47 protein-coding genes (2 of these 47 cut by a window edge) are annotated in these 57,671 nt (G+C 70.9%); 32 read left to right on the forward strand and 15 right to left on the reverse strand.

The window, feature by feature from the left end:
- Positions 1-459, reverse strand: the beginning of a protein-coding gene (locus IE318_RS06900; RefSeq protein WP_189897565.1) for an MFS transporter. Its footprint begins 1,041 nt before the window's first position; the window shows 459 of its 1,500 coding nt (coding positions 1-459); its start codon is at positions 457-459; its stop codon lies off the left edge, out of view.
- 172 nt (positions 460-631) lie between these two features.
- Between IE318_RS06900 and IE318_RS06905 the strand changes: the two genes are divergently transcribed.
- The gene (locus IE318_RS06905) at positions 632-1,003 is read left to right on the forward strand and encodes a YciI family protein (RefSeq protein ID WP_030166857.1); all 372 of its coding nucleotides are present in this window, start codon (positions 632-634) and stop codon (positions 1,001-1,003) included.
- Positions 1,000-2,214, forward strand: coding sequence for an RNA polymerase sigma factor (locus tag IE318_RS06910; RefSeq protein WP_189897566.1), 1,215 nt, complete (start codon positions 1,000-1,002; stop codon positions 2,212-2,214). Before IE318_RS06905 ends, IE318_RS06910 begins: the two co-directional genes overlap by 4 nt.
- Here the strand turns inward: IE318_RS06910 and IE318_RS06915 are convergent.
- The 4 genes from IE318_RS06915 to IE318_RS06930 all read right to left on the reverse strand — a co-directional run bounded on the left by IE318_RS06915 (position 2,178) and on the right by IE318_RS06930 (position 9,929).
- Entirely contained in the window at positions 2,178-3,500 is a 1,323-nt protein-coding gene (locus IE318_RS06915; RefSeq protein WP_229903383.1) for an MFS transporter, read from the reverse strand. The genes IE318_RS06910 and IE318_RS06915 overlap by 37 nt on opposite strands.
- 469 nt (positions 3,501-3,969) lie before the next feature.
- Positions 3,970-4,620: a TetR/AcrR family transcriptional regulator gene (locus IE318_RS06920; RefSeq protein WP_229903384.1), complete on the reverse strand. Its 651-nt coding sequence runs from the start codon at positions 4,618-4,620 to the stop codon at positions 3,970-3,972.
- 178 nt (positions 4,621-4,798) lie between these two features.
- On the reverse strand, positions 4,799-8,899 hold the full coding sequence (locus tag IE318_RS06925; protein WP_189897572.1) for a type I polyketide synthase: 4,101 nt from the start codon (positions 8,897-8,899) through the stop codon (positions 4,799-4,801).
- A 415-nt stretch (positions 8,900-9,314) separates the two neighbouring features.
- On the reverse strand, positions 9,315-9,929 hold the full coding sequence (locus tag IE318_RS06930; RefSeq protein WP_189897574.1) for a TetR/AcrR family transcriptional regulator: 615 nt from the start codon (positions 9,927-9,929) through the stop codon (positions 9,315-9,317).
- Positions 9,930-10,267: 338 nt separating this feature from the next.
- Here IE318_RS06930 and IE318_RS06935 point away from each other — a divergent pair, with 338 nt between their 5' ends.
- The 17 genes from IE318_RS06935 to IE318_RS07015 all read left to right on the forward strand — a co-directional run bounded on the left by IE318_RS06935 (position 10,268) and on the right by IE318_RS07015 (position 27,161).
- The gene (locus IE318_RS06935) at positions 10,268-11,866 is read left to right on the forward strand and encodes an acyl-CoA carboxylase subunit beta (RefSeq protein WP_189897576.1); all 1,599 of its coding nucleotides are present in this window, start codon (positions 10,268-10,270) and stop codon (positions 11,864-11,866) included.
- The gene (locus tag IE318_RS06940) at positions 11,866-12,075 is read left to right on the forward strand and encodes an acyl-CoA carboxylase subunit epsilon (protein WP_189897579.1); all 210 of its coding nucleotides are present in this window, start codon (positions 11,866-11,868) and stop codon (positions 12,073-12,075) included. The genes IE318_RS06935 and IE318_RS06940 overlap by 1 nt, the downstream gene beginning before the upstream one ends.
- A gap of 256 nt (positions 12,076-12,331) precedes the next feature.
- Complete coding sequence (locus tag IE318_RS06945) at positions 12,332-13,672, forward strand: class I adenylate-forming enzyme family protein (RefSeq protein ID WP_189897581.1); 1,341 nt, start codon at positions 12,332-12,334, stop codon at positions 13,670-13,672.
- Positions 13,669-14,430, forward strand: a complete 762-nt coding sequence (locus tag IE318_RS06950) for an SDR family NAD(P)-dependent oxidoreductase (protein WP_189897583.1) — start codon at positions 13,669-13,671, stop codon at positions 14,428-14,430. Before IE318_RS06945 ends, IE318_RS06950 begins: the two co-directional genes overlap by 4 nt.
- Positions 14,424-14,711, forward strand: a complete 288-nt coding sequence (locus tag IE318_RS06955) for a phosphopantetheine-binding protein (protein ID WP_189897585.1) — start codon at positions 14,424-14,426, stop codon at positions 14,709-14,711. Before IE318_RS06950 ends, IE318_RS06955 begins: the two co-directional genes overlap by 7 nt.
- A 4-nt stretch (positions 14,712-14,715) precedes the next feature.
- Positions 14,716-15,747: an AvrD family protein gene (locus IE318_RS06960; RefSeq protein ID WP_189897587.1), complete on the forward strand. Its 1,032-nt coding sequence runs from the start codon at positions 14,716-14,718 to the stop codon at positions 15,745-15,747.
- Between the two features lie 24 nt (positions 15,748-15,771).
- On the forward strand, positions 15,772-16,476 hold the full coding sequence (locus IE318_RS06965; protein WP_189897589.1) for an AAA family ATPase: 705 nt from the start codon (positions 15,772-15,774) through the stop codon (positions 16,474-16,476).
- 42 nt (positions 16,477-16,518) lie between these two features.
- Positions 16,519-17,994: an MFS transporter gene (locus tag IE318_RS06970; protein ID WP_189897591.1), complete on the forward strand. Its 1,476-nt coding sequence runs from the start codon at positions 16,519-16,521 to the stop codon at positions 17,992-17,994.
- 65 nt (positions 17,995-18,059) lie between these two features.
- Complete coding sequence (locus tag IE318_RS06975) at positions 18,060-18,512, forward strand: ester cyclase (RefSeq protein WP_189897593.1); 453 nt, start codon at positions 18,060-18,062, stop codon at positions 18,510-18,512.
- Positions 18,513-18,607: 95 nt separating this feature from the next.
- Positions 18,608-19,501: an FAD binding domain-containing protein gene (locus IE318_RS06980; RefSeq protein ID WP_189897596.1), complete on the forward strand. Its 894-nt coding sequence runs from the start codon at positions 18,608-18,610 to the stop codon at positions 19,499-19,501.
- Positions 19,498-20,025, forward strand: a complete 528-nt coding sequence (locus IE318_RS06985; RefSeq protein WP_189897598.1) for a (2Fe-2S)-binding protein — start codon at positions 19,498-19,500, stop codon at positions 20,023-20,025. The genes IE318_RS06980 and IE318_RS06985 overlap by 4 nt, the downstream gene beginning before the upstream one ends.
- Positions 20,022-22,340, forward strand: coding sequence for a xanthine dehydrogenase family protein molybdopterin-binding subunit (locus tag IE318_RS06990; protein ID WP_189897600.1), 2,319 nt, complete (start codon positions 20,022-20,024; stop codon positions 22,338-22,340). Before IE318_RS06985 ends, IE318_RS06990 begins: the two co-directional genes overlap by 4 nt.
- The gene (locus tag IE318_RS06995; protein WP_030166804.1) at positions 22,337-22,723 is read left to right on the forward strand and encodes an acyl carrier protein; all 387 of its coding nucleotides are present in this window, start codon (positions 22,337-22,339) and stop codon (positions 22,721-22,723) included. The genes IE318_RS06990 and IE318_RS06995 overlap by 4 nt, the downstream gene beginning before the upstream one ends.
- Positions 22,720-23,466: a 4'-phosphopantetheinyl transferase family protein gene (locus IE318_RS07000; RefSeq protein ID WP_189897604.1), complete on the forward strand. Its 747-nt coding sequence runs from the start codon at positions 22,720-22,722 to the stop codon at positions 23,464-23,466. The genes IE318_RS06995 and IE318_RS07000 overlap by 4 nt, the downstream gene beginning before the upstream one ends.
- Before the next feature lie 111 nt (positions 23,467-23,577).
- Positions 23,578-24,807: an XdhC family protein gene (locus tag IE318_RS07005; RefSeq protein ID WP_189897606.1), complete on the forward strand. Its 1,230-nt coding sequence runs from the start codon at positions 23,578-23,580 to the stop codon at positions 24,805-24,807.
- Positions 24,808-24,812: 5 nt separating this feature from the next.
- Positions 24,813-25,637, forward strand: coding sequence for a thioesterase II family protein (locus tag IE318_RS07010; RefSeq protein ID WP_189897608.1), 825 nt, complete (start codon positions 24,813-24,815; stop codon positions 25,635-25,637).
- 204 nt (positions 25,638-25,841) lie between these two features.
- On the forward strand, positions 25,842-27,161 hold the full coding sequence (locus tag IE318_RS07015) for a glycoside hydrolase family 3 N-terminal domain-containing protein (RefSeq protein WP_189897610.1): 1,320 nt from the start codon (positions 25,842-25,844) through the stop codon (positions 27,159-27,161).
- Positions 27,162-27,211: 50 nt separating this feature from the next.
- Here IE318_RS07015 and IE318_RS07020 read toward each other — a convergent pair whose 3' ends face one another.
- On the reverse strand, positions 27,212-28,231 hold the full coding sequence (locus IE318_RS07020) for a LacI family DNA-binding transcriptional regulator (protein ID WP_189897613.1): 1,020 nt from the start codon (positions 28,229-28,231) through the stop codon (positions 27,212-27,214).
- Positions 28,232-28,271: 40 nt separating this feature from the next.
- Positions 28,272-30,113 (reverse strand): glycoside hydrolase family 2 protein, encoded by a 1,842-nt coding sequence (locus tag IE318_RS07025; RefSeq protein WP_229903385.1) that lies wholly within the window; start codon positions 30,111-30,113, stop codon positions 28,272-28,274.
- Positions 30,114-30,382: 269 nt separating this feature from the next.
- On the opposite strand from IE318_RS07025, the gene IE318_RS07030 reads away from it, so the two are divergent.
- From IE318_RS07030 to IE318_RS07045, 4 genes are all read left to right on the forward strand, one after another.
- Entirely contained in the window at positions 30,383-31,726 is a 1,344-nt protein-coding gene (locus IE318_RS07030; RefSeq protein ID WP_229903386.1) for an extracellular solute-binding protein, read from the forward strand.
- 15 nt (positions 31,727-31,741) lie between these two features.
- Positions 31,742-32,689, forward strand: a complete 948-nt coding sequence (locus IE318_RS07035; protein WP_030166772.1) for a carbohydrate ABC transporter permease — start codon at positions 31,742-31,744, stop codon at positions 32,687-32,689.
- Positions 32,690-32,700: 11 nt separating this feature from the next.
- Positions 32,701-33,573, forward strand: a complete 873-nt coding sequence (locus tag IE318_RS07040; protein WP_030166768.1) for a carbohydrate ABC transporter permease — start codon at positions 32,701-32,703, stop codon at positions 33,571-33,573.
- 98 nt (positions 33,574-33,671) lie between these two features.
- A complete protein-coding gene (locus IE318_RS07045) occupies positions 33,672-35,000 on the forward strand; it encodes a PP2C family protein-serine/threonine phosphatase (RefSeq protein WP_229903387.1) in 1,329 nt (442 codons plus the stop codon).
- Between the two features lie 34 nt (positions 35,001-35,034).
- Here the strand turns inward: IE318_RS07045 and IE318_RS07050 are convergent, their stop codons facing one another.
- Both IE318_RS07050 and IE318_RS46110 read right to left on the reverse strand, forming a co-directional pair.
- Positions 35,035-35,382 carry a SpoIIE family protein phosphatase gene (locus tag IE318_RS07050; protein WP_229903388.1) on the reverse strand — a complete coding sequence of 116 codons (348 nt, stop codon included), beginning with the start codon at positions 35,380-35,382 and terminating at the stop codon, positions 35,035-35,037.
- A gap of 191 nt (positions 35,383-35,573) precedes the next feature.
- Positions 35,574-35,705 (reverse strand): hypothetical protein, encoded by a 132-nt coding sequence (locus IE318_RS46110; protein WP_268256731.1) that lies wholly within the window; start codon positions 35,703-35,705, stop codon positions 35,574-35,576.
- Positions 35,706-35,914: 209 nt separating this feature from the next.
- On the opposite strand from IE318_RS46110, the gene IE318_RS07055 reads away from it, so the two are divergent.
- Positions 35,915-36,607: a response regulator gene (locus IE318_RS07055; protein ID WP_189897620.1), complete on the forward strand. Its 693-nt coding sequence runs from the start codon at positions 35,915-35,917 to the stop codon at positions 36,605-36,607.
- A 177-nt stretch (positions 36,608-36,784) separates the two neighbouring features.
- Here the strand turns inward: IE318_RS07055 and IE318_RS07060 are convergent, their stop codons facing one another.
- Both IE318_RS07060 and IE318_RS07065 read right to left on the reverse strand, forming a co-directional pair.
- The gene (locus IE318_RS07060; RefSeq protein ID WP_229903389.1) at positions 36,785-37,534 is read right to left on the reverse strand and encodes a DUF1963 domain-containing protein; all 750 of its coding nucleotides are present in this window, start codon (positions 37,532-37,534) and stop codon (positions 36,785-36,787) included.
- Positions 37,535-37,746: 212 nt separating this feature from the next.
- A complete protein-coding gene (locus IE318_RS07065; protein WP_189897624.1) occupies positions 37,747-38,595 on the reverse strand; it encodes a helix-turn-helix transcriptional regulator in 849 nt (282 codons plus the stop codon).
- Between the two features lie 136 nt (positions 38,596-38,731).
- Between IE318_RS07065 and IE318_RS07070 the strand changes: the two genes are divergently transcribed.
- The gene (locus IE318_RS07070; RefSeq protein ID WP_189897627.1) at positions 38,732-39,586 is read left to right on the forward strand and encodes an NAD-dependent epimerase/dehydratase family protein; all 855 of its coding nucleotides are present in this window, start codon (positions 38,732-38,734) and stop codon (positions 39,584-39,586) included.
- Here IE318_RS07070 and IE318_RS07075 read toward each other — a convergent pair.
- Positions 39,544-39,954: a hypothetical protein gene (locus tag IE318_RS07075; protein WP_189897630.1), complete on the reverse strand. Its 411-nt coding sequence runs from the start codon at positions 39,952-39,954 to the stop codon at positions 39,544-39,546. The two genes, IE318_RS07070 and IE318_RS07075, sit on opposite strands and share 43 nt — an antisense overlap.
- A gap of 269 nt (positions 39,955-40,223) precedes the next feature.
- On the opposite strand from IE318_RS07075, the gene IE318_RS07080 reads away from it, so the two are divergent.
- Together IE318_RS07080 and IE318_RS07085 are read left to right on the forward strand one after the other, a co-directional pair.
- The gene (locus IE318_RS07080) at positions 40,224-41,129 is read left to right on the forward strand and encodes a universal stress protein (RefSeq protein WP_189897632.1); all 906 of its coding nucleotides are present in this window, start codon (positions 40,224-40,226) and stop codon (positions 41,127-41,129) included.
- A gap of 365 nt (positions 41,130-41,494) precedes the next feature.
- Entirely contained in the window at positions 41,495-42,226 is a 732-nt protein-coding gene (locus IE318_RS07085) for a CBS domain-containing protein (RefSeq protein WP_189897644.1), read from the forward strand.
- A 267-nt stretch (positions 42,227-42,493) separates the two neighbouring features.
- Here the strand turns inward: IE318_RS07085 and IE318_RS07090 are convergent, their stop codons facing one another.
- Positions 42,494-42,961 carry an MmpS family transport accessory protein gene (locus tag IE318_RS07090; RefSeq protein WP_189897646.1) on the reverse strand — a complete coding sequence of 156 codons (468 nt, stop codon included), beginning with the start codon at positions 42,959-42,961 and terminating at the stop codon, positions 42,494-42,496.
- Between the two features lie 1,618 nt (positions 42,962-44,579).
- Between IE318_RS07090 and IE318_RS07095 the strand changes: the two genes are divergently transcribed.
- Both IE318_RS07095 and IE318_RS07100 read left to right on the forward strand, forming a co-directional pair.
- Positions 44,580-52,319 carry a golvesin C-terminal-like domain-containing protein gene (locus tag IE318_RS07095; protein ID WP_373311090.1) on the forward strand — a complete coding sequence of 2,580 codons (7,740 nt, stop codon included), beginning with the start codon at positions 44,580-44,582 and terminating at the stop codon, positions 52,317-52,319.
- Between the two features lie 39 nt (positions 52,320-52,358).
- Positions 52,359-52,916: an SMI1/KNR4 family protein gene (locus IE318_RS07100; RefSeq protein ID WP_189897648.1), complete on the forward strand. Its 558-nt coding sequence runs from the start codon at positions 52,359-52,361 to the stop codon at positions 52,914-52,916.
- 351 nt (positions 52,917-53,267) lie between these two features.
- On the opposite strand, the gene IE318_RS07105 is transcribed toward IE318_RS07100, so the two are convergent.
- Both IE318_RS07105 and IE318_RS07110 read right to left on the reverse strand, forming a co-directional pair.
- On the reverse strand, positions 53,268-54,506 hold the full coding sequence (locus IE318_RS07105; protein ID WP_189897651.1) for an MFS transporter: 1,239 nt from the start codon (positions 54,504-54,506) through the stop codon (positions 53,268-53,270).
- Positions 54,507-54,565: 59 nt separating this feature from the next.
- Positions 54,566-55,711, reverse strand: coding sequence for an alkene reductase (locus IE318_RS07110; RefSeq protein ID WP_189897653.1), 1,146 nt, complete (start codon positions 55,709-55,711; stop codon positions 54,566-54,568).
- Positions 55,712-55,765: 54 nt separating this feature from the next.
- Here IE318_RS07110 and IE318_RS07115 point away from each other — a divergent pair, with 54 nt between their 5' ends.
- From IE318_RS07115 to IE318_RS07125, 3 genes are all read left to right on the forward strand, one after another.
- Positions 55,766-56,140 (forward strand): MerR family transcriptional regulator, encoded by a 375-nt coding sequence (locus tag IE318_RS07115; RefSeq protein ID WP_189897655.1) that lies wholly within the window; start codon positions 55,766-55,768, stop codon positions 56,138-56,140.
- Positions 56,141-56,257: 117 nt separating this feature from the next.
- Entirely contained in the window at positions 56,258-57,346 is a 1,089-nt protein-coding gene (locus tag IE318_RS07120; RefSeq protein WP_189897657.1) for a globin domain-containing protein, read from the forward strand.
- Between the two features lie 49 nt (positions 57,347-57,395).
- Positions 57,396-57,671, forward strand: the 5' portion of a protein-coding gene (locus tag IE318_RS07125; protein WP_268256732.1) for a DivIVA domain-containing protein. Its footprint extends 246 nt past the window's final position; 276 of the gene's 522 nt are visible here — the first part of the coding sequence; it begins with the start codon at positions 57,396-57,398; the stop codon falls past the right edge of the window.

A 57,671-nucleotide genomic window follows, 5' to 3' on the forward strand; every position in this document is an offset into this window, starting at 1 on the left:
GGCAAGCACGGGTCCGATCGCGCCGCCGGCGAACTGACAGGTCGCCCACATCGCGATCGCCTTCCCGCGTCGGCGTTCGTCGCGGAACATGTTGGTGATCAACGCCAGGGTCGACGGCGCCAGAGTCGCGCCGGCGACACCGAGCAGCGCACGCGCGACGATCAGCATCCGCGGGTCGACTGCGAACGCGGCCACGACCGACAGCACCGCGAACGCCGCCGCCCCGATCATCAGCAGCCGCCGGCGGCCGATCCGGTCGCCGAGCGTACCCATCGTGATGACCAGGGCGGCCACCACGAAGCCGTAACTGTCACTGATCCACAGTTGCTCGACGCTGTCCGCCCCCAGGTCGGCGCTCAGCCGCGGGAGCGCGAGGAGCAGCGCCGTCGTGTCCAACGCGACGAGGAAAGTCGGCAGCATGAGGAGGACCAGCCCCAGCCACGCCCGATTGACTCGCATATCCGGAACTCTCCGTTCTCTCGACGTTTCGCCTGTTGGTCGGAGCGGCCGAGAGATCCTTGACATCGGATTCGTGCGAGATTTTCCGGTGGTCGATGTCAAGACGGCGACGGCGGCTCCGACCACCGGGCGAAGGGCCCCGCCGGGGCTCGCGGACCACGAGGAGTACGACATGCAGTTCCTGATCAGCCTGCACATCAACCCGGCCGTCCTGGACGCGCTGACCGACGAGGAGAAGGCGGCGATCGGTGAAGGCCACGGCAAGTTCATCGAGGCGCTGAAGCAGTCCGGCGAGTTCATCACCACGCAGGCCCTCGTCGACCCGTCCCAGGCGGCCGTGGTGACCGTGCGCGACGGTCAGCCGGTGGTGACCGACGGGCCTTTCCTCGAGGCCAAGGAGCATCTGGGTGGCTTCTACCTGATCGACTGCGAGAACAAGGAGCGGGCGATCGAGCTGGCGGCGCAGATCCCGGACGCCGCGATCGAGGGTCTGGGCGTCGAGGTGCGGCAGGTGATGTTCGCTGACGGACACTTGGAGGCATGACAGCACCGGCCATCGAGGACCTGCTGCGGGAACTGACGCCGCAGGTCCTCGGCACGCTCGTACGCCGCCACGGCCAGTTCGAAGGATGTGAGGACGCCGTGCAGGAGGCCGTCCTCGCCGCCACCGTGCAGTGGCCGGCCGACGGAGTGCCGGACAATCCGCGCGGCTGGCTGATGACCGTCGCGTCCCGACGGCTCATCGACCGGATGCGCAGCGACCACGCGCGCCGCGAGCGGGAGTCGGTGGCGGCCGCCGCCGAGGTGGTGCCCGAAGACGTACCGGACACGGACGACACGCTCGTCCTGCTGTTCCTGTGCTGCCATCCGACACTGACTCCGGCCTCTCAGACAGCGCTGACGCTGCGGGCGATCGGCGGCCTCACCACGGCTGAGATCGCCCGCGCGTTCCTGGTGCCGGAGGCCACGATGGCGGCCAGGATCAGCCGGGCCAAGCAGCGCATCAAGGCCGCCGGCAGCACGTTCACCCTGCCGGAGGGCGCGAAGCTGGAGGAGCGGCTACGGGTCGTCCTGCACGTGCTGTACCTGATCTTCAACGAGGGCTACACCGCCTCCTCGGGCAGCGAGCTGCACCGCGCCGACCTGGCGCAGGAGGCGATCCGGCTGGCCCGGATGGTGCACGCGCAAATGCCCGAGGACGGCGAGGTCACCGGGCTGCTCGCGCTGATGCTGCTGACCCACGCCCGTCGGCAGGCACGTACGACGGCGGCCGGCGACCTGATCCCACTGGACGAACAGGATCGTACGAAGTGGGACCGCGAGCTGATCGAAGAGGGCACCGAGCTGGTCAAGGCGTCGCTGGCCGGCCCGGCACTGGGGCCTTACCAACTGCAGGCCGCCATCGCCGCCACGCACGCCGACGCCGCCACCGCCGAGGAGACCAACTGGCCACAGGTGCATGCCCTCTACCTGATTCTCGAACGGATCGCACCCAACCCCGTGGTCACGCTCAACCGGGCCATCGCGCTCGCCGAGACCGAGGGCCCGACGGCCGGGCTGGCCCTGCTGTCCACCTTGGACAGCGACGCGAGGATGGCCGGGCATCACCGGCTGCTGTCCGTACGGGCGCATCTGCTGGAGCAGATCGGCGACACGGCCGGGGCCTACGAGCACTACCGGCGCGCCGCGAAGGCCACCGCCAGCCTCGCCGAGCGGCGCTATCTGGAGTCACGGGCCGGCCGGGTAAGACCATAGCCACCGCCGATGCGGCGTCGGGGGGAGCCTTCGGCAGTCGTACCGCGCACCAAGCGCCGCTCCAGTGGTCGGATCAGCGCGGACGCGGTCAGTGCCAGGCAGCCCACGACTGCCCAGGGAAGCACGTGGTGCACGCCGTACAGGACGCCGAACAGGCCGGGGGTGACCATGTCGGCCGTGGCGAAGGAGTACTGGAACGCCCCCATATAGGTTCCCCGCAGCCCCGCGGGAGCCGCCTCCGAGCCCAGCGCGGTCGAGGCCGGTCCGTGCACCATCTCCGCCGCCGCCCACAGCAGCATCGCCGGCGCGAGGTAGAGGATCAGCAGCGGACCGCGGGGCAGCAGCACCGCCAGGGCGGCGGCCGCGCACCAGGCCGCCCACAGCCGGCCGCCCAGGGCCATGGCACCACCGCGGGAGGCGCGCCGTCGGGCGCGGCGGGTGACCTCGGCCGTACAGGTGGCCACGACCGCCGTGGTGAGAGTGAGGAGGGCGCCGACCGTCCAACCGGGGGCGTGCAGTGCGCGGATGACATAAACGGGTGTCGCCACGGCGAGGAAGACCGTGCAGATGTTGAACAGGACGTTCACGCCGATCAGCCCCAGATACGGCCGGTCGCGCAGCAACTGCCGTACCCCGTCCCGGGATCCCCGGGCATGTCCGTCGGCGGGGCGGTGCGCGCCGCGGACGAACAGCGTGACGGTCACCGCCGCGGCGATGAAGGAGATCGCGTCCGTCAGCACCATGCCCCGGTAGGCGTGCTGGGAGGCGGTCGCCAGCAGCAGGCCCGCGAGTACGGTCCCGATGCCGGTGCCGGCCGCCCGGATCATGCCCGCCCGGGCGAACCACTGGTCCTGTGCGCTGTCGTCCGCCTGCTCGGCGATCAGCGTGAACACCGACGACCAGTACGTGCGCAGGCCGACCGCCTCGAACAGCGCGGCGAGGAACAGCGAGATCGGACCGGCCACGGTCAGGTACAGGAAGAACCCGGCGGCCTGTATCAGCTGCCCGGCGATCACCACGGGCCGCGGTACGATGCGGTCGGCGATCCGGCCGACGAGCAGCGGCAGCGGCAGCGAGCAGGCGGTGGCGGCGGTCAGCAGCAGGCCGACGCCGGCTTCCGACAGGTCGGTGACGCTGAGGAAGTAGACCATGGACAGCGGGAGATACAGCCCGGTGCCGATGGCGTCGACGGCCAGGGCCACCGGTATCGCCCAGGCCGCGCCGTCACGGGCCCGTGGCAACCGCACGGCGTGCCAGCGGCGGCGAATGCCCCCGTTCGTGGGCACTGAGCGCCCTCCCGTCCTGTCCGGGGTGGTCATCGGAACCCGCCGGACACAACCGCAGGCGTACGTTCATGTCAACGGAGATTTCCGGGCCGAAGGACGTCGGCGAAGGCATCGCGCACCGACCAGCGGCACTCCTCGGATTCAATTCCGTTGCAGGCGGGGGATTCCAGGGAGTTGTCCGGCCACCGCCTGGAGGGCAGGCTCGGCGAGGGAGCGCAGGGCGTCGTCGGCGGCCACGCCGTTGCCGGGGACACCGTTGTGGTCGGCTGGTCCGACGTCGACGCGTAACTTCTACGCGTTCGACGCGGCGAGCGGCAACCAGCGTTGGCGCGCTCCGCAGGCACCGGCCGGCGCCTGCACCCGCGGTGCCCCCGCCCCTTCCTCGCCCGCCGGCACGAAGATCACCGCTCCGGGGCCCACCTCGGCTGACCACGGTCGTTCGGGACCCCCGGTGGCCGGGTTCGGTGGGTCAGCGGGTGGCTTCCTCGGGGGTGGGTGAGGAGACGAGGCCGTGCAGCATCAGGTCGAGGGCGGCGAGCAGTTCCTTCGTCAGTGTGCCGGTCGGGCCGTCGGGGCGACCGCACCAGCGGTAGAGGGCGCCGAGGTAGATGTCACGCAGGGCGTTGCCCGCGTGCTCGGGGGCGACGTGCTCGCGGAACTCGCCGCGCTGCATGCCGGTGGCCGCGATCTGGGCGAACAGGTCGGCGAGGTAGGGCTCCTCGACCAGGGGGTGTCCCGCGCGGACCCAGGCCATGAGCAGGGCCCCGGTCTCCTTCTGGTGCTCCTCGCTCATCCGGCCGAGAACCGTCATGCAGCGGCGCAGTTGTTCGGCGGCCGAGCCGCCGCCGCGGCCGTCCGAGGTCAGGGCGGTCGTGAGGGCGCTGCGTCGCTTCTCCCCCCAGGTGCTGAGCAGGTCTTCCTTGTGCTGGAAGTAGTTGAAGAAGGTGCCGCGCGCGACGTCGGCCCGCTCCGCGATCTCGTCGATGGAGGTTTCGTCGTAGCCCTGCTCCGTGAACAGGGTGAGGGCCGCGTCGTAGAGCCGCTCCTTCGTCCTGATCTTGTTGCGTTCCCGTCGGCCCAGTGTGGCCGGCGCCTGGTCCACTGCTCCCGTCGCGCTCACAGTGACTCCGCTCTGCTGGTTGGCGATCAGATCCCTCCCCCTCCAGATTGATGTACCACAGTTTAAGTATGTTGTACAGTCGAAGTTGGAGGGGGTAGGGGTACTTCCTGAAGTGCCGAGCGTTCGCGGCCGACTCCGCCGGAGCCGGTGGTTCATGACGGGGTGTCGGACGCCGGCGTCAGCCGATCGTGGCCAGGATGCCGTTCAGGCTTTCCGGGCCCAGCAGGCGCCCCGCGGTGAGCTCGAGTCCCCAGTCCGAGCGCAGGTGGGCGCGCAACTGCGTCGCCATCAGCGAGTCCAGGCCGAGATCGCGCAGCGGGCGCCGGCGGTCGAGCTGGTCCTCCGGGGTCTCAAGGACCCGCGCGACGCGCTGCACCAGGGCCTCCGCGGCCGTCGTGGGCGTCGGGCGCGGGGCGGCGGTCCCGGCGGCGACCGGCGTGACGGCCAGGGCGTGCGTCGGCGTGACGGCCTGGGCGTGCGTGGGCGTGACGACCTGGGCAGGGGTCGGCCTGACGGAAGGCGCCGGCGTGACGGCCGGAGCGGGGTACTGCGCGACGGCCGGGTTCGGCGAGACGGCGGGGGCCGGCGCGGCGACCGGTGCGAGCGCCGCGAGCGGGGCCGGCGGCGCGGATATCGCCGCGGTGTGCTGCCGTCTTCGCGGCACCGTGAGGCCGGGCAGCAGCCGGGACACGGCGACGGAGGCGGAGGAGAGCGAGAAGAGACGGTCCACGGGTCGGTCGCCGAGAGCCCGCAGTTCGATGTTCAGGAACTCCGCGAGCACCGAGCCGTCGGAGCCGAGGAAGATCACGTCCGCGTGGGCGGTGCGGCCGCCCGCCGCGGGCCTGACCCGGCACAGCGCCCAGAACTCCTCGCCGAGCTCCGCGAAGGCCCGGACGCTGCCGAAGGCCAGCGGCACGTACGTGACCCCGGCAGGGTACGCGGCGAGCAGCGCCAGCAGCCCGGACTCCCAGCCCGCGGCCGTGGAACCGGCGGCCGGTCGCAGCCGGGCGACGGCGCACCCGCCGCGCCGCCATACGTGCTGCACGGTCCGGAACTCGGCGCCGATCCCGAATCCCCGCCGCTCGGCCGCCGCGTAGAAGTCGGCGGCCGAAAGGTGGACGTGGCGCCGGGTCAGGACGGAGTCCAGCAGGGCGCGCCGGTTGCGCGGCCCGGCCGCCGCAAGCGGCTCCAGCCGGCCCTCGGCGCAGAGCTCCCACGGTCCGTCGGCGCCGCGCCGGGCCTGCACCCGGACGCGCCGGGCGCCGCTCGGCCCCGGGCCGTTCACCGTGACGCGGAGCGTGGTGTGCGGTACGTCGTCGAGGGTGAGGGCGGCGTCGCCCAGTTCGATCCCGGCCAGCGCGAACCGCTCGCCGGGGGCGGCGGCGTGGGCCGTCTCGAGCAGGGCGCTCAGGTACACGGAGGGGAAGACCGGTGCGACGCCGCGCACGGTGACTCCGGAGCCCCAGCCGCCGACGCCCCATTCCGTCAGCGGGGCCTCGCGCACGTGCGGTGCACTCGCGGCCGGCACCGTCGCGGCCGGCACCGTCGCGGCCGGGGTGCGCCGGGCGCTGTCGTGGCGGAGCGCGGTGGCGTCCCAGGGATAGGCCGGCAGATCGACGACCGGCGGCATGGCACCGTACCAGCGCAGCCAGTCCACGTGCGCGCCGTGGGCGAAGGCGCGGCCGACGGCCTCGAGCAGGGCCACCCGCTCGTCGCAGTTCCGGCGCAGGGTGGCGACGGCGGCCGCCTCCCCGACGGCGTCCGTGACCGTCTCGTCGACGGCCGCGGTGAGTACAGGGTGCGGGCTGACCTCGACGAACACCGTGTCGGTCGCGGACAGCAGCCGCACCGTCTCGGTGAAGCGGACCGGTTGGCGCAGGTTGTTCTGCCAGTACTGCGGGGTCAGTTCGTCCCCGCGCAGCGGTGCGGCGAGCACGCTGGATGCGAGGTCCGTGCGGGCCGGGCGGGGCGCCAGGCCGTCGAGGGCCGCGACGAGGTCGTCGCTGATCAGATCCATGTCGGGGGAGTGGGACGCCACTTCGACCCGAACGGTGCGGCAGAGCACGTCGCGCCGCTCCAGGGCCTCGGTGATCGCGGCGATCGTGTGAGGCGGACCGGCGAGCACCGTGGAGCTGGGTGAGTTGTCCGCGGCGACACAGGCGTCGGCGAACTCGGGGCGTCCGCCCAGGAACTGGCGTGCCGCGTCCGCCGAGAGCTCGACGGCGAGCATGACCCCGCGGCCGGCGAGGCGGCGCATCAGGCGGCTGCGGCGGCAGATCACCGCAGCGGCGTCGCGCAGGCTCAGCGCACCGGCCACGCAGGAGGCGGCGATCTCCCCCATGCTGTGGCCCAGGCATACGTCGGGGGAGAGGCCGGCCTCCTCCAGAGCCGCGGCGAGGGAGACGCCGACAGCCCACAGGGAGGGCTGGACCTTGTCGATGTCGGTGGGGAACTCCCCTGCCTCGGTGAGGAGTTCGATGACGGACCAGCCGAGCTCGGCGCGGATCGCGGCATCGCACTCCGCCAGGGCGGTGCGGAAGGCGGGGGAGGTCCTGAGCAGGCCGCGGCCCATGCCGAGCCACTGCGAACCCTGGCCGGGGAAGACGAAGGCCGTACGCCTGGCGGCCGTGAAACCCGCCTCGGCGATGCCGCCCTCGGCGGGCGAGGCGCCTGCCGCGAGGGAGCGCAGCCGGGCCGCGACCGTCTCGTGACGATCGCCCCGGACCCACAGCCGATAGGGGTGGGTGTCGCGGCGCAGTGCGGCGGCTGCGCATATCTCGCGGAGCGCGTGGCCGCGCCCGGGGCCGTCGAGGTAGGCGGCGTACGCCTCGGCCAGCATGGTCAGCGACCGGGGGGACCGGGCGCTCAGGACCAGCAGCTGCTCCCCGTCGGCCGCCTTGGCGTCGGCCGCCCCGGCGTCGGTCGCCCTGGCGTCGGCCGCCCCCGCGGCGGTCTCGCGTGTGGGTGCGACGGGTGCGGCCGTGCCGGGCCGGTACTCACCGACGACGACGTGGGCGTTGGTGCCGGAGATCCCGAAGGAGCTGACCCCGATGTGGGCCCGGTCGCCGGTCCTGGCCAGTTCGGTGTTCCGCGTCACGACGGAGATCGGGAGACCGTCCTGAGCGATGACCGGGTTCGTCTCCCGGCAGTGCAGCGACGCCGGTATGACGCCGTGCCGGGCGATCAGGATCGCCTTGATGAGCCCGGCGATGCCGGCCGCGGACTCCGCGTGCCCGATGTTCGTCTTCACCGAACCGGTCGGTAACGGGCGGCTGTCGGACCGTCCCGTGGCCTCGGCCAGGGCCCGCAGCTCCACCGCGTCCCCCACGGCGGTGCCGGTGCCGTGGGCCTCGACGTAGTCGAGCAGGTCCGGTGTGATGCCCGCCGCGCGGCAGGCGGTGCGCAGCATGTCGACCTGTCCGCTGATCGCGGGCTGGAGCAGCAGGCCGCTTCCGCGCCCGTCGTTGTTGACGGCGCTGCCGAGGACCGTCGCGAGGATCCGGTCGCCGTCGCGTTCGGCGTCGCTCAGCCGCTTGAGCACCACGACGCCGACGCCGTCGCTGCGGACGAAGCCGTCCGCGTCCTTCGCGCCGAAGTGGCAGTGGCCGCCCGGGGACAGCATGCCGCCCTGGGAGTAGGCGATCGCATCGTGGCTGGAGAGCAGGAAGTTGACGCCGGCGGCGATGGCGAGATCGCACTCCCCGGCGATCAGGCTCTGCCGGGCGGCGTGCACCGCGACGAGGGACGACGAGCAGGCGGTGTCCAGAACCATGCTGGGGCCGAGGAGGTCGAGCGCGAAGGACAGCCGCCCTGCCGTCACCGCGCGCAGCCGGCTGCCGACCATGTCGCGGACGTGGGGGCCGTCGGCCGTGTGCGTGGCCTCGGAGTACTCGGCGGTGGCCTGTCCGACGAAGACGCCCGCGTGCGTACCGGCCAGTGCCGAGGGGCGGATGCCGGCGTGTTCCAGTGCCTCCCAGGCGACCTGGAGGAGCATCCGCTGCTGCGGGTCGACGGTCTTCGCCTCGGCGGGAGAGATGCCGAAGAAGGCGTGGTCGAAGGAGAAGGCGTCCTCGACGAAGCCGCCGTGACGCGAGGCCGTCTTGCCGGGCACGCCGGGGGCGGGGTCGTAGTCGGCCGCGACGTCGAAGCGCTCGACGGGAACGGTGGTGACAGAGTCCACGTTGGCCAGCAGGTTCTCCCAGAACTGCGCCGGCCCGCCGGCGCCCGGGAAGCGGCATCCCATGCCGACGACCGCGAGAGGCACCCCAAGTCTGTGCATCAGGAGGGTCCCGGGGGTGGGTCGCACGTGCTTCATGTGAACGGTCCAATCTCTTCGAATCCGACCGGTGGGGCATGACAGCAGCCGCAATGGCTTTAGCGCGATGCAAACTTACACTGGAAGCCAAGTTTAGTCCCGACTTCTCCTTGAGTGATTCTCCAGCGTCTCAACAGCCGAGACGCTGGGTGGTGAATGTCCCTGGATGGGCGGTTGGGGCAGCCGGAGGGGCGCGCAACGACAACGGGCCGCCGGGTGTGACGACATGACGCGTCGTCACACTCGGCGGCCCGTCCCGGTCGTGCCGGGCGAGGTCCGTTCCGGGTGCCTCACCGTGCGGTGGACCGACGGCGCCGGCCCGGACCTCGCGGAAGGGCTCCGGGGGCGGCGGCCTGGGCAAAGCAGGCCGTGGGTGCTCTCACCGCCGCCCGTGGTGCGGCCCGGCCGGGGTAGCGATGCCGTGCAGCAGCAGATCGAGGGCCTGTTGCAGATCGGCGCCGAGCGAGTGCTGCTCCGCCGGGGGCCGGCGGGCCCAGCGGCAGAGCACGCCGATGTAGAGGTCACGCAGGAGTTCGCCGACCTGCCCGGAATCGAGGGCGTCGGGGACCTCGCCCCGGGTGCGGCCGCACTCGACGATCTCGGCGAAGACCGCCTCGAGGTGCGGTTCCTGGTCCAGTGGGCGCCCCGCCTGCACCCACGCGGTGAGCATCGCCAGGCTCAGGTCCAGGTCCTCCTCGTTGAGCGCGCCGAGGACGGACATGCAGGTGCCCAGCGACTCGGCGACGTGCATCCCGCACCGCAGGTGCGTTCCGAGACGGCGCGTCAGCGTCGCTCTGCGCTCCTTCAGCCAGGCGCAGATGAGGGCGTCCTTGCGCGGGAAGTAGTTGAAGAAGGAGCCGCGCGCGATGTCGGCGTGTTCCGCGATCTCTGCGACCGACGTCTCCGCGTACCCCTTGTGTCGGAACAGGGTGATGGCCGAGGCGTAGACACGCTTCCTGGCTCGCTCCTTGTTGCGGCCCCGTCGCGTTGTCACGCCGGCTTCGGCGTCTGAGGGCTGACGCACGCGAGCTCCAGGTGACACGATCCGATTCTTTGCACTTGAGTTCATCGATGCTCTAGAGCGTAAACAGATAGTTACACCCACGTCAACGCCGGGGCCGGCCCTCGGGGTTCACGTCCGGACAGGCTCTCGGGGTTCGCGTCCGGACGGGCTTCGGGGTTCACGTCCGCACGGACCCCCAGGGTTCGGGCTCAGTTGATCTTTTTGCATCCGGATCCATTTTTAATCTCTAGCCTTTCAATGAACTTGAGTGTATGTTTGCTCCGTCGAGTCGACCGGTTCCGGTCGAACTCCGCGATGGAGGCATCCTCATGACGACTACTCAGCCCCGCTTACCTCCGGTCGCACCGCCGCAGCACCAGGACCTGCGCGGCAGGGTGGCCGAACTCGACGCGGTCCGCGCTCAGGTGCACGCCGGGCCCTCGCCCCGGGCGACACAGGCGCAGCACGGCAAGGGCAAGCTGACCGCCCGGGAGCGCATCGCACTGCTGTTGGACGACGACTCGTTCCACGAGGTGGAGCCGCTGCGGCGACATCGGGCACAGGGTTTCGGCCTGGAGGCGAAGAAGCCGCACACCGACGGCGTCGTCACCGGCTGGGGCACGGTCCACGGCCGCAGGGTCTTCGTCTACGCACACGACTTCCGGATCTTCGGCGGCGCGCTGGGGGAGGCCCACGCGCAGAAGATCCACAAGATCATGGACATGGCCATCTCGACCGGAGCGCCGCTGGTCTCGCTCAACGACGGTGCCGGCGCCCGGATCCAGGAGGGTGTCACCGCGCTCGCCGGCTACGGCGGCATCTTCCGGCGCAACACGGCTGCCTCCGGGGTGATCCCCCAGATCAGCGTGATGCTCGGCCCGTGCGCGGGCGGCGCGGCGTACTCGCCCGCGCTGACCGACTTCGTCTTCATGGTCCGCGACATCTCGCAGATGTTCATCACCGGCCCGGACGTGGTCCAGGCGGTGACCGGCGAGCGGATCTCGCACAACGGGCTCGGCGGTGCGGACGTCCACGCGGATGTCTCGGGCGTCTCCCACCTCGCCTACGCCGACGAGGAGACCTGCCTGGAGGAGGTGCGGTACCTGCTGTCCCTGCTGCCCGGGAACAGCCGCGAACTGCCCCCCTTCGTGCCGTCCGGCGACCCGGCCGACCGGCGCTGTGAGGCGCTTCTCGACCTGGTCCCGGCCGACGGCAACCGCCCGTACGACATGCGCAAGGTGATCGAGGAGATCGTCGACGACGCCGACTGCTTCGAGATCCAGCCGACCTGGGCGCCCAACGTGATCTGCGCACTCGCCAGGATCGACGGCCATGTGACCGGCATCGTCGCGAACCAGCCGCAGTCGCTGGCCGGCGTGCTGGACATCCAGGCGAGCGAGAAGGCGGCGCGGTTCGTCCAGTTCTGCGACGCGTTCAACATCCCGCTGGTCACCCTCGTGGACGTCCCCGGCTTCCTGCCCGGCGTCGGCCAGGAGCACGACGGCATCATCCGGCACGGCGCCAAGCTGCTCTACGCGTACTGCAACGCCACCGTGCCGCGGATCCAGCTCATCCTGCGCAAGGCGTACGGCGGGGCGTACATCGTCATGGACTCGCGGTCCATCGGTGCGGACCTCTCCTTCGCCTGGCCGGTCAACGAGATCGCCGTGATGGGCGCGGAGGGTGCCGCGAACGTGATCCACCGCCGGGAGATCGCCGCGGCCGAGGACCCGGAGGCGACGCGCACACACAAGATCAAGGAGTACCGGAGCGAGCTGATGCACCCCTACTACGCCGCCGAACGCGGCCTGGTGGACGACGTCATCGACCCCGTCCGGACCCGGGCCGTGCTGGCGGAGGCGCTGGCGATGCTGCGCTCCAAACACGCCGAGCTGCCCAGCCGCAAGCACGGGAACCAGCCGGTCTGATGGCCGGACCCGACGAACCCACGCCGCTGGTACGGGTGTTGCGCGGCAACCCCGACCCCGCGGAACTCGCCGCGATCACCGCGGTGATGGCCCTGGTGATACGGCGGCGGGCGGCCGACGCCCCCGACGACCGTGCCGCGTACGCCTCCTGGGCCGGGACGGAGCGGTTCCGCGCGCCCCGCCGGCCGTTCCGGAGGACCACTTCCTGAGCGGTGGCTCCTGAACGCCGGTCCCTGAATGGCGGCCCCTGAATGGCGGTCCCTGAACAGCTGCCGTGAAGAGCGGCCCCTGCACGCCGGAACGGACCGCACGGACCAGGCCGCACGAACCGTACCCACCGCACGGACCGCACCGACCGCTCCACGGCCGACCCCACCAGAGCCTGCCCGGCAACGGCGCCGGGCCTCCCCGGGCGTGGCGGCCGATGAATCGACGAACCAGCACACCCCACGGAGAGGGATCAGCATGACCCAGTTCCTGGAACGCCTGAAAAGCTTCGGTGAGACCGAGGCGATCGTCTTCGAAGGCACACCGACCAGCTACGCGCGGCTGGTGGAGCGCACGGCCGACTGGCAGACCTACCTGACCGAGCGCGGCGTGCGCCCCGGGCAGGTGGTGGCGGTGGAGGGCGCCAGCAGTGTCGAGGCGTGCGCCGCGCTGCTCGCCCTGGTCGAACTGGAGTCCGTAGTCGTCCCGCTCACCCCGCTGCCGGACGCCAAGCGGGCGGAGTTCCACGACATCGCCGAGGTGGAAGCGGTCGTGGTGATCCGCCCGGACGGCTCACGGACGTTCGAACGCACCGAGCGCACGGCCGGCCACGAGCTCTACCGCACCCTGCGCGAAGCCGGCGTCCCCGGCCTGGTGCTCTTCAGCTCCGGCACCACCGGCCGCTCCAAGGCCACCGTCCTGGACTTCTCCCGGGTTCTCGCCAAATACGGTGCGCCGACCCGGCCGGCCCGCACCCTGGCCTTCCTCAATCTGGACCACATCGGCGGCATCAACACCCTGCTGCACACCCTCAGTCAGGGCGGCACGCTGATCACCATCGCCGAACGCACCGCCGACACGGTCTGCGCCGCCATCGCCGACCACCGGGTCCAGGTGCTGCCGACCACTCCGACCTTCCTCAACATGCTGCTGATCTCCGGTGCGTACGAGCGCCACGACGTCAGCGCGCTGAAGCTGATCACCTACGGTACGGAGCCCATGCCGCTGGGCACGCTGCGCAGCCTGAAGAAGGCGCTGCCCACGGTGCGCTTCAAGCAGACCTACGGACTGTCGGAGCTGGGCATCATGCCCACCAGGTCCAAGAGCGACGACAGCCTGTGGGTGAAGCTCGGCGGGGACGGCTTCGACCACCGGATCGTCGACGGCATCCTGTGGATCCGCTCCGACATGGCGATGCTCGGCTACCTCAACGCCCCGGCGCCGTTCGACGAGGACGGCTACTTCAACACCCAGGACGCGGTGGAGACCGACGGCGACTACGTGCGCATCCTCGGCCGCTCGTCGGAGATCATCAACGTCGCGGGCGAGAAGGTGTATCCCAGCGAGGTCGAGAACGTCCTGCTGGAGATCCCCAACATCGCCGAGGCCACCGTCTCCGGCCGGCCCAGCCATGTGACGGGCATGGTCGTCAAGGCGACCGTGCGGCTCGTCGAACCCGCCGAGCGGGCCGACGTCGTCCGGGCCGTGCGCGAGCACTGCGCCGAGCGGCTGGAGGCGTACAAGGTCCCCGTGGTCGTGGAGATATCGGACGCCGACCAGCACTCCGACCGGTTCAAGAAGATCCGGAGCGTGGCATGAGGCCGGCCGCCGGGGACGGCGACACGCAGACGCCGTCGCGCAAGGTCGCGGTGGTCAGCGGCGGCAGCAGGGGGCTCGGCCGGACCCTCGTCGAGCGCCTGCTGGCCGACGGCTGGCGGGTGGCCACCTTCAGCCGCCGCGCCAACGAGTTCACCACCGCGATGTCCGAGGCCCACCCCGACGACTTCCACTGGGAGCAGGCCGACCTCGGCGAACCCGAGGCCATGCGGGCCTTCGCGCGCACCGTGGGCCGCCGGTTCGGCCGGACCGACCTGCTGGTCAACAACGCCGGCATGCTCCATCAGGAACTGCTGCTGACCACACCGTCCAAGCGGATCGACTCGCTCATCACCAACAACCTCACCGCGCCGATCCTGCTCACCCAGGCCTGCGCCCGGCTGATGACCCGCCACGGCGGCAACATCATCAACATCTCGTCCATCAACGCCATCCGCGGCTTCCGCGGGGTCTCGGTCTACGCCGCGGCCAAGGCCGGCCTGGACGGCTTCAGCCGAAGCCTGGCGCGCGAGCTCGGCGCGTTCAACATCCGGGTCAACTCCATCGTCCCCGGCTTCTTCGACAGCGACATGACCGCGGACGTCACCGAGCGCAACCGCGAACGGATCCAGCACCGCACCCCACTCGGCCGACTGGGGACGGCCGACGAGATCGCCGACGCGATCCTCTTCCTCACCTCCGCCCGAGCGCACTTCGTGACCGGGCAGTCCATCGTCATCGACGGAGGCATCACATGCTGAACCAGACGGAGATACGCGAGCTGATAGAGCGGGAGATCCGGTCCCTGCTGCTCGACCCCGACACCGACGACGCCGACGACGACGGCAGCGAGGACCTGGTCCGGATCGGCCTCAACTCGCTGACCCTCGCACAGCTGCTGATCGAGCTGGAGACCGAGCTCGGCGTCGACCCCTTCCAGGACGGCGTCTCGATCACCGAGATGCGCACCGTGAGCGACCTCGTCCAGGCGTACACCACGGCGCTGGCCGGCCGGACGGTCACCGCGCCGAGCGGGGCCTGACACGATGACCACGGACCAGCAGCTCCTGCTGCACTCCATCGACGACTACCTCGGCCCGGGCGAGACCCGCTTCTTCTCCCGTGGCTACCAGCGGGCCGGATACCGTGTGCGCGCTCTCGACGTCGCCCCGCCCGGCTCCGCCGAGCCGGGTGTACGCGGCACGCTCGACCTGGACTACCCGGCCGACTGGTCCCGCAAGAAGGACGGCACCGACCTCCGGCCGCACCTCAGCACCGTCGACGCGCTCGTGCTGGGCGTCCAGCTGGCCGAGCTCCAGCTGACGCACGCCTACGGGCTGAGCCCGGCCGACCGGCGCACCGTGCGCCTGTCCAAGGTGGTGCTGCGGGCCGGCATCGAACCGCAGGAGGACCTGCGCGACGTGCCGCTCTCGGCCCGGCTGCGCACCACCGAGCCGTCCGGCGACCGGTACCGCTCGGTGCACGAGTGCACCGTCGGCAACCTGCGCGTGCGCTGCGAGACCGAGCACCCGATCGTCACCCGGGCCGAGACGGGAGCCTGCTTCGGCAGCCTCACCGAGGCACTCGGCCCCGGCGAGGACCGCTTCTACGGCGAGGGGTTCAAGTTCCGCCGGCACGAGATCAACAACGTCGAGGTGGACGGCCGGCAGCACGCCGCCACGGCCGCCGTGCGCTTCACCCGGACCGCCGGCTCGCCGGATCCCGTCGAGGGGATAGCGGCGGGCGAGAGGCCCACGGTCAGTCTGATCGACTGCTTCGTCGTCAACCTCCAGCTGGCGCAGGTGCTGATGTACGAGCTCGACGGGATCAGCCGCGCCGAGAGCAACACCCTCTGGATGACGCAGACCGTGCTGACCGCCCCCGAGGAGGCACGGGAGGCCGAGCTCATCGAGGGCCTGCGGCTCACCACCCGCGCCGGCCTCACGAACAAGCGCCTGCTGTCGCTGCGCGGCGGCGTCTGGCGCAACGTCGAACTGAACGGCCGCCTGGCCGGCGTCGGCATGCGCTGCACCTTCGCCCACGAACTGCCCGCCCGCGTCGCCGCCACCGCGCGCTGACCCCCGACACGACAAGGAATCACCATGCGTCTGTCCGTCTCCGGCACCTACTCCGCGGGGAAGACCTCCACCGCGATCGCCCTGTCGCACCTGACCGGCATACCCCGCTCTCCCGCCAAGACCATCCGCGAGATCATGCCGGACGCCGTCCCGGGCAAGACGCTCACCGAGGTCACCCCGGCCGAGTACATCCAGCTCGCCGTCCGGCGCCACGTCGGCCGCGCCGTCAACGAGGCACTGCTGGGCGACAGCTTCATCGCCGACGGCTCCTCGCTCCAGGAATGGATCTACGCCGCCGTGCGCGTCGAGTTCGGCATGGACCCGGGCGCCGCCGTGCCCGGCAGCACGCCGCCGTCGACCCCCGAGATGGCCTTCTTCGAGCAGGTCACCGACCAGCTCGGCCACTACTTCAAGCAGCACGTGAAGGCGTCGTTCGACGGCTTCGTGCACCTCAGCAACGAACTGAGACTCTCCGCCGACGGCCACCGGCCGATGAACGAGGGCTTCCGTGCCGCCTGCGACGCCAGGCTGCTCGCCGCCCTCCACGAGCTGGAGATCCCGTACTTCATGGTCTCCGGCACCCCCCGCGAGCGGCTGGAGAAGATCGTCGCCCACTTCGATCTGCCGACCGTGTGCGACGTGGACGAGGCCATCGCCCGCGCCCAGGCCGAGTACGCGCAGATCGACTGGCGGCTGGAGCGGGAGCGCTCCACGACCAAGGCCGCCTGAGGCCTCACCAGGAACCGCAACTGCAGAAGGAATCCCACTGCCATGTCTCTCACCCAGAAGGACGGCGCCGCGGCCTCCGAGGCCCCGGCGGCGCCCGCCCCGGCCCCCGAGGCCGACTCGGGCCCGTACGCCAAGCGCTGGCTGATGCTGCCGGTGATCCTGGCGGCCATGTTCATGGCGCAGTTCGACCTCTACGTGGTCAACGTCGCCGCCCCGTCACTGGAGCACGGTCTGCACGCCGGGCAGGCCGCGCTCGAACTCATCGTCGCCGGCTACGCGTTCACCTACGCCAGCGGCCTGGTCACCGGCGGCCGGCTCGGCGACCTGTTCGGCTCCCGCGCGGTCTTCCTCACCGGCACGATCGCCTTCACCGTCGCCTCGCTGCTCTGCGGCATCGCCCAGACACCGGGCCAGCTGGTGGCGGCCCGGCTGGTCCAGGGCCTGACCGGCGCCGCCATGGTGCCCCAGGTGCTGGCGCTGATCACGGCGACCTTCCCGCCCGCCGAGCGGGCACGGGCGCTGTCCTGGTTCGGCGTCACGGTCGGCGTCGGCGCGGTCGCCGGACAGGTGCTCGGCGGCGCGCTCCTCGAGGCGGACGTGGCAGGCCTCGGCTGGCGGGTGATCTTCCTGGTCAACCTGCCGGTCGGCCTGGTCATGCTGGCCTTCGCGGCCCGGCTGCTGCCGCGCCGGAAGCCCACCGCGCGGCCGGCGCTCGACCCGCTCGGTGCCGTCGGTGTCCCGGTCAGCCTGGCGCTGGCCCTCGTGCCGCTCGTCCTCGGCCGGACCGAGGGCTGGCCGGTGTGGACGTGGATCAGCCTGGTCGCCTCGGTGCCCGCGATGGCGCTGACCCTGCTGTGGGAGCGCGGTCTGGCCCGCCGCGGCGGACAGCCCCTGCTGAACCTGTCGCTCTTCGCCGACCGGGCCTTCAGCCGCGGCCTGGTGGTCAGCATCGCGACCTTCGCCGGGTTCTTCAGCTTCATGTTCACCCTGACCCTGGTGCTCCAGTCGGGGCTCGGCCTGACGCCGCTGGAGGCCGGGTTCACCTTCACCCCGCTCGGCCTGGCCTTCTCCGGCGCGTCCATGGCCTCCCAGCGGATCACCGCCCGCTACGGCAGCCGCATGATCACCACCGGTGCCTCGATCGCCGCGATCGGGTTCGTCGTCCTGCTGATCGTGCTGACCGCCTCCGGCGACCACACCAGCGCGGCCCGGCTGATCGGCCCGATGGTGCTGATCGGCCTCGGCAACGGCCTGGCGGTGCCCGCCCTGGTCGGCTCGGTGCTCGCCGGGGTGCGCCCGCAGCAGGCCGGTGCCGCGGCCGGCGTGCTCACCACGGCCCAGCAGTTCGCGAGCGCCGCGGGCGTCGCCGCGATCGGCTCGGTCTTCTTCGGCGCCCTCGGCACCCCGCACGGCGTCGGCTCGTACGCCTCTGCCTTCGAGTGGGTCGGCGGCATCGGGCTGGTGCTGGTGCTGGTCGCCGCCGCGGTCAGCCTCGCCCTGCCCCGCCCCGCCAAGTGACAGCCACCGTCCACCACGTGCCCGCGGCCGGCCGCCGCACGGCCACGACCGAGAGAGGAACCGGCATGACCACCGTTCCCCAGGGAACCACCCCCGAGGCCCGCAAACAGCGCATCGCCCTGCTCTTCGAGCACATCATCACCAAGGGCGAGCTGGAACTCGCGGACGAGCTCTTCCACGAGGACTTCGACTGGCCCCAGTTCGGACTGCGCGGCCCCGAGGGCGTGCGCACCTGGGTCCGGGCGTTCCGGACCGCCTTCCCCGACATGATCGACCTGGTCCAGGAGCAGTGGGCCGAGGGCGACACGGTGATCACCCGCGTCGAGTGCACGGGCACCCAGCTCGGCCCGTTCCGGGGCCTTCCGCCCAGCGGACGGCGGGCGACCTTCGGCGCCATCGGCATCGACCACTTCGACGGTGACAAGGTGATCTCCCGCTCGGCGCACTTCGACATCGCCGACCTGATGCGCCAGCTGGGTCACACCACGCTGGAGGTCCCGCAGGTCAACCAGCCCTGACCGACCCGGACCGCATCCGTCGGGCCCGCTCGCCGGGCCCGACGGGGGCCGGACACCCACGCCCGACCCGTCGGGCCACGTTCAGGAGACAAGGCATGAAGCCGCCGCCATTCGCCTACCACAGGCCGGACACGGCCGAAGAAGCCGTTCAACTGCTCACCGAGTACGGCCCCGACGCCCGCGTCCTCGCCGGCGGCCAGAGCCTGCTCCCCCTGCTCAACCGCCGGTTGGTGCGCCCCATCGCACTGGTCGACGTCGCCCGGCTCGCCGCGCTGCGAGGGACGGGCCGGCAGGACGGCGCCCTGCGGGTCGGCGCTCTTACCACCCACGCCGCCCTGGAACGCACCGCGGACCCCCACGTCCGGGACGGCCTGCCCGTCCTGCCGGAGACCGCCCGGCTGATCGGTCACCTCCCCGTGCGCGTGCGCGGCACCGTCGGCGGCAGCCTGGCCCACGCCGACCCCGCCGCCGAGTGGTGCCTGCTCGCGGTCCTGCTGGACGCGGACCTCGACGTCCTCGGCCCCGAGGGGCAACGCACCATCCCGGCCGCGGAGTTCTTCACCGGGGCGCACCGCACCGCGCTCGCGCCGGGCGACCTGCTCACCGGCGTCCGTTTCCCCCGCCCCGCCGCCACCGCCGCCGTCGCGGAGTACGGACCGCAGCGTGGCAGCCTCCCCCTGGTCGCCGCCGGCGCGGAGATCGTGCTCGGTCCCGACGGCCGGATCGCCGCCACCCGGATCGCGCTCGGCGGCGTCGAGGACCGCCCGGTGCGTTCCGGCACCGCCGAGCAGGCCCTGCTCGGCGGCGTCCCCGAACCCCGACTGCTCGACCACGCGGCCCGGCTGGCCGCCAAGGACCTCGACCCACGCGCGGACCACCGGGCTCCGGCCGGGTACCGCCGCGACCTCGCCCGCACGCTCACCGGCCGGACGCTGGCAGCGTCCCTCGCCCGCAGCACCGCCCGACTCCAGGAGGCAACCGCGCCATGACCACACCCATCCCGCTGGAGCTCAGCGCCAACGGGGCCGCGCACACCCTGGCCGTCGACCCCCGGCGCAGCCTCGCCGACGTGCTCCGGCGCGACCTCGGCCTGACCGGCACGACGGTGGGCTGCGAGACCGGGGTCTGCGGCTCGTGCACCGTCCTGGTGAACGGCGAACCCGTCCGTTCCTGCCTGATGCTCGCGGCCCAGGCGGACGGCACCGCCGTCGAGACCGTCGAGTCGCTCGCCGAGAACGACCCCACCAGCGGCCGGCTGAACCCCCTGCAGCGCTCGTTCAAGGAGAACTTCGCCCTCCAGTGCGGCTTCTGCACCCCTGGTTTCCTGATGCTCGGCACCGCCCTGCTGCGCAAGGAGCCGACCGCGGACCGGGCCCGGATCACCGAGTGCGTCGCCGCCAACCTGTGCCGCTGCACCGGCTACGCCGCCATCGTCGACGCGGTGGAGGCGGCCACCCGGACCGGCGACGCCTTCGGCCCGGAGGACCAGGAGCAGGAGGGCGCGGACGCGTGAACGCCATCGGAGTCTCCGTACCGCGCCTGGAGGACGACCGGCTGCTGCGCGGCCAGGGCCGCTTCCACGACGAGATCGTGCGGCCCGGCCAGCTCTGGCTGCGCGTGGTCCGCTCGCCCGTCGCCCACGCCCGGATCCGCGGGATCGACGTCGAGGCCGCGGCCGCCCTCCCCGGCGTGGTCGACGTGATCACCGCCGCCGATCTGGCGGGGATGCCCCGGATCCCGGTCCGCCAGCCCTCGCCCGGCATCGACTTCACTCCCTACCTCCAACCCGCCCTGGCGACCGGATTCGTCCAGTACGTGGGCGACCCGGTCGCCGCCGTCCTCGCCGAGGACCCGTACCTCGCCGAGGACGCGGCCGACCTGGTCGCGCTCGACCTGGAGGAACTGCCCGTCTCGCTGGACGCCCGGGCCGGCGCCACGCTGCGGCCCGAGAGCCGGCCGGGTGAGAGCGCACTCGTCGGCACCGTCGACTTCTCCTACGGCGACGTCGACGAGGTCTTCGCGACGGCACCGCACGTCGTCGCCGCCGACCTCAAGGTGGGCCGCCACAGCGGCACGCCCCTGGAGCCGCGCGGCCTCGTCGCCGAGTGGAACGCGCGCGCGAGGCGGATGACCGTCTGGGGCGCCACCAAGGTCCCGTACTTCAACCGCCGGGTCACCGCGCGGATGCTCGGCATCGCCGAGCACCAGATCCACATGCTGGAGAGCGACGCCGGCGGCAGCTTCGGGATCCGCGGCGAGTTCTACCCCGAGGACCTGCTCGTGCCGTTCCTCGCCCTGCGCACCGGCCGCCCGGTCAAGTGGACCGAGGACCGCACCGAGCACCTGATCGCCGCCAACCACGCCCGCGAGCAGGAGCACCGGATCGAGCTCGCCTTCGACGAGCGGTACCGGCTGCTGGGCCTGCGCGGCGAGGCGTGGCTGGACACCGGCGGCTACATCCGCACCCACGGGGCCGTCGTGGCCGCCCTCACCTCCGCCCTGATGTCCGGCCCGTACCGGATGGCCGCCTGCCGGAGCCGGGTGCACATCGTGACCACCAACAAGACCCCGGTCGGCACCTACCGCGCGCCCGGCAGATTCCAGCACAACTTCGTGCGCGAGCACGCCATGGACCTCGCCGCCGACCGGCTCGGCGTGGACCCGGTCGAACTGCGCCGGATCAACCTGCTGGACGGCGGCGAACTGCCGCACCGGCGACCCCTGCACGTCTTCGGCGCGCCGATGCTGCTGGACGGCAAGGACCACCTGGAGCACTTCGACAAGTCCCGGGAGATCTTCGGCTACGACACATGGCGCGAGGAGGCCCGCAGGGCCAGGGAGCAGGGCCGGCTGGTCGGCACCGGCTGCGCCGTCATCCTGGAGAAGGCCGGCCTCGGCCACGACAGCGCGGTGGTGGACGTCGGCGTGACCGGCGCGATCCGGGTGGCGATGGGCGGGGCCAACGTCGGGCAGGGCGTCGAGACCGTGATGGCCCAGATCGCCGCCGAGGAGTTCGACGTCCGCACGGAGTCCGTCACCGTGGTGCTCTCCGACACCGACATCCTCGCCGACGGCTCGGGCACGTTCGCCAGCCGCACCACGGTGGTCGGCGGCACGGCCGTGAAGCTCGCCGCCGAACAGGTGCTGGCCAAGGCCCGCCGGGTGGCGGCCGGCCTGCTCGGCACCGACCCGGACCGGCTCGTCGTACGCGACGGCGGCCTGGAGGCGGACGGCGAACCCGGACGCCGGGTCACCCTCGGCGAGATCGCCGCCGCCTCCTTCGCTCCGCCCTACGTCCGCACCGGCGAGGAGCCGGGACTGATCGGCCGCGGTACCTACCTGGCCGATGCCATGACCTATCCCTACGGGGCGCACTACGCGCAGGCCGAGGTCGACCCGGGCACCGGAGCGGTGAAGCTGCTGCGCTACGCGGTGAGCTACGAGATCGGCCGGGCGGTCAACCCCGCTCTGGTGCATGCCCAGTTGGTCGGCGGCACCGTCCAGGGCATCGGCGGCGCCCTGTTCGAGGAGTTCCCGTACGACGAGCGGGGCATGCCCCTGGCCACCACCCTCGGTGACTACCTCTGGCCGCGCGCGTCGGACCTTCCCGAGATCCGCACCGAGATCTTCGAGGACTCCCCGGCCCCGGGAAACCCGCTCGGCGTCCGGGGCGCGGGCGAGGGCGGCACGGCGGGCGTCGGCGCCGCGGTGGCCAACGCGGTCCGCGACGCGCTGCGGCTCACCGGGACGGTGGGCGCGCTGCCGCTGCTCCCGGACCGGGTGATGACCCTGATGAAGTCCCAGGACGACGACGGAGCGACGACATGACACTGCACCCGATGGTCCCCGAGTGGCTGGGCCCCGCGGAGTGGGACGAAGCGGAGGACGCGACCGGGGTCACCGCCCCCACGCCCGCGGAACTCGCCGCCGCGGACCCGGCGGCCCGGGCCGCCCTGGTCGAGGAGTACCTGCGGCACGAGGTCGCCGGCATCCTCCGGACCGACCCGGAGCGGGTCGATCCCGCCAGCCCCCTCACCGTCGTCGGCATCGGTTCCAGGACGGGCGTGGAACTCCAGCGGCGCGTCCACGGTGCGATCGGCGTGGAGCTCGACCTCAGGACCGTGCTGGGCGCCGCGTCCATCACCGGGCTCGCGGCCCACACCGCCGAGTCGGTGGCCGGTGTGATCACCGCATCGGCGGCGAGAGGGTGAGCGGGGTCGCGGTGCCCGCCGAGGGCCGGGCGGACCTCTGGCTGCTGCGCCTGCCTTCTCCCGAGGACATCACCGGCACGCTCGACCTGTCCGTTCTCGACGAGAGCGAACGCGCCCGGGCCAGCTCCTGCCGGCGCCAGAAGGGCGGTTTCCTGTACGCCTCGGCGCACATCGCCCTGCGCCGTCTGCTCGGCGCCTACCTCGACCACCCGCCGGCCGGTCTGCGGTTCGTCCGCCTGCCGTGCCCCTGCTGCGACGAGCCGCACGGCCGTCCCACGCTGGGCGTGCCCGACTCCGCCGTGCACTTCTCGCTCTCCCACAGCAGCGGGATGGCGCTGATCGGCATCGCGGCCGTACCGATCGGGGTGGACGTCGAGGAGGTCCCCGGGACCTCCACGGTCAAGGTCTGCTCGACCGCGGTCCACCCGGACGAGCGGGCGGAGATCGAAGCCGTCCCGGCGTCGCTGCGCCGGGCCGCCTTCGGCCAGCTCTGGACGCGCAAGGAGGCCTATCTCAAGGGCCTCGGCACAGGGCTCGGCCGCCCGCTCTCGCAGGACTACCTGGGCGCCGAGGAGTCGGCACGGCCGCCGGGGTGGACGGTGGTGGACATCCCGTGCGGCCCCGCCCACACGGGTGCCGCGGCCGTGGCGACCGAGGCGCTGACCGGCACCTCGCTGCGCTGGATCCCGATCGAGAGCCTCTACGCGGGCGACGGGGGCGGTCTCTGCCTCAGCGCCGCCTGACACCGGCGATCCGACGCCGCCCCACCGGGCGGTGAGGACCGCGACCGACATGAAGACGCATGAAGACGAGTGAGGACCGACCGAGATGAAGACCAGCGGGGGACGACCGAGATGAAGGACATCGCCGAGAGCGTGCGCGCCTGGCACCGCGACAGGCGGAGCTTCGCCGTGGCCACCGTGGTGCGGGTGTCCGGCAGCGCGCCCCGCGGGCCCGGCGCCGCTCTCGCCGTCAGCGCCGACGGCGAGGCGGTCGGCTCGGTGTCCGGCGGCTGCGTCGAGGCCGCGGTGTACGAGCTCTGCCGGGCGGCGATCGGCTCGGGACAGGCGCTGCTGGAGCGTTTCGGCTACAGCGACGAGGACGCCTTCGCGGCCGGCCTGACCTGTGGCGGCGTGCTGGACGTCTTCGTGCAGCCGGTCGTCCCGGGCTCCGACCCGGCGATCGACGCGGCGATCGCCTCCCTGGCCTCCGGCACTCCGCTCGCCCTCGCCCGGGCCGTCGCCGGTCCGCCGGACCTCGTCGGCGCGGCCGTGGCGGTCACGGCCGACGGCCACCGCGGCGGACTCGGCGGGTACGCCGCCCTGGAGCGCGCGGTCGCGGCTCAGGCCCGGGCCATGCTGGACACCGGCCGCACGGGAGAGGTCGTCCTCGGGCCGGCCGGGACCCCGTGCGACGACACCGGCCCGGGCACCGCCACCTTCTTCGTCGAGGCGTACGTCCCCCCGCCCCGCATGATCGTCTTCGGTGCCATCGACTTCGCCGCGGCCGTGGCGGGGATCGGGACGTTCCTCGGCTACCACGTCACCGTGTGCGACGCCCGTCCCGTCTTCGCCACCCGCCGTCGCTTCCCCGACGCCGACGAGGTCGTCGTCGACTGGCCGCACCGCTACCTCGACACCCAGCTCGACCGGATCGACGGCCGCACCGTGCTGTGCGTGCTCACCCACGACGCGAAGTTCGACATCCCGCTGCTGGAGCGGGCCCTGCGCCTCCCGGTCCGCTACGTCGGCGCCATGGGCTCCCGCCGCACCCACCTCGAGCGGGAGGCCCGGCTGCGGGAGGCCGGCCTCGGCGACGCCGAGATCGCCCGGCTGCGGTCCCCGATCGGGCTCGACCTCGGCGCCCGCACCCCCGAGGAGACCGCCGTCTCCGTGGCCGCCGAGATCGTCGCCCACCGGCGCGGCGGCTCCTGCCTGCCCCTGTCCGCCACCGCCGGCCCGATCCATCACGTGGCCGGCCGGGCGCACGGCGACGCGGTCCAGCCGCCGGGCCGATCGGACGACCCGGATCACCCGGACCACCCGCCGGTCCGGCACGGCTTGCTCGCGGGAGCCAGACCGTGAGATGCGTGGAGCTGCGGACCGCCAGGGTCCCCGAACTGACACTGGTCCTGCTGCATCACGCGGGCGGCTCCGCCGGCGGCTACCGGCACTTCGTGAGCCACCTGCCGGAGCACTGGCGGGTGCTGGCGGCGGAACTGCCGGGCCGTGTGCACGCGTCTGGGCAGCACGGCTGCCGCTCGGTCGGCGAGGTGGTGGACCGGCTGCTGCCCGTGCTCAGGGCCGAGCCCGTCGGCGCGTACGCCGTGTTCGGGCACAGCATGGGAGCGCTCGTCGCCTTCGAACTGGTCCGGGCGCTGGAACGGCTGGGCCGGCCGCCCCTGTGGCTCGGGCTCTCCGGCAGCCCGGCGCCGGAGACCGGCGGTCCGGCGGCACCGCGGCGCCACACCTGGCCGCGCGAACGGCTGGAGGACTTCATGCGGCGGCTGGGCGGCACGCCGGACAGCGCCTGGCACCATCCGGTCCTCGCCGAGCGGATGGTCCGCACCATGCGCCGGGACCTGGAGATCATCGACACCTACGAGTACGACGGCGGACCTCCGCTGACCACGCCGCTCTCGCTGTTCGCGGGGGAGGCGGACCCGCTGGTCCCTCCGGAGCGGGTCCGCCGCTGGGGGGAGCACACCCGGGCCTCCGCCATCTTCCACCGCCTGCCCGGTGGCCACTTCTACCTGTTCGACCGGGCCGCCGAGGTCTGCCGGCGCATCGTCGAGGACGTCACCGCCCACACGCGCCGCGCCGTCGCGACCCGTGCACCGGGCCCACCGGCCCCACCGGTCCAGGAGGCTCTCCAGGCCGGTCCATCGCGTTCGGCCGTTCTCGGGTCGCCCTGACGGAGGCCCGTGGCCACCGGGAGCCCGCCTTCGATGCCCGCCTTTCGGCCGACTCCGAAACGAGAGATGCTGGTGTGACGTCGCCCGCGGACGAGCGAACAAAAGCGGGCCGGAGCGCATCCCATGCTTCGCGAGGCCCACCTCGTGCTCATACGGCCCTGAGCGCGACGCGTACCGTCGCGTCTTCCGAAAGGAGATCGGGCGATGAACCTCTCGTCGTACCGGGACAGCAGAAGCGAGATAGTGCCGCGGAGAAGCGCGACAGCACCCCGGCGGCCGCGTGGCCGGGCCACGACCGCCGGCAGAGCGAGCGGCGCCGCCGTGGCGGCGGTGCTCCTGGCGGGCTGCGGCGCGGGCACCGGCACCCCCAACGCGACCCCGCACTCCAGCGGCCCCGGCGTGTCCCTCGCCCCGCCCGCCGCGTCCTCGGCCACCCGCCCCGCCCAGACCTCGCCCCCCTCGCTCGCTCCGGACCTCGCCGCCACCGCGACCGCCAAGGCGTGCACCAACAGCTCGAAGCTGACGGGGTGGTCGAACCACCGGCTGGCCATGCTGACCATCGCCGTCCCGGTCTCGGAGACCTCGGTGTCCGACGCCACCTCCGAGGTGAGCGCCGGCGCCGGCGGAGTGCTGCTCTTCGGCAGCACGGCGCCCTCCGACCTCGGCGCCCGGCTGAACACCCTGAAGTCGCATGTGCCCGGCCACCTCGGCCTGCTGGTGATGACCGACGAGGAGGGCGGCGGCATCCAGCGCATGGCCAACCTCGTCGGATCCCTGCCCTGGGCCGCGTACATGGGGGCGCACTGGACCCCGGCCCAGATCCAGCAGAACGTCACGAAGGTCGCCACCAAGATGGCGGCCGCCCAGGTGAACATGAATCTCGCGCCGGTGGTCGACGTCGACGGCAGGAACGTGGCTCCCAGCAAGACCAACCCCGACGGATGGCGCTCCTTCAGCGGCAACACCTCGGTGGTCTCCAAGGCCGGTGTCGCGTACATGAACGGGATGCGCGCCGGAGGCGTCATACCCGTCGTCAAGCACTTCCCGGGCATCGGCGGCTCCACCTACAACTCCGACTTCGGCCCCGCCCGCACGCTGCCCTGGTCCACCCTGCAGAAGGTGGCCATCCCGCCGTTCACAGCGGCCATCAAGGCCGGTGCCCCGGCCATCATGGTCGCCAACAACATCGTGCCGGGCCTGGGCACCAACCCGGCGAGCCTGTCACCCACCGCCATCGGCGAGCTGCGCGGCAAGATGGGCTTCAAGGGGCTGGTGCTCACCGACTCGCTCAGCGCCAAGGCGATCTCCGCCGCCGGCTTCAGCGTTCCCGCCGCCGCCGTGCAGGCCCTGCGCTCCGGTGCCGACATGGTCATGTTCGACCTGAAGGGCAACGTCAGCTCCCAGACGTCCTCGATCGCGACGGCGATCACCAACGCGGTGACCGGCGGACACCTCTCCCGCAGCCGCCTCATCGACGCGGCGGGGCACGTCCTGGCCGTCCGGCACGTGAACCTCTGCTCCTGAGTGATTCGCTCCTGACCGTGAGCGAGCGCAGCCGGGTGCGCGGCGGCAGGTCAGGGGCGCTCGCCGGTGCTCTCCCGCACCGCCAGCCGGTGGCCGACGAGACGGTCGATGGCGTCCTCCGAGTCCGGCCGGTCGATCCGGTCGATCAGCAGGGACACCGCGCTGTCCGCGATGGCCTCCTTGTCGGGAGCGATCGTGGTGAGGCTCGGCACGCTGAAACGTGAGGCCTCGATGTCGTCGAACCCGACCACGTCGAGGTCGTGGGAGGCGCGCAGGCCGGCCTCGTGCAGGGCACGCAGCGCGCCGAGGGCGAGGTGGTCGTTCAGGCACAGCAGGGCGTCGGGGCGTGGCTGCCGCTCCAGCAGGGCGGCCGCCGCCCGGGCGCCGTCCTGCCAGTGGTAGTGCTCGACCGGTACGATCAGATCCGGTGTGAACGGGACATGGGCGGCCCGCAGGGCCGACTGGTAGCCCTTGGTGCGCAGCCGGTCGGTGCCCTGCCGGCCCCGGACCGCTCCTCCGACGACCGCGATGGTGCGCCGCCCTCGGGCGAGCAGGTGCTCGGTCGCCTCACGGGCGGCGGCGACGTTGTCGATGCCCACATGGTCCACCGCGCCCGGGGCCTGGCGCTCCCCGAGGAGGACGACGGGCAGCCGGGTGTCCCGTGTGGCGAGGTCGCGCGGCGTCAGCGACAGCGGGCTGAGGATGATCCCGTCGGTGAACTGGGCGTCGAACCCGTGCAGGGCGGACAGCTCACGCTCGCGGACCCCACCGGTCTGGTGCAGCAGTACCGTGCGGCCGCGCCGGTCCGCCGCGGCCATGACGTGCTTGGCCAGCTCGGAGAAGTAGGCGACGTCGAGCTCGGGGACCGCCAGCGTGATCATGCCGGTGCGGCCCTGGCGCAGCTGCCGGCCGGCGAGGTTGACCCGGTAGCCGAGCGCCTCGATGGCTTCCCGCACGGCGGCCCGGGTGTGCTCCGAGACGTGTTCGAAGTCGTTGATCACGTTGGAGACGGTCTTGGGGGAGACGCCCGCGTACTCCGCGACGTCCTTGATCCTCGGCCTGGTCGCCACCGCCGCACCTCCTTCCCCTCCGGTGGGATCCTATCCGCGATCACGGGAGCGACGGGGGCTCCGGCTTCTCGTCGGGATCCGGCTGTGCGCCGGTGACGATGCGGCGGATCGTCTCCAGCGGCAGCTTCGGGGAACCGTCCGCGCACAGCAGGCCGTTGGTCTCCTGGGCGGTGTCCATGAACTGCGTGTAGCAGAAGCCCGCGACGACCGTACTCGCGTGCAGCGCACCGAAGATGTCGCCGAGCAGGGCCGCGTACTGGGCCTCGGAGCCGGTCCGGGTGTACGAGAAGTCGCCGTCGTCCGCGCGTACCGACAGCCCGCCGAACTCGGTGATCATCAAGGGCGCGTCACCGGCGGCGTACCGCTCCTTCTGCCGCGGGCCGACCGACAGCACGCGTCCCTGGGGGCCGGGACCGGCGAGCAGCCGGTCGAAGGCGGCGGCGTCGCCGTAGCGCCGGGTCAGCACCCGAGGGTCGGAGGAGTAGTCGTGCACGCCGAGGATGTCGCTGTCGGTGTGCTCCCAGCCCTCGTTGGACATCACCGGCCGGGTGGGGTCCAGGGCCCGGGTGAGGTGGGCCAGGGCGAGGGAGTAGTGCCGCTGCGCGGGGTCGTGGGGGATGTCCGAGGCGCCCCAGCTCTCGTTGACCGGCACCCAGGTGACGATCGACGGGTGGCTGCGGTCGCGTCGCACCATGGCCGGCCACTCACGGATGAGCAGCTCCACGGCCTCGGTGCCGAACTCGTACGCGGCCCCGGTCTCGCCCCACACCAGCAGGCCGAGCCGGTCGGCCCAGTACAGGAAGCGCGGGTCCTCGGCCTTCTGGTGGACGCGGACGGCGTTGAAGCCCATCGCCTTGATCAGCTCGACCTCGCGGCGCAGCTCGGCGGTCCCGGAGTTCGCGATCAGGGTGTCGGGGCGGTAGCCCTGGTTGAGCACCGAACGCACGTAGTAGGGACGGCCGTTCAGCAGGAAGGCGCCGCGGCCGACGCCCGCGCTGCGCAGGCCCACATAGCTGTCCACCGTGTCGAGCACCGCGGCCGTGTCCGCCTCGCGCACGGTCACCCGCGCGTCGAGCAGGGTCGGCCGCTCGGGGCTCCACAGCAGCTCCTCGCGGTCGATTCCGTTGCGCAGCGCGGGAACGACGAGGTCGATCCGGCAGCGTGGGGTGCGCACCGTGCTGGTGCTCTCGGCCAGCACCTCGCCGTCACGGCTCAGCACGATCTCCACGGTCACCGGGGCGGCCGGCACCTGGGCCAGGGTGAGTTCGGCCAGCACGCCGCGCGCCGGGTCGGGGATCCAGGCCAGGTCGGTGATGTGCTGGGCGGCCACCGTCTCGGTCCACACCGTCTGCCAGATGCCGGTGGTCCGCTCGTACCAGACCTCGTGCGGGCGGTCCTGCCAGTCCTGCTTGCCGCGCGGCTGCGCGAGGTCGGCCGGATGGTCCTCGGCCCGGACGACGAGCAGGTGCTCCCCGGCACCGGGGCGCAGCGCATGGGTCACATCGGCGGTGAACGGTGTCTGGCCGCCCACGTGTTCGGCCACCAGCCGGCCGTCCAGCCACACCTTCGCCCGGTGGTCGACGGCTCCGAAGTGCACCAGCGCCCGCCGGCCGGCGCCGGCCGCGAGGACCTCGTGGGGTATGCGGCGGCGGTACCAGACCACCGCGTGCGGCGCGGTCTCGCCGATGCCGGAGGCGGGGGCCTCGGGCGGGTACGGGACGGTGATCTCCCGGTCGAAGGCGCCCGTCACCCCCTCGGTGAACCACGCGGCGCGCTCGCCCTCGTCGGCGTCGTCGTACCCGAACTCCCAGACGCCGTCCAGGCTGTGCCACCGCTCCCGGCGCAGGATCGGCCTCGGATACGTCCCGTCCTGCTCGCTCACCCTCACTGATCCTCCTTCTGCCGTTCCGTACGTCCCCGGCCACGGCGTCTCCACGTTCGAAGTGCTGCCATCATGAGTGATCGTTTACATCGATGCAAGGACGGATCGAGGGGCGGAATGGCGTCGTCGGCGCGGCAGATCATGTGACGCCGGGAATGATGCGGACCTCGGATGTGACTACTTTTCGCCGGTGTATTGCATCGTTGTAAATCGTGTGTCAGGGTCTGCGCCATCGAGGCCACACCGAATTCAACGAGGTGCACACCCCTATGAGTGGAGCGATGGCGCGCCGACGGCTCCTGGCCCTCGGCGGTGGACTCGCCCTGACCGGAGCGCTCGCGGCATGCTCCTCACCGCTCGCATCCGGGCTGACGGGCTCTCAGCCGAACACCGCGGACGTCATCTTCTGGAACCTGTTCACCGGCGGTGACGGCGCCAACATGGTGCTGATGGAGGACAGGTTCAGGAAGACCCACCCGGGGACCTCCGTCGAAGCGACCGTCCTCGCCTGGGGCAACCCCTACTACACGAAACTGGCACTGGCCACCGCGAGCGGCACGCCCCCGGACGTCGGCATCGTCCACCTGTCACGGCTCCCGCTGCTGGCCGCCTCAGAGCTGCTGGACCCGATAGAGAAGGCCGGACTCGGCGAACTGGGCATCACCGAGGACAAGTTCACGCCCGCGGCCTGGCGCAAGGCCACCGTGGACGGGACGGTGTACGCGGTGCCCCTGGACACGCACCCCTTCGTCCTCTACTACAACATCGACCTGGCCCGCAGGGCCGGCCTCCTCAACACCGCCGGCGACGGCCTCACCCCGCTCAAGGGCAAGGAGGACTTCCTGGCCGCCGTGAAGGCCATGAAGACCGCGGGCGGCGCCCAGTACGGAGCGGTGATGTCGGTCATCGCCGACCCGTCCACGGCGTGGCGCTACTTCAGCATGATCTACTCCGGCCTGGCCGGTCCGGTCGTCACGGACTCCGGCACCAGGATCGCCCTCGACACCGAGGCGGTGCAGGAGACGGTCGCCTTCATGCAGAGCCTCACCGCCGACGGCCTGATGCCGGGAGAGCTGAACGGTTCCGGCGCGAACGCCCTGTTCAGCACGGGCAAGGCCGGTTTCCTTTTCGACGGTGAGTGGCAGATCCCCACATACCGGCAGGTCAAGGGCCTCCGCTTCGACGTCGTGCCGTTCCCGGCGCTGCTGGGGCCCAAACCGGTGGCCTACGCCGACTCGCACGCCCTGGTCCTGCCCCGCAACGGCAGTCGCTCGGGGACCCGGACCCGCGACGCGGCGCAGTTCATCAAGAGCCTGCTCGACAACAGTGCCGTATGGGCCGAGGGCGGGCACATCCCCGCCTGGCTGCCGACCCAGCGCAGCAAGGCGTTCCTCGACCAGTCGCCGCAGCGCAACTACGTACAGGCCGCCTTCGACGCCCGGTACGACCCCGAGGCCTGGTACACCGGCGCGGGTTCGGACTTCCAGAGTGTCGTGGGCGGGACGATCATCGAGGCCATCGCCGGGCGGCTCAGCCCCAAGGCCGCGGTGGCCGGCCTGCGTTCCGACCTGAAGCGGTTCACCACGGCACGACCGCCGGTCACGATGAAGTAGGAGGCTTCAGTCACCATGACGACCGTCGTCCCGACGCGACCGGCACCCACGGCGCCCGCAGCGGCCCCGCCCGCCGACCGGCCCTCCCGCTCCGAACGCCGGGCCGGAGCGCTGCTCACCGCACCCTTCCTCGTGATCTACCTGCTGTTCCTGATCGGCCCGCTGCTCGTGGGCGTGGTGCTGAGCTTCTTCAACACCACCACCGTCAAGAGCGGTCTGGGTGACTGGGTCGGCCTGTCCAACTACACCGAGGTGGTCACCGACCCCCAGTTCTGGGACGCCATGTGGCACTCGGTGCTCTTCACGCTGCTGACCACACCACCCCTGGTCGTCCTCGCCCTGGCCGGCGCCATCCTCGCCTCCCGCGTACGGCGCGGCCGGGTCCTGTACCGCCTGGCGTTCTTCGCGCCGTACGTCGTGCCGTCGTCCGTCGTCGCGCTGATCTTCCTGTGGATGTACACCCCGCAGATCGGACTCCTCCCGAAGATCTTCGACGCCGTCGGACTGCCGGTGCCCGACTTCATCGGCAGCACCGCGGGCGGCTGGACCGCCGTGACGCTGATGACCCTGTGGTGGACCTTCGGCTTCAACTTCGTGCTCTACACCGCCGCGATCCAGGACGTCCCGCCGGACGTCTACGAGGCGGCGGCCATCGACGGCGCGGGCCCCTGGCAGCAGATCCGCCACATCACGGTGCCGCTGCTCGGCCGGACCACCAGCCTCGTGCTGATCCTGCAGATCCTCGCCTCGCTGAAGGTCTTCGACCAGATCTACCTGCTCCTCTCCGGAGGGCCCGACCAGTCCACCCGCCCGGTCATCGAGTACATCTACGACACCGGCTTCACCGCCTACCGGGGCGGCTACGGCGCCGCCGCCACCATGGTCTATTTCGTCGTCATCGTCGCGATCTCGGCGGCCTGGTACGGGCTGCGCCGCCGTCGCGCGAGCAGCACCGCGGCCTGAGCGGAGGATTCATGACCACCATCACCCAGCCGCGGCCCGCCACGACGAAGAGCGTGCCGGCGACCGACGGCGCGGCGCTCTTCAACCGGCTCTGCGCCGTGTGCCTGACCCTGTTCGCCCTGATCTGGCTGGTGCCCTTCGCCTGGGCGATCGCCACCTCCCTGCGCTCCGACGGATCGATCACCCAGAACCCGACGTCGCTGTTCGCCGGCGGCTGGTCCCTGCACGCCTACTCCTCCGCGTGGGACACCCACCCGATCGGCACCTGGTACCTCAACAGCCTGGTCATCTCGGCACTCGCCGTGATCTTCACGGTGGCGTTCTGCTCGATGGCCGGCTTCGCGCTGGCGTTCCTGCGCTACCGCGGCCGGGCCGCGGTGATGGCCCTGGTCGCCGCGGGGCTGATGCTGCCGAGCGAGGCGCTCGTGCTGCCGCAGTTCATCGAGTACCGGGCGTTCCACCTGCTCGGCACCTTCTGGGCGCTGATCCTGCCCTCGATCGCCGCGCCGATCTCGGTGTTCGTCTTCCAGGCGTTCTTCCGCGGCATCCCCCTCGCCCTGATCGAGGCCGCCCGCATCGACGGGGCGAGCTGGTGGCGGATCTACGCGAGGGTCGGCATGCCGCTGTGCCGTCCCGCGCTGTCCACGGTCGCCATCCTGACCTTCATCACCACCTGGAACTCCTTCCTCTGGCCGCTGCTCGTCCTCAACCAGACCAAGTCCCAGACCATCCCGGTGGGCCTCGCCTCCCTGGTCAGCAACAGCAACATCCAGTACGCCGAGGTGATGGCCTCCTCCGTGCTGGGCTTCCTCCCGCTGATCGCCGTGTTCCTGGTCTTCCAGCGGCAGATCGTGCAGGGAGTCGCCACGACCGGCATCAAGTAGCGGGGCGGCGTGCGCCGCGGCGGCGCGGCCTGGAACAGCGGGGTCCGGGTACCCGGCTCAGAAGACCAGGCCGCGGCAGGTGAGGAGGTGCGAGTGGCGTGGAGACACCTTCACGGAGCCGCGGCGCGCACCAGACCCGGCTGCCACCGCTCCTGGGCGGCGACGACCTGGACCGCCTCCAGGCCGGGTTGCAGCGGCTGGCCCACGCGCACGGCCGTATGCGCTCACTGCTGGACGCGGTGGTGGCCATCAGCGGCACCCTCGAACTGGACGTGGTCCTGCACACCATCACCGAGTCGGCCCGGCGGCTGATCGACGCACGCTACGCCGCCATCGGCGTCCTCGGCGAGGACGGCAGGTTCTCCGAACTGATCACCTCCGGATTCGGCGCCGACCAGTTCCGCGAGGAGTCCGGTGCCGAGCTCCCGCACGGCACCGGACTCCTGGCTGAGCTCGTCCGCGACCCCAAGCCGCTGCGGATCGACGACCTGTCGGCGCACCCCCGCGCCTCGGGCTTCCCCGAAGGCCACCCCGTGATGACCAGCCTGCTCGGGGCGCCCATCTCGGTGCGCCACACCATCTACGGCAACCTCTATCTCGCGGACAAGCACGGCGACGCCTTCACCGACGACGACGAGGAGATCGTCACCGCCCTGGCCGGCGCGGCCGGCGTGGCCATCGAGCACGCACGTCTCTACGAGCGCCTGCGCCAGGCCACCGAGGAGTTCCAGCGCCGCCTCCTGCCCGACCTGCCCGGCCTCCCCGGCCTGGAGCTGCAGGCCCGCTACCAGCCCTCCACCCAGGCCCCCAGGATCGGCGGGGACTGGTACGACCTCATCAACCTCCCCGACCGGGTGCCCTGCCTGATGGTCGGCGACGTCATGGGCCACGGCCTGGAGGCCGCCACCCTCATGAGCCAGATCAGCAACGCCCTGCGCGTGATCGCCTACGAGGAACAGGAGCCCCCCAGCCGGATCCTCCACCGTCTCGACGAGATCCTCCACGACCTGTACGGCGGACCGATGGCCACCGTCCTCGTCGCCCGCCTGGAGGCACCGGCCGCAGACGGCAGCCGCCCGCTGCGCTGGGCCAGCGCAGGCCATCTGCCACCCCTTCTGGCCACCGCCGAACACCAGGCCCTCTACCTCCACACCGAGAGCGCCGGTCACCCGCTCGGCGTCGACCCCGGGCTGAAGCGCCCCGACCACGAACTGACACTCCCGCCCGGCTCGACACTGCTCCTGCACACCGACGGACTGGTCGAGCAACGCGACCACTCCCTCGACGTCGGCATGAACCAGGCCACCCACCTCGCGGCCAGCTACGCCACACGGCCCCTCGCCGACCTCTGCGACGCCCTGCTCACCCAGGGCGGCGGGACGTTCCCCGACGACGTAGCCCTGCTCGCCGCCCGCCTCACCCACTGACAGACCCGGGACGACCTGGGACGACCCGGGACGATCACGGTGGAGGGCCGGTGTGCGGGGCGACGGCGAGGACGGCGACATCGTCGTGGAACTGGCGGGTGTGGCGGGGCAGGTCGGTGCTGAGGAAGTCGACGACCTCGGCGGGGCCCGGCGCGGGCCGGCCGGCGAAGCGGTGCCGGAGCCGGTCGAGCAGCGGCGGACAGAAGGCGCCGGTGGCATCGCGGGCCTCGACCAGTCCGTCGATGCACAGCAGGAGGACGTCGCCCGGGGCGAAACGGTGGGTGGAGGCGGTGGGGCGCTGGTCGGCGAGAGCGCTCAGGCCGAGGGGGAGGGCGGGCGGTCCGGTGAGGGTCCTGCGGTGGCGAACAGCTGGCGCGCCCACGTTCGTCCCATGGGCACCGAGGCCGAACGCCGGGCGAAGGCGACCCGGCGGGCCCGCCGGGGCCACCCCGGCGCCGGCCACACGGAAGCCCCGGCCCACCCGGAATGCCCCTGCCACCTGGAATCCATCACGGACGCGGGACCCCGCCGCGGGTCGCGGTGGGGTCCCGGTGGCGGCCGGGCCGGAGGTGATCAGAGGAGCCGGCGGTTGCGGCTGACGAAGGGCAGGCGCGCCCACAGCCGGCCCGGTCCCCAGGCGGCGCCCGCACCGGTGGCCGCGAGGGCGATCAGGGCGAGGGCGTAGACGAGGGCCGCCGCGGTCATCACGGTTCCTCTCCCTGTGCGCTTGTGGCTCACCGTCGATGCCGGCCGTCCGGGACGGTGGCGAGGAGCGCCGGACAGCGCATGGGCCATGGCCGTCCCGCCCCGGCCGGGGAGGATCGGAATAGGGCCGATCGGCCCTGTCCCCATGTCCCGTTTTCCGGGAAGGTGTGCTGTGGAACGCGTATCCCGTGGCAAGGAGTGACTGACACATGGCGGACCGCGAGCAGGCCGACCCCGACGCCCCGGTCCGGGTCTTTCTCCTCGACGATCACGAGGTGGTACGGCGCGGAGTGCACGACCTGCTGAACGACGAACCGGACATCGAGGTGGTCGGCGAGGCCGCCACCGTCGAGCAGGCGCTGGTGCGTGTACCGGCGCTGCGTCCGGACGTCGCGGTGCTGGACGTCCGGCTGCCCGACGGGGACGGTGTGACGGTCTGCCGTGAGCTGCGCTCCCGCCTGCCGGAGCTGGCCTGTCTGATGCTGACCTCGTTCGACGACGAGGAGGCGCTGCTGGACTCGATCATGGCGGGCGCGTCCGGGTACGTGCTCAAGCAGATCCAGGGCTCCGACCTGGTCTCGGCGGTGCGCACGGTGGCGGGCGGTCAGTCGCTGCTCGACGCCAGCGCCACGACGAAGCTGATGGCCCGGCTGAGGGGCGGTCAGCAGCACGAGGAGGAGCCGGATGCCCTGCCCGGTCTCACCGACCGGGAGCGGGAGATCCTGGATCTGATCGGTGAGGGCCTGACCAACCGTCAGATCGGCCAGCGGCTCTACCTGGCGGAGAAGACGGTGAAGAACCACATCTCCCGTCTGCTGGCCAAGCTCGGCGTCGAGCGGCGCATCCAGGCCGCGGTCATCGCCACCCAGGCCCGCGACCGGCTGCGCGGCGAGAACTCCTGATCTTCGGCAGGTCGAGGCGGTGCCGGGCCCCTGGGACGTGCGGGCCCGGCGTGGGCTTGTGCCCTGCCGCTTGGCGTAGGCGACGACGTCGTGCCGTACCCGGTCGTACGGGCGCCGCCGGCGCACCTGCGGGGTTGGCCGCGGCGTCGTTCGGGGGCCCCACCCGGGCCCCGGTGGTCACGAGCAGTCGAACCAGTGCCCGATGGGCCGGTCGGGACAGGTACGGCACTCGAAGACGTAGACGCCTCCGGCGTCGCCGAGGCACAGCCCGGCGGGGTTGTGAGCGTCTTCCTTCCATCGCCGACCGCCCGATTCGTTCTCGTCGGCTCGGTCCTCCTCGGGCAGCCACGTGCGCCAGGACTCACCGTCGAATTCCCAGCTGGACACCGTCAGGAGGTGCTCCATCCGGCTGCCGCACCCTTCGCAGCCGGGCCATACCGGTTCCTGCGTCCAGCCGGGGTAGCCGCCGAGCTTGATCCCTGGGGCCTCCGCCAGGTGGTAGGAGTACCGCAGGCCGGTTTCGGCGAACAGTTCGTCGAAGCGGCCTTTGAGGGCGCCGTGAACCTCGTCGGGAAGGTCCCGGCTCGGGTACTCGGTCACCTGCTCGGGGTGCACGGTACAGCGAGCCGGGTACCAGTCCTCAGGAAGTTCAGCGGCCGGCACCGGAGTGGGCAGCACATCGCCTACGGCGCCCGAGTCCCGCCAGTGGACCTGGGGCAGGGGGTAGCAGAATTCGCCGTGCCCGTAAGGGCACCACAGGACCTGCAGCAGGTCCGTGCCCTCGGGGAAGGGCAGGGACGGCGCGTCGACACGACGAACCTGGACGATGGGGACCATGGGTACCGAGGGCGCGGCCGGATTCGTGCCGTCCGGGTCGTAGTGCTCCTCCCTGCAAACCGGCCAGGGCTCCGCGGCAGGCCAGAGCAAGGGACCTCCTACGGAACTGTCCTCGCAGGTCGGGGAACCAGGACGCGGGTGCAGGCGGACGGACTCACGGCGGAAGGGCCGCAACTCGGGAAAGAGGCTTTCCACGTCGACCGGACGGCTGGGTGTGTGACGGGACATGTGCAGGACTCTAGGCCCCGGGTATGACAGCGGGCCCGGGGCATGACGGCTGGGTGCGGCCGGGGCGCATGCGGTCAGGAGCTTGTCGGCGTCAGGTCCTGCAAGCCCACCACCCGCAGCAACTGCAGGCGCTCGTACGACTCCGTGCCCGGGCGGGCCGTGTGGATGACGAGCTGCTGGTTGTGGTCGGAGTTGACGAGGATCTCGCAGTCGAGTTCGAGGATGCCGATCGCGGGGTGCCGGAAGCGTTTCGTGGTGGCGCGGCGTACGGCGACCTCGTGCTCGTCCCAGAGGCGGGCGAACTCCTCGCTCCCGGCGCGTAGTTCGGCGATGAGGGAGGCGGGTTCGGGGTCCCTGGGGCGGGCCGAGGCCACCGCTCGCAGGCCGGCGACCTGCTCGCGGGCGCGCTCCGGGCGGTCCTCGGGCGGGAACAGCTCCTGGGCCGCCGGGTCCAGGAAGAAGCGGCGGATCATGTTGCGTCCTCGGGGCGGGCGGGCGAGGACGTCTCCGCTCAGCGCCCGCGACAGCGCGTTCTGGGCCAGGACCTCGCCGCAGTCGGTCACCACCATCGCCGGGGTGTCGTGCAGCCGGTCCAGCACCAGGAGCAGGCCCGGGCGCACGTGCGTGCTGGTCGACTCCCGGCGCGGCGGCTCTTCACCGGTGAGGTGGAAGAGGTGGTCGCGTTCGTCCTCCGTCAGGCGCAGGGCACGGGCCAGCGCGGTGAGCATCTGGCGGGACGGGCGCGGGCCCCGGGACTGTTCCAGCCGCGTGTAGTAGTCCACGGACATGCCGGCCAGCTGGGCCACCTCCTCGCGGCGCAGCCCCGGCGTACGGCGGCGGGCGCCGGCCGTGAGACCCACGTCGGAGGGGTCCAGGCGGGCGCGAGCGCGGCGCAGGAAGTCGGCGAGTTCGGCTCGGTTCACCTCTCCAGGGTGCGGGACGCCGGCCGGCTTATCCAGGGACTCCCGATCCCCTGATGGAGAGGTCTCTCCCGGCCGTCCCCGCATCCGCCGAGGCTGGTCGTCGACGACAGACGACACAGTGCGTGAGGAGCACATCATGCTGACTTTGGTGACCGGTACGACGGGACAGGTCGGACGCCGCTTCGTGCCGAGGCTGCTGGCCCAGCGGCAGCCGGGCGAGCAGGTGCGAGTCCTGGTACGGGACGCGGCCCGCGGCGAGCGCTTCGCGGAGCTGGGCGCCCAGGTCGCCGTGGGAGACATGCGCGACGAGGAGACCCTCGGCAAGGCGCTCGCCGGCGTGGACGCCGTCGTGAACGTCGCCGCCTCCTTCCGCGGGGTGCCCGACGAGGAGGCGTGGGCCGTCAACCGGGACGCCGCGGTGGCCCTGGGCCGCGCCGCGCAGGCCTCCGGCGTGGCCCGGTTCGTGCAGGTCAGCACGGGCAATGTGTACGGCGTCGGACGGGGCCGACCGCTGATCGAGGAGGACGAGAGCCGACCGGGCGGCGAGATGTGGGGCGCCTACCCCGAGTCCAAGGCCGAGGCCGAGCGCGAACTGCTCGCGCTCGAGAGCCTGGACGTACGCATCGGGCGGCTGCCCTTCGTCTACGGCGAGGGTGACCCGCACCTCGCCAACTCCTTGCACTGGGCCGCCCGTTGGGCACCGCACCAGCGCCTGCAGATGGCCCACCACGCGGACGTCGCCCAGGGCCTGATGCGTCTGCTGTACGCGCCGGGAATCGCCGGCCGAATCTACAACATCGCCGACGACGCCCCGGTCACGACGGTCGAGCTGTATCAGCTCAACGGTGTCGAGGTGCCCGCCGGGCTCCACGAGCTCACGGACCCCGATCCGTGGTTCGGGATCATGTCCAACCAGCGCATCCGCCGTGAGCTCGGCTTCCGGCCGATCTACCCGAGCGTCTGGACGGCCCGGGACGCCGGAGCCCTGTGACGGTCACGGCGCCGGGTCGGTCCACCCCTGTCATCGTCGGCCCGTTCCTCCCGTACGGTGTGGTGCCGGCCTGCCCGGCGCCGCGTGTACGAGCCGGACCTGCCGCCGCCCCCGACCGCACCCCCGACCAGGAAGACCCGACCACGGTCACGAGGGAACCGGTTGCTGTGCCGGCGCCACACGGCGTCGTACAGCCCGGGCACGGCAGGGGAGTGCGACGGGCCTGCCGGCCGCACGGCGGCGAGCAGCGTGGGCCGGTCGGGATGCGGCAGGAGTCGGGTGACCGGTTCCCGGCCGAAGTGGGCCGCGGCCACCCACAGGCCGCGCTCCGCGGCGGCGACCAGCCTAGGGGGTGTCTCGTCGATCATGCGGTACTCCTCCCCGCGGACCGCGGTGGGCGGCGCTGGACGGTGACCGCCCCGGTCCGGGACGGCGGTGCCGCGGCGGGCAGGGGCCGAGTGGGCCCCGGTCCGCCCCGTACGGCCCTGCCGCACGGTCCCTGCGGACTTGCTGGGGTCGGTCGGCCCCGAGGGGGGACCTGCGGCCCCTGACCCGCGCCCCACCGCGGCGGCGATGCTCGTGGTGGATCCGTCGTGGCGGATCCCTCGTTCCGGATCACTCGCAGGAGGTGGAGACCATGCCCCCCACCGTCACCGTCGGTCTCGACGGGTCGCCCGAGAGCCGCGCCGCCGCTGAATGGGCGGCACGGGAGGCGAAGCTGCTCGACGCGTCGGTGAAGCTCGTGCACGTGTGGGAGCCAGTGCCACAGGCCATGGCGCAGGCGCCGCTGCTGGGCGCGGAGACCCACCAGCACTGGACCGAGAGGGTGCCTCGCGAGGCGACCGAGGGCTTTCGCCTGCGCCACCCCGGCGTCGAAGTCGTGAGCGAGCAACTGCCGGGGCGTCCGGCCGACCTGCTCGCCGAGGTGGCCAGGGAGGTCGACCTGCTCGTGCTGGGCTCACGGGCCCTGGGCGGGGCCGGCGGATTCATGGTCGGCTCCGTCGGCCTGTCCGTCATCGCCCACGCCGAACGGCCCGTCGTCCTGGTCCGCGCCGGTGAACAGGCCGCGGACGAGCACACGATGGACCCCGCGGGCGTCCCGTCCACGGCGGCTCCCTTCCGGCCCGTCGTCCTGGGCCTGGACACCACCGCCCCGGACGAGGACCTGATCGGGTTCGCCTTCGAGGCGGCCCTGCGCCGCCGCACCTCGCTGCGGGTCGTGCACGGCTGGTACCCGCCCCCGTACTACGGCTACGCGATGCCCGCCGACGCCGAACTGCACGCGTCGCTCGCGGCGAGCGAGTCCACCGCCCTGACGGACGTGCTGCGCCCCTGGCGGCACAAGTACCCGGACGTCGAGGTCCTCGAGGAGTGCCGCTGCGGCAGCGCCGCCGAGCTCCTGATCGACAGGTCCCGGGAGGCCTCCCTGGTCGTCGTCGGCCGGCGCGTGCGCCGCAACCCGCTCGGCGCCCGCATCGGCCATGTCACCCACGCCGTGCTGCACCACGGCACCGCGCCCGTCGCCGTCGTGCCGCACGGCTGAACCCCGCCCCGGGGGCTCGAGGAGGCTCGAGGAGGCACGAGGTGCGAGCGGCGGAGGCCCTGGACGTCGGTGCTGCTCGCCGTCGCCCACTGAGGCCGATCTGCTGGTCGTCGGTGCCCGCCGCCGGACCGGGCACTTCGGGCTTCGGCTCGGCCGGACCGCCCACATCGTCCTGCACCACTGGGGGGCCGCTGGGCGCGGGACCGTGCCGGTTTCGTGCCGCCGGTGTCCCGCGCCTCGCACACCATTGGGGCCGTCCGGTCCCCGGTCCACCCCCAACAGCCCCTGGGCCCGCCGGTCCCCGCCGCCGGATGCTCGAAGCAGGAGGGCGACCAGGTACCGGCGCCGGAATGGAGGGAACGGACATGCAGCACGACAAGATCGGTTCCGTGATGACCGCCGAGGTCGTCCGGGCCGAGTACGGCACTCCGTTCAAGGAGATCGCACGCATGCTCCTCGACCACCGGATCAGCGGGCTGCCCGTGGTCGACGAGGAGGACCGGGTCATCGGGGTCATCTCGGAGACGGACCTGATGTCGCGCCAGGTCCAGGCGCCCGGCGCCCACGAGCCGCCGAGGCGCCAATGGCTGTCCGGCCTGAGCGCGAGCGGACGCCGGCGGGCGGCGAAGGCGAGTGCGCGCACCGCCGGTCAGCTGATGACCGAGCCACCCGTCACCGTGCACGCCGACGACACCATCGTGGAGGCCGCCCGGACCATGGCCCGCCGCCAGGTGGAAAGGCTGCCGGTGGTGGACGAGGAGGACCGGCTGGTCGGCATCGTCACCCGGCGCGATCTGCTGCGGGTGTTCCTGCGGCCCGATGCCGAGATCCGCGAGGAGGTCGTCCGCGAGGTGCTGGGGAACACCTTGTGGCTGGCCCCGGACACCGTGTCCGTGTCGGTGACCGAGGGCGTGATCACCCTGGAGGGCCACCTGGAACGCCGGACCGACACCGAGATCGCCGTGTCGATGACCCGGCAGATCGACGGTGTGGTCGACGTGGTCGACAAGCTCACCTTCCGGCTGGACGACGCGCGCATCCAGCCCGAGGACCAGGCCCTGCACGGCGTGGCCGACAACTGGCTGCGCGGACGGTGAGAGGAGGCGGACCCGGACCGCGGGGCGTGCGCGGTCCGAGGGCGTGCGCGGTCCGAGGGCGTGCGCGGTCCGCCGGAGGGCCACACCGCCGATGTCGCCGACCGGGGACAAACCGGCCCGCTCGGTCGGGCCGTTCTCCGGTGCGCGAAACGGGAGTCGACGCCGTACCCCTCCAGGGCCCGGTCCGCAGGTCCACCGGGAGGCTCCAGAGTGCCGGGGCGGTTCAGTCCCATCCCTGGCCTGCTTTTTGTGCTGGTTGAGGTGGCGTCAGCGCGATCCCGTTTGGCAGTTGGCGCGCCCGTAAGTGCCGTAGGCGGTGGCCTGCTGGACCACCTTGCCGTGCAGGCTGACCGAGCAGGTGGCGTTGCCGCCCTCCTTTCCCAGGACGATGGAGACGACTGCCGGGGTGCTGGCGGTCAGTTCGGCGCCGCCGTGCCAGGGCAGGTGGGCGCTGACGGTGTGCAGTCTTCCGTCCGCACCGGCGTAGCTGATCTGGGCGGTGCCGTGTCCGGTGATCTGGTAGGCGGCGCGGATGGTGGCGCCACGGTGCCTGGCATCTGCGCCGTTGTGGCCGTCCCCGCTACGGGTGGCGAACAGGACGCCAGCGGTGGCCAGGCCGGCACACAGGAGGGTGATGCCGAATACGAGAGTGCGGGCGCGGCGCCGGGTGGCGGGAGCCGCCGCGGTTTCTTCGCTTTCGGGGGTCTCGGGGCCTGCTTCTGTCTGGGTTTCCATGGCCGACTTCCATTGTGCGATGGTCGCGAACGCCTGGCTTCGAGTTCTTCGGAGCGTGTGTTCGTCGATTAGAGCCAAGGCGGCGGAAAGACGCAAGTGCCGGACCGGAAGGCCCTTTTCGTACCTGCGACCCATCACGCCCGTGCCGACTTGTCCCAGGAGTGCAGTTAAATAGCCGCCACGACTTGGTAAAGCGCCAACCGCGGAAGTAAAGTTGATTCCAAAGTTATGTGTAGCCTGTGGCTAAATCTGTGTCCATGAAACGGGTGAACCAGGTGATTCGGCCAGCTGGATGGATGGTTCGTCCTGATTTTGCTCGAACTGTGCGCCCGCTAGACCTTGCCGCGATCTTCGTGCCACAGTCCCGCCGCTGATTCGGTGTCCCCCAGCATCGGTCGCAACCACGGCTGTGGAACCGCCATGGCCGTTTGTGTGCGAGTGCGTCTACGGACGTGGTTTACGGTGCTGCGGTTCATGCTGTCCTGCTTTCTGGCGGCAGCCCCGAGAAACCGGGGGATGCCGGAATGGTCATTTTGGCCCTGCCTCGGGATATTCGCGCTCCGAAAGTCACGTGAAGACGCGGTCGCTCGTTCTGCATTTGTCGAGCAGGCGTGACAAGGAGTTGTGGGTGGCGAGACGAAGTCGGATTGCCGCATCGCTGGTGGCCGGGGCGTTGCTGGGTTCTGTCATACAGACCCCGGCTTTCGCGTTAGCGCCGTCATCGGGCCATGGCGGCGGTTCTGGAATCATCGACGCGGTCAAGGGCTGGTTCGGCGGCGGTCATTCCGCGCCGAAGCCGCCGACCGGGCCGAAGGGCGCGATAGCCGACCGGCAGAAGCTGCCGCCGGGCAAGAAGGCGCCGGCGGCACATCGGGTGCGGGAGTTGACGTCCAAACGTACCCCGTCGGCGCGGTACTGGAAGTTGTCGGACGGCACCACGCAGGCGGAGGTCTCCGCGGTGCCGCTGTCCTACCACTCGACGGACGGGTGGAAGATGATTGACACGAGGGTGGCTGCGAGTGACCGGGCCGGTTACGCGTACGCCAACACCACCAACCTGGCCCGCTCCTACTTCGGCTCCCGGAGTGGGAGCCTGATGCGTTTCGAGGCCGACGGGCGACATACCGTCACCCTGGGTCTGGCCGGTACGGACAAGGCCCTCTCCCCGGTGGCCAAGGGGGACACCGTCACCTATCGGGGTCTGGCCACCGACGCGGATGTCGCTTACCGGGTCGGGCGCGGTGAGGTGAAGGAGAACATCGTCCTGAACCGGGCCCCGAGTAGCCCGGTCTCGTTCGTCTTCACCCTCAAGACCGGCGGGCTGACTCCCAAGCAGCTGAAGGACGGCTCGATCGGGCTCTACGACGACAGTGAATCGGGCCGACCGCTGATGGTGATCCCGGCGGCGGTGATGTTCCAGGCGCCGGCGAACAGCAATGCCCCGGTGGCGGATCTGACGCACGGCCGGGTCGTGCAAAAGCTCGCCCGCCACGGATCGTCCTGGCAGATCAGGCTGACGCCGGACGACAGGTGGCTGACCGCCAAGAACCGCCGTTTCCCTGTGACGGTGGACCCGACGGTGATGATCGCGCCGACCCCGTCCACTTCGCAGGACGTGATGGTGGACTCCACGCAGCCCACAACGAACCTGAATGGTACGTGGCAGCTGGGGGTGGGCACGACAGCGACTGGCAAGCTGCGGTCGCTGCTGAAGTTCCCGCTGACGGGCATACCTTCGAACACGAAGATCAGCTCAGCGCAGCTGGGCGTGTACTACAACCAGGTCCACACCTCCAACACCAACAGCGTGGTGATCGAGGCGCATCGGGCGACGGGTGCGTGGGACGCCTCGACGGCGACGTGGAACAGCACCAGCAGCCTGTCGGGCGAACTGTCGGGTACCACGGTGCAGTTGGACGACGGTGACCCCGGGACAGCGGCCAAGGGCTCGTGGCCGTACTCGACCAACACCACGTACACGCAGTACGCGGTCAACGGCGACTACGCCTACAACAAGGACTCCGTCGCCGGGGACACCTACACCTGGCAGCCGACCGTTGCGCAGGCGGGCTCGTACCGGGTGGACGTGCACTCGATCCCGGCGAGCGACCGGGCGACGAACGCGCCGTACACGGTGACCTACAACGGCGGCACCTACAACGGCACCATCGACCAGTCCGCCGGGAGCGGCGGGGTGTGGCGGTCGCTGAACAACGGCAACCCGCTGCCGTTCTCGGCCGGCACGGCAGGCAAGATCGTGCTCGGGGACGGGCCGGCGTCCACGACGACCTCGGTGATCGCTGACGCCGTGCGGCTGGTCGAGCCGGGGACGACACTGACGAAGGCGGCCGGCTCCTACGACCAGTGGCACAACTTCGCGGTGACCGACACCGTGCAGAAGTGGCTCAACGGGACGACGAACAACGGGTTCGTACTGCAGGCGGCCGATGAATCGACCATGGGTCAGGGCGGCCCGCTGTACGAGGCATCGGAGTTCGGCTACGGCGGCGAGACCGCCACCTACCCGAAGCTCACCATCGTCTACGGCACACCCGGAGTGACACTCAACCCGCCCACCGTGATCCACGCCACCGGTGCGGAGCTGTCCTGGCCGGCGTACACCAACACCACCGGGGACCCGTCCAACGACCTGGCTGAGTACCAGGTCCACCGCAGCGTCTTCCAGGGCTTCACCCCGTCGCCGGCCACGCTGGTGGCTCCGGTCGCGGCCGGGACCACGTCCTTCACCGACACCACCGCGGTGCCCACGGCTGCGGATGCCACGGACCCGTTCCACGCCGTCTACTACGAGGTCGCGGTCAAGACCAAGGGCGGCCAGATCATCGGCGGTCCGGTGCAACTGGCGGAGTTGCCGAAGTCCGGACAGACCACTCAGATCATCCAGGCCGGGCAGACCGACACCACGCTGTCCTCCGCCCAGCCGACCACCGCGCATGACACGATCTCCTCGGACGGCGTGAACCAGAAGTGGCTGGAGGTGGGCAACAACTCAGCCACGTACGGCACCATGCGGGCCGTGCTGAAGTTCCCGACCTCCTCTCTGCCGTCGACGGCCCGCGTGATCAGCGCACAGTTCCAGGCGTGGTCGACGATCACCACCAACACCGGCGGCGGCTCGGCGACATACGAACTGCACGCGCTGAACCGGGACTTCGACGAGGCGTCTGCCACCTGGAACAACGCCACATCCAGCACAGCGTGGACCACGGCGGGGGGCGACTACTCCGGCACGGTCTCGGACACGGTCGCGTCCGTCACCAATGACCCGGTGCGGCACTGGTGGGACGCCACCTCACTGACCCAGGGCTGGATCACCACGCCCACATCGAACCACGGCGTGCTGCTGAAGGTCGCCAACGAGTCCACCACCTCCGGCCCGCAGGAACGTAGCGTCTTCGCCTCCTCCGAAACGCCCGAGGCCCAACTGCGCCCGCAGCTGGACGTCACCTACGTGGACGCGACGACGGATTCGACCTACTACGCGCCCACGACACCCGCCCGGATGACACCGGGCACGACATACAACGTCGACGTCTCGCTGACGAACACCACGAATACCACGTGGACGGCGGCCGGCGAGGCGCTGTCGTACCGGTGGACCCTGCCCGACGGCACGGATGTCACCAACGGCGGCAACCAGATCCAGACCGTGCTGCCGCAGGATCTGTCCCCGGGCGAGACCGCCACCATCCACGCCCAGGTCAAGGCCCCGACCAACGCCGACTCGGGCAACCCGACCAACGCCCGGACCGCGTACACGCTGACCTGGGATGCCTACAACAAGACCACGGGAGCCTGGAACTCGGCGAGCGGCGGTGTTGCGGGCCTGGCGCAGGCCGAGACGATCGAGGACCCGACCTCGGACCAGATCGGGTTGGAGAAGTTCTACTCGTACGCGGGGAAGAACACCGGTGCAGGCTCGACCGTGATGGACAACCTCGCCTCGGGCAACGCGGTGTGGTCGTACAACGCGTTCACCAACCCCGGCCGCGGCCTGGGCACGTTCACCCGATTCGCGTACAACTCCCTGGACACCTCCGACACGGTGATGGGCCCGGGCTGGTCACCGCAGGCGTCCGCCCCGATCCGCCTCGGCGCCGCGCTGGACTTCCATCCCAACCCCAACCCCACCGAGGTCACGCTCGTCGACGGCGACGGCACCTCGTCGGTGTTCACCAAGCAGTCCGACGGCACCTTCAAGGCCCCGGCCGGCGTCCACTACCTGCTGGCGCCCAAGTCCGGCACTGACTGCACGCCCGACAAGGACGACACTCCCGACGCGTGGTCGATGACTGCCCCGGACGGGACGCGCTACTTCTACGACTGCGACGGCTACACCACGTCGATCGTGGACAAGAACGGCAACACCGAGACGTTCACCTACGCCACCCGCAAGTCGAACAACAAGCCGGTGAAGTTCCTGCAGTACATCACCGACCCCGCCGGCCGGCAGACGCTCACCGTCACCTACTACAACAAGGGCGACGCGTATTCCTACGTGGATGACTCCGGCGCGGTGCAGCAGGGCTCGAACCTCACCAACCCGAAGATCATCGACCACCTCGCGTCGATGACCGCACTGGGCGACGGCACCAACCCGGCCCGGAAGATCACGTTCCTCTACACCACGCAGGGCCTCATGGCCCAGCTCACCGACGGCGCCGGCTCCACGCAACCGAAGGTCTTTGGCTTCACCTACGACGCCACGCAGGGCACCAAGAACGTCAAGCTGGTGAAAATCACGGATCCGCGCGGCCACGCCACCCAACTCGCATACTACGCACCGCAGAACGGCGACAACCCGAAGTACCACTGGTGGACCAGGACCATCACCGACCGGCTCACCAACGGCACGTCCTTCGCCTACGCGGCCGACGCGGGCAACAGCGCGTTCACCGACACCACCGTCACCGACGCCCTCCAGCACGCCTCCACGACGGTCACCGACGACTTCGGCCGCCCCGTGCAGAACACCAACGCCAAGTCACAGGTCACCAAGATGTCCTGGGACGCGGACAACAACGTCGTCCAGCAGGTCGAGGACAACGGCGCCACCACCAAGTGGACGTACGACCCGAAGACCGGCTACCCGCTGACGATGCAGGACGCCGAGGCGGTCAAGAACGGCTGGCCCGCGACCGTCTACACATATCGGACGCGCCTGGACGGCTACAGCGCCGACCTGTACACCAAGACCTCACCCGAGGGCCGTGAATGGCTCTTCGGCTACGACACCTTCGGCAACCTCACCTCGGTCACCGACCCCAAGGGCGTCTCGACCGCCACAGACGGGGACTACACCACCACCTACACCTACGACGCCTACGGTGAGCTAAAGACCGCCACCGACGCCAACCACCACACCACCACCTACAGCGACTTCGACCCCAACGGCTACCCGAAGACCACCACCGACGCGCTGCAGCACTCCTCGACGACGGTGTACGACGCGCACGGCCAGGTGACCTCGGCCACCGACCCTCTCGGCCACACCACCACGCAGACGTACGACGTGTACGGGCGTCCGCTGGTGAAGAAGGTCCCCAAGGACCAGGCCAACGGGGTCTTCATCACCACCCCGGCGCCGGTCTACGACGCCGACGACAACGTCGTGCAGACCACCGAACCCAACGGCGCGGTGTCCACGGCGGTCTACGACGCGGCCGACGAGATCACCTCGGCCACCGCGCCCAAGGACCACAGCACCGACCCCGACCGCACCACGACCTACACCTATGACGCGGTCGGCGAGCTGAAGACCACCACCGAGCCCAAGGGCACACTGACCACCACCGACGCCACCGACTTCGTCACCACCGAGAGTTACGACCCCATCGGTGAGATCACCGACGTCGTCAACGCGCAGGGCAATAAGGTCAGTTACCAGTACGACGACGTCGGCAACGTCACCGAGGTCATCGACCCGGTCAAGAACGCCACGGCCGACACGACGGACTACACCACCAAGACTGTCTACGACTTCGACCACCGGGCGATTCAGGTCACCGACTCGGCCGGTTCCACCTCGAAGACGGGCTACGACAAGGACGGGCTCAAGACCACCCTCACCGATCCCGAGGGCAACACCACCACCACGTCGTACGACGAGCGCGGCAAGGTATCCCAGGTCCAGGCCCCCTACCAGGGCACGGCCGGCTCGCCGACCTACCGCACCACCAGCTACGAGTACGACCAGGTCGGCAACACCACCAGAACCATCACTCCGCGCGCCAACGCGGCGGGCACCACGACCGCATTCACCACCCAGTCGGTCTACGACGAGCTGAACCGCGTCAAGGAGACCATCGCCCCGTACGACCCGAGCGACGCGACGTTCAACAAGCCCATCTCCACGTACACGTACTACGACGCGGCCGGCCGGGTCTCCAAGACCTCCGCGCCGCCGTCGCACGGGCAGACCGTCCGCAACGACACCACCTACACCTACTACGACGACGGCCAGACCAAGACCTCCACCGACCCGTGGGACATCACCACCACCTACGACTACAACGAACTGGGCCAGCAGACCGCCCGTACCTTGAAGTCGGCCGGCGGCTCCTCGTCCCGGACGATGGGCTGGTCCTACTACCCCGACGGGTCGCTCGCCTCGCGCACCGACGACGGTGTCCCGGTCGGCCTGCAGGTCGTGCTGGCCGACAACTCCGACACGCAGAACACGTCCTCGACCGGCACCTGGGCAACCGCGTCGACCAACGACCCGACCACCGAGCAGGGCTACGACTACCGCACCCACGCGGCCGGCAGCGGCACCGACGCCTTCACCTGGCAGCTGAACGTGCCCGAGGACGGCACGTACACCCTGTACGCCCGGTACCCGCAGGTCAGCGGCGCCTCCACGGCCGCCGTCTACACCCTGCACCACGATGACGGCAGCACCACGACGTCGACCGTCGACCAGACGAAGAACGCCGGCACCTGGGTCTCCCTCGGGTCAGCCGCCTTCAAGCAGGGCAACGCATCGTCGATCTCGCTCGCGCAGAACGCCAGCGGCACCGTCGCCGCCGACGCGGTCAAGCTGGTGCGTGACAACTCCGCCGACACCGACAACGAGAAGCACGACTTCAGCTACACCTACGACCCCAACGGCAACCTCACGCAGATCGGCGACTCCTCACCCGGTGCCGCGGTCGACACGTACGGCATCGACTACAACGGCATCAACGAGGTCGCGAAGGTCACCGAGAGCGCCAACGGCACCGAGAAGACCCACACCTCCTACACCTACGACCTGGACGGCAAGCCGGCCACCGTCGATCACCCGGGCCAGTACTCGTCGTACACCTACGACCTGCGCGAGCTGGTGCAGACGGTCAAGGTCGGGGATTCGGCGACCGACACGTCGCCGAAGACCACCAGCTACACCTACACCGACCGTGCGCAGCCGCTGCGGGAGACCAAGGCCAACGGCAACACCCTCGACACGACCTACTGGCCGTCCGGCGAGGTGCACACCACCACGGAAAAGACCTCCTCCGGCACCCTCATCGACAGCCACACGCTGTCCTGGGACCCGAACGGCAACAAGGCCAAGGATGTCGCGAGCAAGCAGAACGCCGACAACCACGCCGCGTATCTGACCTCCACCACCGACTACACCTACGACCCCGCGGACCGGCTCGCGCAGTCGGTCAAGACCGGCAACGGTGCGACGACCGAGACCTACGTCCACGACGACAACGCCAACGTCATCTCGCAGACCGTCCAGGGCACCACGACCACCTACACCTACGACCGCAACCGGCTGCTGTCGTCGGCCTCCGGCGGCACCTCCTCGTCCTACAACTACGATCCGTACGGTCGCCTCGACAGCGTCACCGCCGCCGGCACCGTCATCGAGCGCAACACCTACGACGGGTTCGACCACGTGGTGAAGAACACCAAGGTCGGTTCCGGCGGGGTCACCACGACGACCGCCTACACCTTCGACCCGTTCGACCGCACCACCTCCGAGACCGCGAACGGCAAGACCACAGACTTCGCCTACCTGGGCCTTTCCGGTCAGGTCCTGGACGAGACGGTGGCCGGCCAGCTCAGCAAGTCCTACCAGTACAGCCCGTGGGGCGAGCGGCTCTCCCAGATCACCCACAACACCGACGGCACGTCGTCGGACAGCTTCTACGGCTACAACAGCCACTCCGACGTCGAGAACCTGACCGACGACTCCGGCCAGACCAAGGCCACCTACGGCTACACCGCCTACGGCAGCAACGACTCCTCCGAGTTCACCGGCATCGACAAGCCGGACACGCAGGACCCGACCAAGCAGCCCTACAACGCCTACCGCTTCAACGCCAAGCGATGGGACGCCACCACCGGCACCTACGACATGGGTTTCCGGACCTACGATCCAGGCCTGAACACCTTCACCACCAGGGACATGTACAACGGTGCCCTCGCCGACATGAACCTCACCACCAACCCGCTCACCGGCAACCGCTACGCCTTCGGCGGCGGCAACCCGACCACCAACATCGAACTGGACGGCCACTTCGACATCGGCAGCTTCGTCGACACGGTGGAGAAGGACGCCGGGAAGGTGCTGGACGACGCTGGGTCCGCCCTCGAAGACGGAGGATCGTACATCGTCGACGGCGTCGAGGCGGGCGGATCGGACCTGGTCCCGTGGCTGGCCGCGGCGGACACGTTCCTGAACACCATCGGTTGGAACACGCCGACGGCTGCGAGCGGCACCTACTCCAAGCCGGGCGCGAAGCCGGACACCAGCAAGGGCCTGCTGGTGACGGAGGACAAGAAGCAGGAGTTCCAGCCGGGGGACACCACCCTCCCGGACGAGAGCGACCAGTCCAACTGCAAGGAAGGCGGACCAAGTTCGGTCTACTACATGCCGCTGGACCAGCAGGGGCGAGCGCAGGGTGTCGTCGCCTGCCTGAGCAAGAACGGATTCAACTACACCAACTCGAAGGGCGACCTGGTCAAGAGCGGAACCGGCGACACGAACATCATCGGATCCGAGCCGCCGTTCCCACCGTTCAAGCCGGGATACGACACCAGCCAGCCCAAGGGCTGGTCGCTGGGTAGCGGCTTCGAGCGAGGGCACCTGCTGGCCAGGCAGCTCGGCGGAGTCGGCGACGACGTCCGCAACCTCGTGCCCCTCTACCCGAGGGCGAACGACCCGGGCATGAAGAAGTGGGAGGACATCATTGCCGCGGCCATCAACGCAGATCAGACCGTCTATTTCACCGCGACCCCTCGGTACAGTGGCACCAGCCCGATACCCACATCGGTCGACATGACGGCGGTCACCTCAACGGGAGTCCCGATCGTCAGCCAGAACATACCGAACGTTCCATGAGCCGACGCTGCAGCCGTAGCCGGGAAGGGAGTGACGTCAGTGGAGTGGCTTGATCGCCTGCAGGAGGCGACCGGTTGGCAGGGTCCCCGGTACGCGTGCGACTGGGCGGGAGCCGAGGCCGAGCTGGGCACCGCGCTACCGGCGGACTGGAAGGAGCTGTGGGCCCGTTTCGGGCCGGGATCGTTCTCCTACTATCTGTTCGCCCTGCGCGACGGTGAGGGCACGGACTCCCTCCTGCACTTCTGGCGGGGTCTGCGCGAGGACGCCGAGCGGGACCCGGAGTGGATGGCCCGGTACTTCAGCCCGTTCACCCTCTACCAGCCGGCCGACGGCAAGGGCCTGATCATGTGGGGCAGGTCGGAGACGGGGGGCAGGTTCTACTGGCTCGCCGACAGCACGGCCGACCCCGCCACCTGGCCGCTGGTCGCACGGCTGGAATACGGCGAGCAGTGGCATCAGCTCGCCATGTCCGTCCCCGAATTCGTCTACCGGACGATCGCGGACGCCGAGTTCCAGCCGTTCACGGTCGCAGATCCCCAGTTCCCCCCGGCCTTCCATCCCGCGGAGGACAAGGCACCGCACGAGCGACCAGAGTGAGGCGGCGGCCGACCGGCCGACCGTGACCACGTACCGGGAACGAGCGACCGGGCCCCGCCATCGCGGCGGGGCCCGGTCCCTTTGCCGCAATCCGCGCCGTTGCGCGGTCCGGACCGCCCCGGCTCCTCCGGCGGACGCGGATCAACTATCTGTCGTGGATACGAGGCCAGCCGGAGATGGCGGTGCGCCCGCTTCATCACAAATCACGGACGCGTTCGGGCGGGCGGCCGATGCCGGGCGCGGGCTGACCGGGATGCTGCGGATCACCTTCAGCGGGACAGCTGCTGGTCGGGGCCGTGCAGGCGTTTCGCGCCCGGCATCCCAACGTCGTTGTGGGAACCTGCCGGCTCTTCACGTCATCCCCATCCCCGGAGCTGGAAAGCCGTGGATACGCGCGCCAAGCACCATGGCCAGCACCGGCGCCAGGAGTAGAAGCACAGTCCAGGGGATGGATGCAGAGCCGAAGGCGTCGAGAAGGAGGCCGCCGACGAACCCGCCACCGGCCATGGCGACGTTCCACAAGGTGACCAGGATGGCCTGGACGTCGTCGGCCGTCTCGCCGCCCGCGGCGCCTGCGGCCGTCTGCAGAAGAGTGGGGACGCCGCCCCAGCCGAGCCCCCACGCGACCGCCGCCGCGTAGACCAGGACGGCGCTGTCGGTTGGCAGGGCCAGCACCGCGGCCGCCGCCCCGACCAGCAGCACGCTGGCGACGGTGAGGGCGCGCAACCGGCGGTGAATGTACGCGCCGACGATCCAGATGCTGACCAGAGAGGCGACACCGAAGGCCAGCAGCACCAGATCGGTCGAACCGTCCATGCCGAATCGGTCCAGGAAGGCGGCGATGTAGGCGTACAGGACCGTATGGGCCAAGACGAAAATCAGGGTGACGAACAGGACCGGGGCCACGCCGGGGATGCGCAGGGTCCGCCTCATCGGGACGCGGGCGCCCCGCTCCGTCCCCGGGTAGTCCGGGACCGCCACGCTGATCCAGGCGAGCAGAACGGCGGTGAGCCCGCTCATCACCCAGAACGCGGCCCGCCAGCCGACTGCTTGGCCGAGGAAGGTTCCCGCGGGAACGCCGACGGACAGCGCGAGCGGGATGCCGGCCATGGCGACGGCTATCGCCTTGCCCTGCAAGCGGATGGGCGCCATGTGGCGGGCGTACCCCGCCAGCAACGCCCAGGCCAGGCCGGCTGCCACACCGGCGGCGAACCGGGCAGCCATGGTCAGGACGTAGAGGGAGGAGAAAGCGGTCACACTGTTGGCGACGGCGAAGCACGCAACGGCCGTCAGCAGCAGGCGCTTGCGCCGCCACCCCGCGGTGGCGGCGGTCAACGGCATCGCGGTCAGCGCCGTCCCGAGCGCGTATATCGTCACCGTCTGGCCCGCCGCGGACTGGCTTGCGCGGAGATCGCCGGCCATCGCGGGCAGCAGGCCCGCAGGCAGAGTCTCGGTCAGGCTGGTGATGAAGACGGCCGTCGCCAGCGCGAGCAGCGCCAGCAGGGGAAGCTTCTGCCTCTCAGTCTCATCGGTGTCCGTAGAGTGCTTGGTGCCGGAGTATGGGGTGGCGGTTGGTTGCGCGGTTCGCATGAGTCGGTGCGCCAATCTCGTTGCCGCGTCACGGCCGTGACGCCGCTATGGACAGAGAGTCAGACCGTGGCCCCTTCGGGAACCCGGACGCTGTCGTCAGCGGGAGTGGGAGCAAGCGTGGGGTAGTCGGTGTAGCCGGCCGCTCCGCCGGTGTACATCAGGCCCTGGTCTCGTACCTGGTTGATCGGCGCGCCGATGCGCAGTCGTTCGACCAGGTCGGGGTTGGCGAGGAACGAGCGGCCGAGTGAGATCAGGTCGGCTCCTGCAGCGAGAAGCCGCTCGGCCTCGTGCTTTCCGCCGTCGGCCGGCAACGGCTTGCGCCACCCGAGAACCGGGTTGGCGATCAGCGTGCTCGGCCAGGCTGTACGGATCTCCTGGAAGAGGGGCTGGTCCGGATCCGCGAAGACAACGTGCAGATAGGCCAGGCCGGTATCGGCCAGCGCAGTGATGAGCGCCGGGTAGATCTCCTCGGTATCGCCCTCCTCCATGCCGTTGACGGTCAGTCCGGGCGCGATCCGCACACCGACCCGTTCGGGGCCGATCGCGTCGGCGACGGCTTGGACGACCTCGACCGTGAACCGGATGCGATGGGCCACCGGGCCGCCGTAGGCGTCGGTGCGCTGATTGGTTCCCCTGGCCAGGAACTGGTGGAGCAGGTAGCCGTTGGCGGCGTGCACCTCGACTCCCTCGAAGCCCGCGTCGATGGCGCCTCGGGCGGCAGCGGCGAAGTCGGCCACGGTGGAATGGATTTCGTCGATCGTCATCTCGCGGGGCACAACGGCGTCCTGGTGTCCGGCCGGTGTGTAGATGGTCTCCGGCAGCGGGATCGGCGAGGGTGCGATGGGGGTGAGCCCGCTGTTGTCGGGGTGGCCGACCCGGCCACCGTGCTGCAGCTGCAGGAACATCCGGCCGCCTTCGGCGCGCACGGCGTCGGTGACGCGCCGCCATCCCGCTACGTGCGCATCGGTGTGGATCGCGGTGATGTTGGGGTAGGTCTGCCCGACGGCGTTGGGTGTGGATGCCTCGGCGATGATCAGCCCGGCGGTGGCCCGCTGGGCGTAGTAGGTGGCCATGATCGGTTGCGGGACGCCGTCTGTCGTGGCGCGGTTGCGGGTCATGGGCGCCATCACCAGACGGTTCGGCAGGCGCAAGGCACCAAGGAGAGCGGGTTCGAAGAGGCGGGACTCAACTGTTGTGCTCGTCATGCCGACACGGTAGAACCTGACACAGGTGTTAGGTTCAAGTCCGAGAGGTGAGCGATGCGGATCGGTGAACTGGCCCGCCGCAGCGGAGTGAGCGAGCGGTCGCTGCGCTACTACGAGACGCAAGGGCTGCTAAGAGCGGAACGCACTCCTGGTGGCCAGCGCGACTTCGGCGAATGGGCCGTGGACCGGGTCATCCGCATCCAGGCCCTGTACGCCGCGGGCTTGAACAGCAAGAAGATCGCGCAACTGCTGCCCTGTATGCGCGACATCGACGGCAGCCCAAGCGAGATCGCCACCGCACAGCTGGTCGACGAGCTCACCGCAGAACGGGACCGCATCGACCGGATGATCGGCGATCTGTTCCGCTCCCGCGAGGTCTTGAGCGACGTCATCAACATGGCGAGGGACGGCCTGGACGCCTCCCACTGATGCTGCGGGCGGCCCGTATGCCACGCGGAAGAACCGAGCGAACATCAGGTCGACGATGCGGCAGTTCCATCACTCTCAGCGAAGTCGGCCACGCTTCGTGTTCGCAGAAATGAGGCGTTGAGAGATTCCTTCGCCCTGGTCGGCAAGTCGGGGGATGAGGTACCGCGGTACTTCTACTCCTACCTGTTCCTCATCGCGCCAGAGGTCCGGCCGATGTTCCCGGTATCCATGGGAGCGCAGCGAGACCGGCTCGTCGCCGCCCTGGGCCGGATCGTCGCGGACGCGGACGATCCGGACCGGCTCATTCCGTACCTGCAGCAACTAGGCCGCGACCACCGCAGATTCCAGGTGGTGGCCCAGCACTACGATGCGGTGGGGCAAGCGCTGCTGGCCACGCTGGCCTACTTCCTGGGCAATGCGTGGACCCCGGAACTGCAGCGCGGCTGGACCGAGGCCTACGCCCTGGTGGCCCGCACCATGATTCAAGCCGCCGAGGCCAACAGTGCGGTGAATCCGTCGTGGTGGAACGCCGAGGTGGTGAGGCATGAGCAGCGCGGCTTCGACCTCGCGGTACTCACGGGGCGTCTGGACCAGCCGATGGCGTACCGGGCCGAGCAGTTCGTGATGGTGGAAGCCCCGATGCTGCCGAGCACCTGGCGGGCCTTCACCCCGGCCAACGCACCACGCGCTGATGGGACCATCGAGTTTCATGTGCGTGCCGTCGATGGCGGCTTGGTCAGTCCGGCTCTGGTGTACGGACTGCGACAAGGTGACGTGCTACGCCTGGGAGCCCCGGTCGGCGAAAGACTTACACTCGGGCCGTCCGGCGGACGGGATCTGGTGCTGATCGCCGGAGGCACCGGTCTGGCCCCGATGCGCGCCTCGGTGGAGGAGATCGCCCGGAGCGGTCGTCAGCGCCGGGTGGACCTGTTCGTCGGGGCACGCGACACCCACGGCCTGTACGACCTGCCCGCGCTGAGGCAACTGGCCCAGGCGCACCCGTGGCTTCACATCACGCCGCTGGTCGGCGCGGACGCCGGCACCTTCGCCAACCGCAGCCTCGCCGGCCCGGTCCTGCGCGCCGCCGACTGGAGTGGACGCTCCTTCTACGTCTGCGGCTCGCCGCCCATGGTCTCCACGACAGTGCGCGATCTGGCGCAGGCAGACATCCCCCACGACGTGCTGCACTTCGAAGACGTTCAGTGATCGGAGATTCGTGAACGAGACAGGAGCACACCATCCGGCAGCGAACCGCGTGACGCCCGAGGAACTGCGGTCGATGAGCTTTCCCCGCGCCCCGCTGACACGTCGCGGCTACAGCGAGGAGGCGGTGCACGACGCACTGCGCCGCTGCGCGGCGACTGTGACCGCGCTGATGGAGGAGAACGACCGGCTGCGGACGGACATGCAGCGCCAACGGGACTGGGTCCGGGCGAACAACATCGGCGACGGCAGCGGCCCTACGGGGGTGCCGCCTGTGGATGCGGTATTGCAGCAGGCCCGCGCCCAGCAGTCGGCGGAGCAGACCGTG

Origin of the sequence: Streptomyces spiralis (assembly GCF_014654675.1) — a bacterium.
Lineage (GTDB): Bacteria > Actinomycetota > Actinomycetes > Streptomycetales > Streptomycetaceae > Streptomyces > Streptomyces spiralis.

Excerpts from the sequence above, each read along its gene's own strand:
- IE318_RS07080 (WP_189897632.1), top strand. The coding sequence starts at position 40,224 with ATGCCCCCCACCGTCACCGTCGGTCTCGACGGGTCGCCCGAGAGCCGC.
- IE318_RS07070 (WP_189897627.1), top strand. The coding sequence starts at position 38,732 with ATGCTGACTTTGGTGACCGGTACGACGGGACAGGTCGGACGCCGCTTC.
- IE318_RS06975 (WP_189897593.1), top strand. The coding sequence starts at position 18,060 with ATGACCACCGTTCCCCAGGGAACCACCCCCGAGGCCCGCAAACAGCGC.
- IE318_RS06945 (WP_189897581.1), top strand. The coding sequence starts at position 12,332 with ATGACCCAGTTCCTGGAACGCCTGAAAAGCTTCGGTGAGACCGAGGCG.
- IE318_RS06925 (WP_189897572.1), bottom strand. The coding sequence starts at position 8,899 with ATGCACAGACTTGGGGTGCCTCTCGCGGTCGTCGGCATGGGATGCCGC.
- IE318_RS06960 (WP_189897587.1), top strand. The coding sequence starts at position 14,716 with ATGACCACGGACCAGCAGCTCCTGCTGCACTCCATCGACGACTACCTC.
- IE318_RS06980 (WP_189897596.1), top strand. The coding sequence starts at position 18,608 with ATGAAGCCGCCGCCATTCGCCTACCACAGGCCGGACACGGCCGAAGAA.
- IE318_RS06995 (WP_030166804.1), top strand. The coding sequence starts at position 22,337 with ATGACACTGCACCCGATGGTCCCCGAGTGGCTGGGCCCCGCGGAGTGG.
- IE318_RS06965 (WP_189897589.1), top strand. The coding sequence starts at position 15,772 with ATGCGTCTGTCCGTCTCCGGCACCTACTCCGCGGGGAAGACCTCCACC.
- IE318_RS07105 (WP_189897651.1), bottom strand. The coding sequence starts at position 54,506 with ATGCGAACCGCGCAACCAACCGCCACCCCATACTCCGGCACCAAGCAC.
- IE318_RS46110 (WP_268256731.1), bottom strand. The coding sequence starts at position 35,705 with ATGACCGCGGCGGCCCTCGTCTACGCCCTCGCCCTGATCGCCCTCGCG.
- IE318_RS07035 (WP_030166772.1), top strand. The coding sequence starts at position 31,742 with ATGACGACCGTCGTCCCGACGCGACCGGCACCCACGGCGCCCGCAGCG.
- IE318_RS07055 (WP_189897620.1), top strand. The coding sequence starts at position 35,915 with ATGGCGGACCGCGAGCAGGCCGACCCCGACGCCCCGGTCCGGGTCTTT.
- IE318_RS07090 (WP_189897646.1), bottom strand. The coding sequence starts at position 42,961 with ATGGAAACCCAGACAGAAGCAGGCCCCGAGACCCCCGAAAGCGAAGAA.
- IE318_RS07030 (WP_229903386.1), top strand. The coding sequence starts at position 30,383 with ATGAGTGGAGCGATGGCGCGCCGACGGCTCCTGGCCCTCGGCGGTGGA.
- IE318_RS06950 (WP_189897583.1), top strand. The coding sequence starts at position 13,669 with ATGAGGCCGGCCGCCGGGGACGGCGACACGCAGACGCCGTCGCGCAAG.
- IE318_RS06910 (WP_189897566.1), top strand. The coding sequence starts at position 1,000 with ATGACAGCACCGGCCATCGAGGACCTGCTGCGGGAACTGACGCCGCAG.
- IE318_RS07110 (WP_189897653.1), bottom strand. The coding sequence starts at position 55,711 with ATGACGAGCACAACAGTTGAGTCCCGCCTCTTCGAACCCGCTCTCCTT.
- IE318_RS06970 (WP_189897591.1), top strand. The coding sequence starts at position 16,519 with ATGTCTCTCACCCAGAAGGACGGCGCCGCGGCCTCCGAGGCCCCGGCG.
- IE318_RS06985 (WP_189897598.1), top strand. The coding sequence starts at position 19,498 with ATGACCACACCCATCCCGCTGGAGCTCAGCGCCAACGGGGCCGCGCAC.
- IE318_RS06940 (WP_189897579.1), top strand. The coding sequence starts at position 11,866 with ATGGCCGGACCCGACGAACCCACGCCGCTGGTACGGGTGTTGCGCGGC.
- IE318_RS07015 (WP_189897610.1), top strand. The coding sequence starts at position 25,842 with ATGAACCTCTCGTCGTACCGGGACAGCAGAAGCGAGATAGTGCCGCGG.
- IE318_RS07075 (WP_189897630.1), bottom strand. The coding sequence starts at position 39,954 with ATGATCGACGAGACACCCCCTAGGCTGGTCGCCGCCGCGGAGCGCGGC.
- IE318_RS07040 (WP_030166768.1), top strand. The coding sequence starts at position 32,701 with ATGACCACCATCACCCAGCCGCGGCCCGCCACGACGAAGAGCGTGCCG.
- IE318_RS06905 (WP_030166857.1), top strand. The coding sequence starts at position 632 with ATGCAGTTCCTGATCAGCCTGCACATCAACCCGGCCGTCCTGGACGCG.
- IE318_RS07095 (WP_373311090.1), top strand. The coding sequence starts at position 44,580 with ATGGTGGACTCCACGCAGCCCACAACGAACCTGAATGGTACGTGGCAG.
- IE318_RS07005 (WP_189897606.1), top strand. The coding sequence starts at position 23,578 with ATGAAGGACATCGCCGAGAGCGTGCGCGCCTGGCACCGCGACAGGCGG.
- IE318_RS06955 (WP_189897585.1), top strand. The coding sequence starts at position 14,424 with ATGCTGAACCAGACGGAGATACGCGAGCTGATAGAGCGGGAGATCCGG.
- IE318_RS07085 (WP_189897644.1), top strand. The coding sequence starts at position 41,495 with ATGCAGCACGACAAGATCGGTTCCGTGATGACCGCCGAGGTCGTCCGG.
- IE318_RS07115 (WP_189897655.1), top strand. The coding sequence starts at position 55,766 with ATGCGGATCGGTGAACTGGCCCGCCGCAGCGGAGTGAGCGAGCGGTCG.
- IE318_RS06935 (WP_189897576.1), top strand. The coding sequence starts at position 10,268 with ATGACGACTACTCAGCCCCGCTTACCTCCGGTCGCACCGCCGCAGCAC.